General features: G+C 64.0%; 49 protein-coding genes and 1 tRNA gene (2 of these 50 cut by a window edge). 23 read left to right on the top strand and 27 right to left on the bottom strand.

The genetic code is table 11. The annotated features are described in order from the left end of the window. Nucleotides 1-456 carry the 3' portion of an oligoribonuclease gene (gene orn / locus IEI94_RS17800; RefSeq protein ID WP_191168593.1) on the top strand. 114 nt of this gene lie to the left of the window's left edge, so 456 of the gene's 570 nt are visible here — the last part of the coding sequence; the start codon falls outside the window, past its left edge; it ends in the stop codon at nt 454-456. 3 nt (nt 457-459) lie between these two features. Here the strand turns inward: orn and queG are convergent, their stop codons facing one another. Further along, a complete protein-coding gene (queG, locus tag IEI94_RS17795; RefSeq protein ID WP_191168592.1) occupies nt 460-1,563 on the bottom strand; it encodes a tRNA epoxyqueuosine(34) reductase QueG in 1,104 nt (367 codons plus the stop codon). Nucleotides 1,564-1,659: 96 nt separating this feature from the next. Here queG and IEI94_RS17790 point away from each other — a divergent pair, with 96 nt between their 5' ends. The 11 genes from IEI94_RS17790 (at nt 1,660) to IEI94_RS17740 (ending at nt 14,872) form a co-directional block, all read left to right on the top strand. Continuing rightward, nucleotides 1,660-3,171 carry an NAD(P)H-hydrate dehydratase gene (locus tag IEI94_RS17790; protein ID WP_224750184.1) on the top strand — a complete coding sequence of 504 codons (1,512 nt, stop codon included), beginning with the start codon at nt 1,660-1,662 and terminating at the stop codon, nt 3,169-3,171. Next, nucleotides 3,149-3,628: a tRNA (adenosine(37)-N6)-threonylcarbamoyltransferase complex ATPase subunit type 1 TsaE gene (tsaE, locus tag IEI94_RS17785; RefSeq protein WP_191168590.1), complete on the top strand. Its 480-nt coding sequence runs from the start codon at nt 3,149-3,151 to the stop codon at nt 3,626-3,628. The genes IEI94_RS17790 and tsaE overlap by 23 nt, the downstream gene beginning before the upstream one ends. 150 nt (nt 3,629-3,778) lie before the next feature. Beyond that, nucleotides 3,779-5,182: an N-acetylmuramoyl-L-alanine amidase gene (locus IEI94_RS17780; RefSeq protein ID WP_191169653.1), complete on the top strand. Its 1,404-nt coding sequence runs from the start codon at nt 3,779-3,781 to the stop codon at nt 5,180-5,182. Nucleotides 5,183-5,199: 17 nt separating this feature from the next. Further along, the gene (gene mutL, locus IEI94_RS17775) at nt 5,200-7,134 is read left to right on the top strand and encodes a DNA mismatch repair endonuclease MutL (RefSeq protein WP_191168589.1); all 1,935 of its coding nucleotides are present in this window, start codon (nt 5,200-5,202) and stop codon (nt 7,132-7,134) included. Between the two features lie 198 nt (nt 7,135-7,332). Then, entirely contained in the window at nt 7,333-8,271 is a 939-nt protein-coding gene (gene miaA, locus IEI94_RS17770; RefSeq protein ID WP_191168588.1) for a tRNA (adenosine(37)-N6)-dimethylallyltransferase MiaA, read from the top strand. A gap of 122 nt (nt 8,272-8,393) precedes the next feature. After that, nucleotides 8,394-8,645 carry an RNA chaperone Hfq gene (gene hfq, locus IEI94_RS17765; RefSeq protein WP_089657167.1) on the top strand — a complete coding sequence of 84 codons (252 nt, stop codon included), beginning with the start codon at nt 8,394-8,396 and terminating at the stop codon, nt 8,643-8,645. Nucleotides 8,646-8,659: 14 nt separating this feature from the next. Next, on the top strand, nt 8,660-9,976 hold the full coding sequence (gene hflX, locus IEI94_RS17760) for a ribosome rescue GTPase HflX (RefSeq protein ID WP_191168587.1): 1,317 nt from the start codon (nt 8,660-8,662) through the stop codon (nt 9,974-9,976). A 148-nt stretch (nt 9,977-10,124) separates the two neighbouring features. Beyond that, nucleotides 10,125-11,360: an FtsH protease activity modulator HflK gene (hflK, locus tag IEI94_RS17755; RefSeq protein WP_191168586.1), complete on the top strand. Its 1,236-nt coding sequence runs from the start codon at nt 10,125-10,127 to the stop codon at nt 11,358-11,360. After that, on the top strand, nt 11,357-12,244 hold the full coding sequence (hflC, locus tag IEI94_RS17750) for a protease modulator HflC (protein ID WP_191168585.1): 888 nt from the start codon (nt 11,357-11,359) through the stop codon (nt 12,242-12,244). The genes hflK and hflC overlap by 4 nt, the downstream gene beginning before the upstream one ends. 102 nt (nt 12,245-12,346) lie before the next feature. After that, on the top strand, nt 12,347-13,528 hold the full coding sequence (locus tag IEI94_RS17745; protein WP_191168584.1) for an ATP phosphoribosyltransferase regulatory subunit: 1,182 nt from the start codon (nt 12,347-12,349) through the stop codon (nt 13,526-13,528). A 48-nt stretch (nt 13,529-13,576) separates the two neighbouring features. Further along, complete coding sequence (locus tag IEI94_RS17740; RefSeq protein WP_191168583.1) at nt 13,577-14,872, top strand: adenylosuccinate synthase; 1,296 nt, start codon at nt 13,577-13,579, stop codon at nt 14,870-14,872. A 94-nt stretch (nt 14,873-14,966) separates the two neighbouring features. On the opposite strand, the gene IEI94_RS17735 is transcribed toward IEI94_RS17740, so the two are convergent. Genes IEI94_RS17735 through IEI94_RS17710 form a run of 6 tightly spaced genes read right to left on the bottom strand, consistent with a single transcriptional unit; the run spans nt 14,967 to nt 24,260 of the window. Further along, complete coding sequence (locus tag IEI94_RS17735) at nt 14,967-17,501, bottom strand: tetratricopeptide repeat protein (protein ID WP_191168582.1); 2,535 nt, start codon at nt 17,499-17,501, stop codon at nt 14,967-14,969. A gap of 35 nt (nt 17,502-17,536) precedes the next feature. Further along, entirely contained in the window at nt 17,537-18,781 is a 1,245-nt protein-coding gene (locus IEI94_RS17730) for an alginate lyase family protein (RefSeq protein ID WP_191169652.1), read from the bottom strand. An 8-nt stretch (nt 18,782-18,789) separates the two neighbouring features. Further along, nucleotides 18,790-19,683 (bottom strand): polysaccharide lyase, encoded by an 894-nt coding sequence (locus tag IEI94_RS17725; RefSeq protein WP_191168581.1) that lies wholly within the window; start codon nt 19,681-19,683, stop codon nt 18,790-18,792. A gap of 2 nt (nt 19,684-19,685) precedes the next feature. After that, nucleotides 19,686-21,296 carry an HlyD family efflux transporter periplasmic adaptor subunit gene (locus tag IEI94_RS17720; RefSeq protein WP_191168580.1) on the bottom strand — a complete coding sequence of 537 codons (1,611 nt, stop codon included), beginning with the start codon at nt 21,294-21,296 and terminating at the stop codon, nt 19,686-19,688. A gap of 37 nt (nt 21,297-21,333) precedes the next feature. Next, nucleotides 21,334-22,905, bottom strand: a complete 1,572-nt coding sequence (locus IEI94_RS17715) for a glycosyltransferase (protein ID WP_191168579.1) — start codon at nt 22,903-22,905, stop codon at nt 21,334-21,336. Nucleotides 22,906-22,913: 8 nt separating this feature from the next. Beyond that, complete coding sequence (locus IEI94_RS17710) at nt 22,914-24,260, bottom strand: UDP-glucose dehydrogenase family protein (RefSeq protein WP_191168578.1); 1,347 nt, start codon at nt 24,258-24,260, stop codon at nt 22,914-22,916. A gap of 566 nt (nt 24,261-24,826) precedes the next feature. Here IEI94_RS17710 and IEI94_RS17705 point away from each other — a divergent pair. The 7 genes from IEI94_RS17705 to IEI94_RS17675 all read left to right on the top strand — a co-directional run bounded on the left by IEI94_RS17705 (nt 24,827) and on the right by IEI94_RS17675 (nt 31,719). Further along, the gene (locus tag IEI94_RS17705; RefSeq protein ID WP_191168577.1) at nt 24,827-25,294 is read left to right on the top strand and encodes an SUF system Fe-S cluster assembly regulator; all 468 of its coding nucleotides are present in this window, start codon (nt 24,827-24,829) and stop codon (nt 25,292-25,294) included. A 59-nt stretch (nt 25,295-25,353) separates the two neighbouring features. Continuing rightward, on the top strand, nt 25,354-26,796 hold the full coding sequence (gene sufB / locus IEI94_RS17700; RefSeq protein WP_191168576.1) for a Fe-S cluster assembly protein SufB: 1,443 nt from the start codon (nt 25,354-25,356) through the stop codon (nt 26,794-26,796). 194 nt (nt 26,797-26,990) lie between these two features. Then, nucleotides 26,991-27,743 carry a Fe-S cluster assembly ATPase SufC gene (gene sufC, locus IEI94_RS17695; protein WP_191168575.1) on the top strand — a complete coding sequence of 251 codons (753 nt, stop codon included), beginning with the start codon at nt 26,991-26,993 and terminating at the stop codon, nt 27,741-27,743. Then, nucleotides 27,740-29,083: a Fe-S cluster assembly protein SufD gene (gene sufD, locus IEI94_RS17690; RefSeq protein WP_191168574.1), complete on the top strand. Its 1,344-nt coding sequence runs from the start codon at nt 27,740-27,742 to the stop codon at nt 29,081-29,083. Before sufC ends, sufD begins: the two co-directional genes overlap by 4 nt. 25 nt (nt 29,084-29,108) lie before the next feature. Continuing rightward, complete coding sequence (locus IEI94_RS17685) at nt 29,109-30,368, top strand: aminotransferase class V-fold PLP-dependent enzyme (protein WP_191168573.1); 1,260 nt, start codon at nt 29,109-29,111, stop codon at nt 30,366-30,368. Nucleotides 30,369-30,404: 36 nt separating this feature from the next. Next, on the top strand, nt 30,405-30,977 hold the full coding sequence (gene sufT, locus IEI94_RS17680) for a putative Fe-S cluster assembly protein SufT (RefSeq protein WP_191168572.1): 573 nt from the start codon (nt 30,405-30,407) through the stop codon (nt 30,975-30,977). 73 nt (nt 30,978-31,050) lie between these two features. After that, nucleotides 31,051-31,719, top strand: coding sequence for a vancomycin high temperature exclusion protein (locus IEI94_RS17675; RefSeq protein ID WP_224750183.1), 669 nt, complete (start codon nt 31,051-31,053; stop codon nt 31,717-31,719). Between the two features lie 21 nt (nt 31,720-31,740). Here the strand turns inward: IEI94_RS17675 and IEI94_RS17670 are convergent, their stop codons facing one another. The 4 genes from IEI94_RS17670 to IEI94_RS17655 form a co-directional block, all read right to left on the bottom strand. Beyond that, nucleotides 31,741-32,181, bottom strand: coding sequence for a hypothetical protein (locus tag IEI94_RS17670; protein WP_191168571.1), 441 nt, complete (start codon nt 32,179-32,181; stop codon nt 31,741-31,743). A 126-nt stretch (nt 32,182-32,307) separates the two neighbouring features. Beyond that, nucleotides 32,308-33,216 carry a 30S ribosomal protein S6--L-glutamate ligase gene (gene rimK, locus IEI94_RS17665; RefSeq protein ID WP_191168570.1) on the bottom strand — a complete coding sequence of 303 codons (909 nt, stop codon included), beginning with the start codon at nt 33,214-33,216 and terminating at the stop codon, nt 32,308-32,310. A 60-nt stretch (nt 33,217-33,276) separates the two neighbouring features. Then, the gene (locus IEI94_RS17660) at nt 33,277-33,714 is read right to left on the bottom strand and encodes an ATP-dependent zinc protease (protein ID WP_191168569.1); all 438 of its coding nucleotides are present in this window, start codon (nt 33,712-33,714) and stop codon (nt 33,277-33,279) included. 14 nt (nt 33,715-33,728) lie between these two features. Further along, a complete protein-coding gene (locus IEI94_RS17655; RefSeq protein WP_191168568.1) occupies nt 33,729-34,760 on the bottom strand; it encodes a DUF3549 family protein in 1,032 nt (343 codons plus the stop codon). Nucleotides 34,761-35,041: 281 nt separating this feature from the next. Between IEI94_RS17655 and IEI94_RS17650 the strand changes: the two genes are divergently transcribed. Both IEI94_RS17650 and IEI94_RS17645 read left to right on the top strand, forming a co-directional pair. Next, nucleotides 35,042-35,374: a YqcC family protein gene (locus IEI94_RS17650; RefSeq protein WP_191168567.1), complete on the top strand. Its 333-nt coding sequence runs from the start codon at nt 35,042-35,044 to the stop codon at nt 35,372-35,374. A 2-nt stretch (nt 35,375-35,376) separates the two neighbouring features. Then, nucleotides 35,377-35,877, top strand: a complete 501-nt coding sequence (locus IEI94_RS17645) for a gamma-glutamylcyclotransferase family protein (RefSeq protein ID WP_191168566.1) — start codon at nt 35,377-35,379, stop codon at nt 35,875-35,877. A 108-nt stretch (nt 35,878-35,985) separates the two neighbouring features. On the opposite strand, the gene IEI94_RS17640 is transcribed toward IEI94_RS17645, so the two are convergent. Further along, nucleotides 35,986-36,597: an OmpW/AlkL family protein gene (locus IEI94_RS17640; RefSeq protein ID WP_191168565.1), complete on the bottom strand. Its 612-nt coding sequence runs from the start codon at nt 36,595-36,597 to the stop codon at nt 35,986-35,988. A 350-nt stretch (nt 36,598-36,947) separates the two neighbouring features. On the opposite strand from IEI94_RS17640, the gene IEI94_RS17635 reads away from it, so the two are divergent. Beyond that, nucleotides 36,948-37,253, top strand: a complete 306-nt coding sequence (locus IEI94_RS17635; RefSeq protein WP_191168564.1) for a cyd operon YbgE family protein — start codon at nt 36,948-36,950, stop codon at nt 37,251-37,253. Nucleotides 37,254-37,330: 77 nt separating this feature from the next. Here the strand turns inward: IEI94_RS17635 and putP are convergent, their stop codons facing one another. The 13 genes from putP to IEI94_RS17570 form a co-directional block, all read right to left on the bottom strand. Continuing rightward, nucleotides 37,331-38,809, bottom strand: a complete 1,479-nt coding sequence (gene putP / locus IEI94_RS17630; RefSeq protein ID WP_191168563.1) for a sodium/proline symporter PutP — start codon at nt 38,807-38,809, stop codon at nt 37,331-37,333. A 49-nt stretch (nt 38,810-38,858) separates the two neighbouring features. Beyond that, nucleotides 38,859-39,680: a pyrroline-5-carboxylate reductase gene (proC, locus tag IEI94_RS17625; RefSeq protein ID WP_191168562.1), complete on the bottom strand. Its 822-nt coding sequence runs from the start codon at nt 39,678-39,680 to the stop codon at nt 38,859-38,861. A 67-nt stretch (nt 39,681-39,747) separates the two neighbouring features. Beyond that, nucleotides 39,748-41,253: a sodium/proline symporter gene (locus IEI94_RS17620; protein WP_191168561.1), complete on the bottom strand. Its 1,506-nt coding sequence runs from the start codon at nt 41,251-41,253 to the stop codon at nt 39,748-39,750. A gap of 248 nt (nt 41,254-41,501) precedes the next feature. Then, nucleotides 41,502-44,693 (bottom strand): bifunctional proline dehydrogenase/L-glutamate gamma-semialdehyde dehydrogenase PutA, encoded by a 3,192-nt coding sequence (gene putA / locus IEI94_RS17615; protein WP_191168560.1) that lies wholly within the window; start codon nt 44,691-44,693, stop codon nt 41,502-41,504. 200 nt (nt 44,694-44,893) lie between these two features. Next, the gene (locus IEI94_RS17610; protein WP_191168559.1) at nt 44,894-45,712 is read right to left on the bottom strand and encodes an AraC family transcriptional regulator; all 819 of its coding nucleotides are present in this window, start codon (nt 45,710-45,712) and stop codon (nt 44,894-44,896) included. 75 nt (nt 45,713-45,787) lie between these two features. After that, the gene (locus IEI94_RS17605) at nt 45,788-46,162 is read right to left on the bottom strand and encodes a hypothetical protein (RefSeq protein WP_191168558.1); all 375 of its coding nucleotides are present in this window, start codon (nt 46,160-46,162) and stop codon (nt 45,788-45,790) included. A gap of 196 nt (nt 46,163-46,358) precedes the next feature. Beyond that, complete coding sequence (katG, locus tag IEI94_RS17600; RefSeq protein ID WP_191168557.1) at nt 46,359-48,539, bottom strand: catalase/peroxidase HPI; 2,181 nt, start codon at nt 48,537-48,539, stop codon at nt 46,359-46,361. 464 nt (nt 48,540-49,003) lie between these two features. Continuing rightward, on the bottom strand, nt 49,004-50,344 hold the full coding sequence (locus IEI94_RS17595) for a four-carbon acid sugar kinase family protein (RefSeq protein ID WP_224750182.1): 1,341 nt from the start codon (nt 50,342-50,344) through the stop codon (nt 49,004-49,006). Beyond that, nucleotides 50,341-51,609 (bottom strand): ribulose-bisphosphate carboxylase large subunit family protein, encoded by a 1,269-nt coding sequence (locus tag IEI94_RS17590; RefSeq protein ID WP_191168556.1) that lies wholly within the window; start codon nt 51,607-51,609, stop codon nt 50,341-50,343. Before IEI94_RS17590 ends, IEI94_RS17595 begins: the two co-directional genes overlap by 4 nt. A gap of 102 nt (nt 51,610-51,711) precedes the next feature. Beyond that, nucleotides 51,712-52,668, bottom strand: a complete 957-nt coding sequence (locus tag IEI94_RS17585) for an NAD-dependent epimerase/dehydratase family protein (protein WP_191168555.1) — start codon at nt 52,666-52,668, stop codon at nt 51,712-51,714. A gap of 11 nt (nt 52,669-52,679) precedes the next feature. Further along, nucleotides 52,680-53,972 carry a TRAP transporter large permease gene (locus IEI94_RS17580; protein ID WP_191168554.1) on the bottom strand — a complete coding sequence of 431 codons (1,293 nt, stop codon included), beginning with the start codon at nt 53,970-53,972 and terminating at the stop codon, nt 52,680-52,682. Between the two features lie 2 nt (nt 53,973-53,974). Continuing rightward, nucleotides 53,975-54,487, bottom strand: a complete 513-nt coding sequence (locus IEI94_RS17575; protein ID WP_191168553.1) for a TRAP transporter small permease — start codon at nt 54,485-54,487, stop codon at nt 53,975-53,977. Nucleotides 54,488-54,560: 73 nt separating this feature from the next. Beyond that, the gene (locus IEI94_RS17570; protein ID WP_191168552.1) at nt 54,561-55,535 is read right to left on the bottom strand and encodes a TRAP transporter substrate-binding protein; all 975 of its coding nucleotides are present in this window, start codon (nt 55,533-55,535) and stop codon (nt 54,561-54,563) included. 214 nt (nt 55,536-55,749) lie between these two features. On the opposite strand from IEI94_RS17570, the gene IEI94_RS17565 reads away from it, so the two are divergent. Continuing rightward, nucleotides 55,750-56,793, top strand: coding sequence for a LacI family DNA-binding transcriptional regulator (locus tag IEI94_RS17565; RefSeq protein ID WP_412030915.1), 1,044 nt, complete (start codon nt 55,750-55,752; stop codon nt 56,791-56,793). A gap of 71 nt (nt 56,794-56,864) precedes the next feature. On the opposite strand, the gene IEI94_RS17560 is transcribed toward IEI94_RS17565, so the two are convergent. Beyond that, nucleotides 56,865-56,938: transfer RNA gene (locus tag IEI94_RS17560), tRNA-Gly, on the bottom strand. A 270-nt stretch (nt 56,939-57,208) separates the two neighbouring features. Further along, nucleotides 57,209-57,377: the final stretch of a CBS domain-containing protein gene (locus IEI94_RS17555; protein WP_191168550.1), read on the bottom strand. Its footprint extends 242 nt past the window's final position; only the last 169 of its 411 coding nucleotides appear in the window; its start codon lies beyond the right edge, outside the window; its stop codon occupies nt 57,209-57,211.

Raw genomic sequence — 57,377 nt, 5'->3', positions numbered from 1 at the left:
ACCGACAACCACCTCGAGGTCATCGCCGAAGGTCCGGTGATCGCGGTGCACCAGAACGCCAGTCTGCTGGAGGGCATGGACGCCTGGAATCAGAAGACCCACGGCGAGTCCGGCCTGGTCAAGCGGGTCCAGGAGAGCGATATCAGTACCCACGAGGCCGAGCGCCAGACGCTGGAGTTCCTCGCCCGCTATGTCAAACCCGGCAGCTCACCGATGTGCGGTAATAGCGTGCATCAGGACCGGCGCTTCCTGGAGCGTGAGATGCCCGAGCTGCTGGCCTTCTTCCACTACCGCAATCTGGATGTCTCGACCCTCAAGGAGCTGGCCAAGCGCTGGCATCCGGCCGCTACCAAGGGCTTCGAGAAGCGCAATGTGCATCTGGCGATGGACGATATCAAGGAGTCCGTGGCCGAACTCGCCCACTATCGTGAGACCTTCCTGAAACTGCCAGAGTAAGCGTCATCCGCTGGTGATCAGCGTGGCCTGCTTCCGCCCCTGCTCCGCCAGCGCCCAGCGCACGTGCTCGCGGACCAGGTCCGAGGGGTAGGCGAGGCGGGCGCGCAGCGCGGCGCGCACGCTCTCGCTGGGCGGGGCATTGCCCAGCCCCACCGCCAGGTTGCGCAGCCAGCGCGGATAACCGATGCGGCGGATCGCACTGCCCTCGGTGTTGGCCAGGAACTCTACCTCGCTCCAGCCGAATAGTCTTACCAGTGAGGCGCGGTCGAGGTCGTGGCGCGGCGCGAAGTCGCCTTCACGGGAGAGCCGCGTAAAGCGCGTGAAAGGGCAGACCAGTTGGCAGTCGTCGCAGCCGTAGACGCGGTTGCCCATGGCGCGGCGATACTCTTCGGGGATCGATCCGTGTAGCTCGATGGTCAGGTAGGAGATGCAGCGCCGCGAGTCGACCACCTTGTCATCGACGATGGCGCCGGTGGGGCAGGCCACCTGGCAGGCGTCGCACCTGCCGCAGTGCTCGCCGGTAAAGGGCTCATCCACCGGCAGCGGCAAGTCGGTATACAGCTCGCCGAGGAAGAACAGCGAGCCGGCCTGGGGGTTGAGCAGCATCGAGTTCTTGCCGAACCAGCCGAGCCCGGCCTTTTGCGCCAGGGCGCGCTCCATCACCGGCGCCGAGTCGACGAAGGCGCGATAGCCGAAGGCGCCGACGCGCTGCTCGATCTGCTTGGCGAGCTGCGCCAGGCGCTTGCGAATCAGCTTGTGGTAGTCGCGGCCCAGGGCATAGCGCGAGATATAGGCGATCCCCGGCTGGCCAAGCGTCCTGGTGGTCTCCACCTCCGGCGGCAGATAGTCCATGCGCACGCTGATCACGCGCAGCGTGCCGGGCACCAGCTCGGCGGGGCGGGTGCGCTTGGTACCGTGCTTGGCCATGAAACCCATCTCGCCATGGTGGCCATTCGCCAGCCAGCGCTCGAGATAGCGTTCGTGGTCGTGCAGGTCGGTATCGGTGATGCCGACCTGCTGAAAGCCCAGCTCGCGGCCCCAGGTCTTGATGTCAGCGGCCAGCGCCTGGAGATCGCCGGCAGCCAGCGAAGAGGTTGTCTCGGACATGGTGGAAAGATGCTGGAAGCTGAGTGGATGGGGCCAAGGGCGCACCACCTTATACTAGTCTTACCGCGAGGTCATTGAGGAGCCCCTATGCAACCCATGCGACCCCTATACCGTGCCGAGCAGGTGCGCGAACTCGACCGCCGCACCATCGCGGCGGGCATCGACGGTTTTGCCCTGATGCAGCGGGCCGCCAGCGCCGCCTTCGATGCCCTGCGCCAGCGCTGGCCCGAAGCGCGCCGGCTGAGTGTGCTGTGCGGCGCCGGCAACAACGCCGGCGACGGCTATGTGCTGGCGGCACTGGCGGTGTGCGACGGCTTCGACGTACAGCTGATCGCGCTGCGCGATCCCGACGGCCTCGACGGTGACGCTGGCCGCGCCGTGGCCATGGCGCGCCGCGCCGGCCTGCGGCCGCAGGCCTGGTCTGCCGATATCAGGCTAACGGGCGACGTGGCGGTGGATGCGCTGCTCGGCACGGGGCTGAGCGGGGAGGTGCGCGAGCCGTTCGCCGCCGCCATCGCCATGCTCAATGCCAGCGACCAGCCGCTGCTGGCCGTGGATATCCCTTCAGGGCTCTCGGCCGACACGGGTGCGGTGCTTGGCTGCGCCGTCGAGGCGACCCTTACCACCACCTTTATCGCCGACAAGCTGGGGCTGCATACCGGCGCCGCGGCGGCTTATGTCGGTGAGCATCGGTTGCTGCCGCTGGGGGTGGACGCGTCGCAACACGCCGACCTGGTACCCGCCGCCTGGCTGCTCGGTGACACGCCTAGTGGGTGGCTGGCGCCGCGTCGTCGGAATAGCCACAAGGGTGACCACGGCCACCTGCTGGTGATCGGCGGGGCGCCGGGGTTTGGCGGCGCGGCGCTGCTGGCCAGCGAAACCGCTGCGCGGCTGGGAGCCGGCCGGGTCAGCCTGGCCACGGCCCCCGAGCACGTCACGGCCAGCCTCACCCGTTGCCCGGAAGTGATGGTGCATGGCGTGCGCAGCCCCGCCGACCTGACACCGCTGCTCGCCGCCGCCGATGCGATAGTAGTAGGGCCGGGGCTTGGTCAGGCGGCCTGGGGGCAGGGCATGTGGCAGGCGGCGCTGGCCGCCGGCAAGCCGCTGGTGGTCGACGCCGATGCGCTCAACCTTCTGGCTGAGGCGGTAGCGCCGCCCAAGCGCGACGACTGGATCCTTACCCCGCACCCCGGCGAAGCGGCGAGGCTGCTGGGCTGCTCGAGCCGCGATGTGCAGCGCGACCGGCCTGCCGCGGTGGCCGAGCTGGCGCGGCGCTATGGCGGGCACTGGGTGCTCAAGGGGGCCGGCTCGCTGGTGGGTGACGAGGCGGCGCTGGCGGTCTGCCCGTTCGGCAATCCCGGCATGGCCAGCGGCGGCATGGGCGACGCCCTGAGTGGCATCCTGGGGGCACTGGTGGCGCAGTTTGGCCGTTCCGGTGACAGCGTACTCGCCGAGTTGGCGCGTTGTGGGGTGGTGCTTCATGCGCGCGCGGCCGACCTGGCTGCCGCCGGCGGTGGCGAGCGTGGCCTGCTGGCCGGCGATCTGGCATCCTATGCGCGACTATTGGCTAACCCGCGGATAAACGATGTACGTGATACTGCCCGATGAAGATGCCCAGATCGCCTTTGGCGCGGCGCTGGGGAGTGCGCTGGCGGGTCGTGGCCGGGTACATCTCGAGGGCGAGCTGGGGGCTGGCAAGACCACCCTGACCCGAGGCATTCTGCGTGCCTACGGCTATCAGGGGGCGGTCAAGAGCCCCACCTATACCCTGGTCGAGCCGTATCGGCTGGGCGAGCTGGAGGTGAACCACTTCGACCTCTATCGCCTCGGCGACCCGGAGGAACTCGAGTTTATCGGCGCCCGCGATCTGCTGGACGCCGACACCCTGAGCCTGGTGGAGTGGCCGAGTCGCGGCGCCGGCTGGCTGCCCGAGCCGGATCTGGCGCTCGAGCTCGAGGTGCTGGATGTCGGTCGCGGGGTGACGCTGAATGCGCACAGCGCCTATGGTGAGGCGGTGATGGCGCGCCTTGAAACTCCCGCCGGACTGGCGGATAGTCATCTCTGAATGTAAATGAACAGCGTTTTCCTGGATCGAAGCCGAGACCCGTCGATGAGCCTGAGCAACACCCGAACGACCCCGCGGCCAGGGACCCAGGCCGCTGCCCCCCTTGGGCGGGCAGTGGGGGCGGCGCTGACGATCCTGTTCGCCCTCTTGATGTCGCTGTTGCCGGCGTTGCCCAGCCATGCCGCCGACATCGACAATGTGCGGCTATGGTCGGCGCCGGACCACTCGCGCCTGGTGTTCGACCTGTCCGATCCCGCCGAGGCGTCGGTGTTTACCCTCGACAACCCTGACCGCCTGGTGATCGACCTCGACGACAGCCGCATGCAGGCCGACACCTCACGGCTCGACCTCGATGGCAGCGCGATCAGCTCGCTGCGCACCGGGGTGCGCGATGGCAGCGGGCTTAGAGTGGTGCTCGACCTGGAGCGCAAGGTCGAGCCGCGCCATTTCACGCTGCCGCCCAACGATCAGTATGGCCATCGTCTGGTGGTCGATCTCGAGTATCCCGGCGAGAGTGCGGTGGAGAACCCCATCGACCCGATCGAGGCGATGATTCGCGAGCAGGAGATCGCTGCAGGACGTGCCAGCGTCGATGATGGTCGAACTCCGGAAGTCGAGGCCGATCCCGCTGCCGCGCTGCAGCAGGCGCAGCCCCACCCCAAGCGCGACATCATTATTGCCATCGACCCCGGTCACGGCGGCGAGGACCCCGGTGCCATCGGCCCGGGCGGCACTCGCGAGAAAGACGTGGTGATGGATATCAGCCGACGGCTGCAGTCGCTGGTCGACGGCACCGAGGGCTTCCGTGCGGTGATGATCCGCGACGGCGACTACTATGTCGGCTTGCGCCAGCGTACCCAGATCGCCCGCGAGCAGAAGGCCGACTTCTTCGTCTCGATTCACGCCGACGCCTTTACCAGCCCACGCCCCCAGGGCAGTTCGGTGTATGCCCTGTCCCAGCGCGGCGCGACCTCCGAGACGGCCCAGTGGCTGGCGGAGAGCGAGAACCGCGCCGACCTGATTGGCGGCGTTGACGGCAACCTGTCGCTGCGCGACAAGGATGAAGTGCTGCGCGGTGTGCTGCTCGATCTGACCATGACCGCGACGCTCAACGACTCGTTGTCGATCGGCGGTCAGGTACTCGATCAGCTGGGGCAGGTCAATCGCCTGCACAAGTCGCGGGTCGAGCAGGCGGGCTTTCGCGTCCTGACTTCGCCGGATATCCCCTCGCTGTTGATCGAGGCGGGTTTCATTTCCAACCCCGACGAGGAGCGCCGGCTCAACGATTCCGGCCACCAGCGCAAGCTTGCCGAGGCGATCATGGCTGGTCTCGACGAGCACTTCCAGCGCAATCCGCCGCCGGCCAGCCTGCTGGCATGGCAGCGTGACCAGGGTCGTGGCGGCGGCAGCAACGAGTACCGCATCCAGCCCGGCGATACGCTGTCGGAAATCGCCTCGCGCCACCAGGTGTCGCTCAGCCAACTCAAGCAGGCCAACAATATCAACGGCGACGTGATCCGGGTCGGGCAAGTGCTGCAGATCCCGCGCTCCTGAGCCGCTTTCGAGGTGATATGACACAATCGCGCCGTATCCAGGTCCTCAATCCGCGTCTGGCCAACCAGATCGCCGCCGGTGAGGTGGTCGAGCGACCCTCATCGGTGGTCAAGGAGCTGATCGAGAACGCCATCGACGCTGGTAGCCAGCGTATCGAGGTCGAGCTCGAGGGCGGCGGTGCCAAGCTGATTCGCGTACGTGATGACGGCAGCGGCATCGCCGAAGACGACCTGCCGCTGGCGCTGTCGCGCCACGCCACCAGCAAGATCGACAGTCTCGAGGACCTGGAGGGCGTGGCCAGCCTGGGCTTTCGCGGTGAGGCGCTGGCCTCGATCAGTTCGGTATCGCGACTCGAGTTGATCTCCAACGCCGCCGAGGACCCCCAGGCCGGCTGGCGGGTGGTCGCCGAGGGCCGCGACATGGAGCCGCGGGTGACCCCCGCGCCCCACCCGCGAGGCACCAGCGTCGGGGTCCGCGATCTGTTCTTCAATACCCCGGCGCGGCGCAAGTTTCTGCGCACCGAGAAGACCGAATTCGGTCACGTCGAGGAAGCCTTTCGGCGCTTGGCCCTGTCGCGCTACGATATCGGCTGGACCCTGCGTCACAACCACAAGACCGTGCACCAGCTGCGCCCGGTGAGTGACGCCGCGGCCCGCGAGCGGCGCATCGCCGCGCTGCTTGGAAGCAAGTTTATCGACAACGCCCTGCACCTCGATCTCGAAAGCGGCGGGCTGCGGCTTTGGGGCTGGGTCGGCTTGCCCACCCACGCCCGCGCCCAGGCCGACCAGCAGTACTTCTTCGTCAACGGCCGAGTGGTGCGCGATCGGCTGGTGGCCCACGCCATTCGCCAGGCCTATCGTGACGTGCTGTTCCACGGCCGCCAGCCGGTGTTCGTGCTCTATCTCGAGCTCGATCCCAGCGTGGTCGACGTCAATGTGCACCCCACCAAGCACGAGGTGCGCTTCCGCGATGGCCGCCTGGTCCACGACTTCCTGTTCTCCAGCCTGCACCGCGCGCTGGGTGAGGCGCGCCCCAATGACTCGCCGGAGACCTCGGACGAACCGCAGCAGCAGACGGCAACCCAGAGCAGCGGCTCGGCCTGGCAGCAGCAGCCCATGGCGCTGCGCGAGGGCGTTGCCGAGGCAAGGCCCGGTGCCGATCGGGTGCGCCAGTTCATGGCCGGCTACCGGGCACTGCATCCCGAGCATGAGGAGAGTCTGCTGACGCCTCAGCCGGCGCCGCCGGGAGGCAGTGCCGCCGAGGTCGCCCTGGCCGAGCGCCACCACACGTCTGTTGCAGAGACCGGCGCAGCGCCTGTGGCGCGAATGGCGCCGGCCCCTCCGCTTGGCGAGGACGATCCGACCCAGGCGCCGCCGCTGGGCTACGCCATCGCCCAGTTGCACGGCGTCTATATCCTCGCCCAGTCAAAGCGTGGCCTGGTGATGGTCGATATGCACGCCGCACACGAGCGCATCGTCTATGAGCGCATGAAAACCCAGGTCCATGGCGGGGCGCTCGACGCCCAGCCGCTGCTGGTGCCGGTGTCGCTGGCCGCCAGTCCCGCCGAGGTGGCCACCGCCGAAGCCGAACGCGAGGCCTTCACCCGTCTCGGGGTCGAGCTCGACGTGGCCGGGCCGGAGACCCTGCTGGTGCGCCAGGTACCGGCGCTGCTCGGCGATGCCGACGTCGAGCCGCTGGTGCGCGATATGCTCGCCGACCTGGAGCGCTACGGCCGCTCGGACCGCCTCGAAGCGCGCATCAACGAACTGCTCTCGACCATGGCCTGCCACGGCAGCGTGCGCGCCAACCGCAAGCTCAGCGTGGCCGAGATGAACGCCCTGCTGCGCGATATGGAGCGCACCGAGCGCAGCGGCCAGTGCAACCACGGCCGCCCGACCTGGACCGAGATGAGCATGCATGACCTCGACAAACTATTCTTGCGTGGCCAATAACCCCTTAAAACCCTTACTACTGGTCACCTATCTCGCGAGGAGCGCTGGGGGCAGGGTGTAGCGAGGGTCTTTTTCCAGGGAAGGAAAAAGTAGCGCCCATGGACGGGTTTACAGCGCCCTCGCGACAGCCTGCCCCCAGGTAAGCTCCTCTACTGGATTGGCGGCAAGATAGACCCAAAAGAGCTATACATTACGCCAATGCATGATATGCGCCCCCCCGCCATCCTGCTGGTCGGCCCCACCGCCGCCGGCAAGACCGACCTGGCCATCGCCCTCCACGAGCGCCTCGGCTGCGAGCTGATCAGCGTCGATTCGGCGATGGTCTACCGCGGCATGGATATCGGTACCGCCAAGCCCTCCGCCGAGGAGTTGGCCCGCGCACCGCACCGGCTGATCGATATCCGCGATCCGGCCGAGCCCTACTCGGCGGCGGAGTTTCGCCGCGACGCCCTGCAGGAGATGCGACAAATCAGCGCAGCCGGCGGTATCCCGCTGCTGGTCGGCGGCACCATGATGTACTACAAGCGGCTGCTGGCCGGGGTCGCCGAGCTACCCGCCTCGGACCCGGCGCTGCGTGCCGAGCTGACGCGGCAGGCCGATGAACAGGGGCTTGGCGCCCTGCATGACGAGCTGGCACGGGTCGACCCGGCCGCCGCGCAGCGTATTCATCGCAACGACCCCCAGCGGCTGATGCGTGCACTGGAGGTCTATCGTCTCAGCGGGCGCTCCCTCACCTCCCACTGGCAATCGCAGCCCTCGGAAACCTTCCCTTGGCGTACGCTGTCGATAGGGTTGGCACCGTCTGAGCGCAGCGTGCTACATCAGCGTATCGCGGCGCGTTTCGAGGCCATGCTGGCCGAGGGATTTATCGACGAAGTGGTGCAGTTACGCAAGCGGCAAGATCTGCATCCGGGGCTACCGTCGATCAAGAGCGTCGGCTATCGTCAGGCATGGGAGGCGTTGGAAGCAGGGCATGATGATGATTGGTTGCGCCACAAGGGGGTCGTTGCCACTCGTCAGCTAGCCAAGCGCCAACTCACCTGGATGCGCAGTTGGGAAGGGCTTGCGTGGGTCGACAGCCTGGCCCCGGATTGCCTGGATCGTATCCTGAAACTCGTGCGCACTCTAAGCAGTTAGCGTAAGATACGTGTTTCGATTGGCTGCCACCTTGGCACCGTTGATAAACCATGCGCCGGCCGTGTCACCGCCGGTGTCATAGAAAAATGACATCACTCAAAGAGACAGTTAGGGAGAGCAAAATGTCCAAAGGGCAGTCCCTCCAAGACCCGTACCTGAATATTCTGCGCAAGGAGCGCATTCCGGTATCGATTTTCCTGGTCAACGGGATCAAGCTGCAGGGTCAGATCGAATCCTTCGATCAGTTCGTGATTCTGCTGCGTAACACCGTTAGCCAGATGGTTTACAAGCACGCTATCTCGACGGTTGTTCCGTCGCGTAACGTGCGTCTGCCGGCCCAGGATCCTGCTGCGGCGGCGCAAGAAGAGAGTTGAACGCGAGGTAGTGATTGTTTTTTGAACGTCCCGACGCCGGTGAAACGGCGATACTCGTCCATATTGATTTTCAGGACGAACAGGAGCGCGAAGATTCCGGCGAATTTCTGGAATTGGTGCGCTCCGCCGGCGCCGAACCGGCTACCCTGCTGACGGGTAGCCGGCATCGGCCCGATTCCCGAACATTCATTGGCAGCGGCAAGCTCGATGAGCTCAAGGAGCTGATGCCAATTCACCATGCCGAGCTGGTGATTTTCAACCACTCGCTGAGCCCTTCACAGGAGCGTAACCTGGAGCGGGCGCTCAAGTGCCGGGTGCTCGACCGTACCGGCCTGATCCTGGATATCTTTGCCCAGCGAGCGCGCACCCATGAGGGCAAGCTGCAGGTTGAGCTGGCTCAGCTCGAGTATATGTCGACGCGCCTGGTACGCGGCTGGACCCACCTGGAGCGGCAGAAGGGTGGCATCGGTCTGCGCGGTCCTGGCGAAACCCAGCTCGAGACTGACCGGCGCCTGCTGCGCGGCCGCATCAAGTCGATTCACAGACGTCTCGACAAGGTGCGCAGCCAGCGCGAGCAGAACCGTCGCGCCCGGGCCCGGGCCGAGATACCCAGCGTCTCGCTGGTCGGCTATACCAACGCCGGCAAGTCGACGCTCTTCAACGCAATGACGCAGTCCACGGTGTATGCCGCAGACAAGCTCTTCGCGACCCTCGATCCGACCCTGCGTCGACTCGAGGTCGAAGACGTCGGGCCGGTGGTGCTGGCCGATACGGTAGGCTTTATTCGTCACCTGCCGCACAAACTGGTGGAGGCGTTTCGTGCGACGCTGCAGGAGGCCTCCGAGGCCAGCCTGCTGGTCCACGTCATCGATGCCGCCGACCCCGACCGCGAGCTCAACGTGGAACAGGTGCAGCGGGTATTGCAGGAGATTGGGGCCGATGAGGTACCCTGCCTGCTGGTGATGAACAAGATCGATCTGCTCGACAGCGCGCCGCGCATCGAGCGTGATAGCGAGGGGCGCCCCGAGGTCGTATGGCTGTCGGCACAGCGAGGCCAGGGGCTCGATCTGCTGGCCCAGGCGCTCTCCGAGTGCCTGGCCGACGACGTCCTCGATATTGCCCTGACGCTGGCCCCGGAGCAGGGCAAGTTGCGCGCCGGCCTGCATGAGTTGGGCGCGGTCCGCGACGAACAGTTTGACGAAGGTGGCTGCAGCCAGCTCGAGGTGCGGCTGCCGCGCCGCGACTTCCTGCAGCTGATGGCGCGGTTGGGTGAACGTGCCGACGATTACCTGCCTGCCGAGGAGCGCAGTCGTCCGGTCTGGGAGGCCTGACGCCTGGCACTACGGTGGGCTGCCACCTCTGAGTGGCGAGCGCGTCGCCAAGGGGACGCGGGTGATTTCGCAACCAATGCTGTTGCCGTATCGGACGGGAGTGGTGTCCGGTACCGCATAAGTGATTAACGCATAGTGGAGACGACGTATGGCTTGGAATGAGCCTGGTGGTGGCAAACAGCACGACCCCTGGAGCGGCGGTGGCCGGCGCGGTGGCGGCGGAAACGGCGGTAACGGCGGCGGTGGCGGCAACAATCAGGGGCCGCCCGATCTCGATGAGGCGCTGAAGAAGTTTCAGGACAAGCTCAACGGTATGCTGGGCGGCGGTCGCGGCAAGCGCGGCGGCGACGGCGGGGGTAACAAGGGCGGTGGTAAGCCGCGCAATACCTTCGCTCTGCCGGGTCTGCTGGTGGTGGTGGCGCTGGCGATCTGGGCGGCCACGGGTTTCTACCTGGTCGACCAGTCCGAGCGCGGTGTGGTGCTACGCTTCGGCGAGTATCAGGAAGTGGTCACGCCGGGTCTGCACTGGAATCCGCCGTTGATCGATGACGTGCGCATGGTCAACGTGACCCGCGTGCGCTCACTGACCCAGACCCAGTCGATGCTGACCCGCGATGAGAATATCGTCGAGGTCGAGATCTCGGCTCAGTATCAGGTCGCCAGCCCGCGCGACTTCGTACTCAACGTGCGTAGCCCGGAGCTCTCTATCGAGAACGCCCTGGACTCGGCGCTGCGTCACGTGGTCGGTGGCACCGACATGATCGACATCCTGACATCGGGTCGTGAGATTCTGGGTAGCTCGGTTTCCAGTCGACTGCAGTCTTACCTGGACAGCTACGGCACCGGCATCAGTCTGCAGACCATCAACATCGAGTCGACGTCGGCACCGCAGCCGGTCATCGACGCCTTCGATGACGTGATTCGCGCCCGTGAGGATCGTCAGCGTACGATCAACGAAGGCATGGCCTACGCCAACGCCATCATCCCGGCCGCGCAGGGTCAGGCACAGCGCCTGATCGAGCAGGGCCAGGGCTATCGCGAATCGGTGGTGGCCGAAGCCCAGGGTCAGGCCAACCGCTTCAACTCGCTGCTGGGTGAGTACCAGACCTCGCCGCAGGTGATGCGTGAGCGTCTCTACCTGGATGCCATCAGCGAAGTGTTCGGCAAGACCAACAAGGTGCTGATCGATGTCAGCGACAGCAGTCCGCTGATGTATCTGCCCCTCGACCAGCTGCGCTCCGGTAGCAGTGGCCAGGGCGGCCAGCGTTCCAGCGAGTCGAGCAGCGACGATATCGACCCGCAGGTGATCGAGCGTCTCCGCCAGCAGCAGCAGGGCGGCAGTGGTAGCAGCAACAGTGGTATCCGTCGGGAGGGCCGCCAATGATTAACAATAAGTCATTGCTTATCGTGGGTGGCCTGGCGGCCGCCGCCTGGCTGGCCAGCAACAGCCTCTATGTGGTCGACGAAACCGAGCGCGCGGTCAAGCTGCGCTTCGGTGAGGTCATCGAAGAGAACATCCAGCCGGGTCTTCACGTCAAGATCCCCATCACCCAGACGGTGCGCAAGTTCGACACCCGGGTGCTGACGCTGGATACCGATACCAGCCGCTATCTGACCCTCGAGCAGAAGGCGGTAATCGTCGACTCCTACGTCAAGTGGCAGGTGGTCAATCCGACCCGCTACTACGAGGCGACCTCCGGTGACGAGATGCAGGCCGTGCGCCTGATCCAGCCGCGGGTCGACGAGAGCCTGCGTAACGAGTTCGGTCGCCTGGATCTGCAGGAGATCATCGCCGAGCGCCGCGATGACCTGATGATTGGGCCGGCCGAGGATCTCGACGCGCTGATGCGCGAGGAGCTAGGGGTGTCGATCCGCGATATTCGTATCAAGCGTATCGACCTGCCCGAGGACGTCTCGGCGGCGGTCTTCGATCGCATGCGCTCCGAGCGTGAGCGTGAGGCCCGCGAGTGGCGTGCCCAGGGTCAGGAAGAGGCCGAGCGGATTCGCGCCAACGCCGATCGTCGCCGTCAGGTCTTGCTGGCCCAGGCCACCGAGCGCGCCGAGACCCTGCGCGGTGAGGGTGATGCCGAAGCCGCAGCGATCTTCTCCGAGGCCTATGAGCAGGATATGGAGTTCTTCACCTTCTATCGCAGCCTCAACGCCTACCGCGAGAGCTTCGAGGGTGACGGCAACATGCTGGTGCTGGAGCCGACCAGCGACTTCTTCCGCTACCTCAACAGCGCCAATCCAATGGGCGCCGAAGAGTAGTGAACGGCCGGGCCCCGGGGTTCACCCCGGGGTCAAACGTGGTAGAATCCGCAAACCGGGCGTGGCCCGGTTTTTTTGTGCATTTCTGGCAGGACAGGACACATGACCATCGCTGACCGCTGGCTGCTTCCCGACGGTATGGATGAAGTGCTGCCGCCGCAGGCGGCCCGCATGGAAGAGCTGCGTCGGGCGCTGCTCGATCTCTATTATCGCTGGGGTTACGATCAGGTGATGCCGCCGCCGGTGGAGTTTCTCGACTCGCTGTTGACCGGCACCGGCACCGACCTCGACCTGCAGACCTTCAAGCTCACCGACCAGCTTACCGGGCGGATGATGGGCGTAAGCGCCGACGTCACCCCCCAGGTGGCGCGCATGGATGCCCACTCGCTGCGGCGTCAGGGCCCCGTTCGGCTGTGCTACTGCACCAATGTGCTGCGCGCCAAGGCCGACCAGCATCAGGGTGGGCGCAGCCCGGTTCAGGTCGGGGTCGAGCTGTTCGGCCACGCCGGCCAGGAGGCCGATCTGGAGATCCTGCGCCTGGCGCTGTCGAGCCTGGCAGTGGCCGGTGCCGGTGAAATTCACCTGGCACTCGGGCATATCGGCATCTACCGTAGTCTGGTGCAGGCCGCTGAACTCGATGCGACCCAGGAGCGGGCGCTGTATGAGGCGCTCGACCTCAAGTCGCCAGGCGAGCTCGCCGCCAGGGTGTCGGAGTGCGTTGCTGACCCGACCCTGGCCGAGATGTTCCTGGCGCTGTCCGAGCTGCACGGCGGCGACGAGGTCCTCGAAGCGGCGCGTGGCGCCTTCGCCGAGGCGCCCGCTGCGGTCAACGCCGCACTCGATCAGCTGCTCGCGCTGAGTGCCGGTGTGCGTGCCGAGTACCCGGAAGTCGAGCTCTATTTCGACCTTGCCGAGCTGCGCGGTTATCAGTATCACACCGGCATGATGTTCGCCGCCTATGTGCCGGGCTACGGTCAGGCGCTGGCCAAGGGCGGGCGCTATGACGATACCGGGCGGGCCTTCGGGCGTGCCCGGCCGGCCACCGGGTTCTCCATGGACCTCAAGTTGCTGGCCTCGCTGGCGCTCTCGGCGCCAGCCTGCGACGGCATCTGGGTGGCGGCCGAGGTAGCTGAACAGCAGGCGGCCAGAGTGGCCGCACTGCGCGATGCGGGTGAACGGGTGGTAGTGGCCCTGCCGGGACAGCGTACCGGCCCCGAGGCGCATCGCTGCGACCGCCAGCTGACCGGCAGCGGCGACGACTGGCAGGTGTCTCCCCTGGGCTGATGACCGGGGCAGGCATCGCGCGGATTCTTCGATCAAGAGACCAAAGCAATGGGCAAGAACGTAGTCGTACTGGGCACCCAGTGGGGTGACGAAGGCAAGGGCAAGGTCGTCGACCTGCTGACCGAATCTGCGAGCGCCGTGGTGCGCTTTCAGGGCGGGCATAACGCCGGCCATACGCTGGTTATCGACGGCGAGAAGACCGTCCTGCACCTGATTCCCTCCGGCGTGCTGCGCGACGACAAGATTTGCGTGATCGGTAACGGCGTGGTGCTGTCGCCTGAGGCGTTGATCAAGGAGATCCGCGAGCTCGAGAGCAAGGGGGTGCCGGTGCGTCAGCGCCTGCGCCTGTCGCCGGCCTGTCCGCTAATCCTCTCTTACCACGTGCGCCTCGACCAGGCTCGTGAGAAGGCCCGCGGGGTGGCCAAGATCGGCACCACCGGACGCGGTATCGGCCCGGCCTACGAGGACAAGGTGGCGCGACGCGGCCTGCGTCTTGGGGACTTGCAGCACCGCGAGCGCTTTGCCTCCAAGCTCGGCGAGGTGCTCGACTACCACAACTTCGTGCTGACCCAGTACCACGGCGAGTCGCCGGTGGACTTCCAGCAGGTGCTCGACGAAGCGATGGAGATGGCTGAAGAGCTGCGGCCGATGGTCTGCGATACCGTGGGCCTGGTTCACGATCTGCGCAAGGCCGGTGAGAATATCCTGTTCGAGGGCGCCCAGGGCTCACTGCTGGATATCGACCACGGCACTTATCCGTTCGTCACCAGCTCCAACACCACCGCCGGCGGCACCGCCACCGGCTCTGGCGTCGGGCCGCTGTATCTCGACTACGTGCTGGGCATCACCAAGGCCTACACCACGCGGGTGGGCTCGGGGCCGTTCCCCACCGAGCTGTTCGACGCCCACGGCCGCCACCTGGCCGAGCGCGGTCATGAGTTTGGCGCTACCACCGGTCGCGCCCGCCGCTGCGGCTGGTTCGATGCCGTGGCACTGCGCCACGCGGTGCAGATCAACTCGGTCTCCGGGCTCTGCCTGACCAAGCTCGATGTGCTCGACGGCCTGGAGACGATCCGCGTCTGCGTCGGCTATCGCAGCAAGGATGGCGACGTGCTTGACACCCCGGTGGACTCCGAGGGCTATGAAGCCATCGAGCCGCTCTATCAGGATCTGCCGGGCTGGAACGACTCGACGCTGGGCATCAAGCGCGTCGAGGAGCTGCCGGCCAATGCGCGCGCCTATATCAGCTTCCTCGAGGAGCAGGTGGGTACCAGCATCGATATCATCTCTACCGGCCCGGACCGCAACGAGACTATCGTGCTGCGCAACCCGTTTGACGGCTGATGGCCGGCGCTAAAGCGCAATAGACAACGAGCCGCCCCTAGGGGCGGCTCGTTGCGTAGTGGCGTGGTGATTCTCGCTACTACTAAGAGAGTGGCTACTCGAGTGCCGCCGACAGGTCGCGGCTGCCAATGGCGTCTCGGGCGCTGTCTTCGGTAAGCAACTGGCGCAGGGTCTGGGAGGCCAGTTGGCTGTCGCCTTCGATCACCCCCTCCAGCCAGATCAACGCCTGTTCGTTGTTGGCACTCTCCAGACCGTTGGCCGCCAGATAGGCCTCGGCCAGTGCCAGGCGGGCACTCTCATGGCCCTGCTCGGCGGCGGCCAACAGCAGGTCGCTGCCGCGCGCGGCGTCATACTCCAGCACCTCGCCTCGCAGGTACTCCCGGCCCAGCACTGCCTGGGCGCCGGGGTGGCCATTATCGACTCCTTCCTGGAGATAGCCGAGGCCGCGTTCGGTGTCCTGCGGCAGACCGTCGTCACCGTACAGATAGGCCTGGGCGAGGTGGAGGCGTGCGCCGCTGTGGCCGGCATCCGCGGCCTGGGTGAGCAGCTGCATGCCTCGCTCGGGGTCGTCGCCGGATTCTATCAGCAGCTCACCGAGATCGGCATGGGCGCCGCTATGGCCGCCGGCCACTGCGCGTTCCAGATAGTCGCGGGCGCCAGCCTCGTCGCCGGCATCAAGCTGCAGGCGGCCGAGGCTCGCTGCGGCGCCGGGATGGCCGGCGCGATCGGCGCGCTCTAGCCAGGCACGGGCCTGATCGGCGTTGGCGGCTACGCCTTGGCCATTGAGGTAGGCGCGGCCGAGGTCGGCCATGGCGCCCGGGTGGCCCTCTTCGGCGGCGTGGACCAGCGCCTCGATATCGCCCGCTGCACCGAGATCGCGCTGGGTGTACATCAGCGCATCGCCGGCCGATTCGTGACCGGCGTCCTCGGCCTGCTGCAGCCAGTAGGCGGAGCGCTGCAGATCGCGTTCGACGCCGTCGCCATGGCGATAGGCGCGGCCCATGACCACCATGGCGTAGTCGTCGCCCTGGCGGGCAGCATCCTCGAGCAGATCGATGCCCCACTCGGGCTGCAATTCGCCCTCGATGCCCTCCAGATACGCCTCGCCAAGCACGGTCATGGCGCGAGTGTCTCCGGCCTCGACGGCTTCGCGCAGCAGTCGCTCAGCGCGCGACGGATGGTAGTCGAGTGTTTCGCCCTCCAGGTAGGCCTCTCCCAGCAGCCGCTTGGCGCTGGCCTGGCCCTGGCTAGCCGACTCGCGCAGCAGGGTCTCGGCCTGGCGAGGGTTGCCGGCCACGCCGCGCCCCTCGAGATAGACCTCACCGAGCTGCATGGTGGCGTAGGGGTGGCCCAGCTCATGGCCGCGCTGCAGGTAGTCGATGGCCTGCAGTGGCTGCGAAGGCAGGTGTTCGTCGCTGAGATAGAGCTCGCCGAGCAGCGCCAGGGCATAGCCGTCGTCCTGTTCGGCGGCCTGCTCAAGCAGCGCTATGGCCTGCTGCGGATTGCTGGCAATGCCGTCTCCATCGAGGTGGGCGCTGGCCAAACTGACCGCGGCATCAGCCGAGCCACGCTCGGCGGCGCGTTCGAGCCAGGCGATGCCCTGGCCGTCGTGGGCCGAACGCTCCAGCAGATGGTCGCCGAGCAGCGCCATGGCGTCGACATCGCCCTGTTCGGCGGCGGTCTCCAGCAGGCTGATGGCCTGGGCCTCATCGCCGTCTTCGAGCAGCAGGCGCGCGGCCTGGGTCTGGGCGCCGGGTTCGCCGGATTCGGCGGCGGCCAGCAGCCAGTCGAGGCGCTGCTGCGGGTCGCCGTCGAGTAGGCCCTCGTCGCCATGGAGTCGTGCCAGGCGCTGCATGGCGCCGGTATCGCCGGCTTCGGCCTCGGCCTGAAGCGTGGCGGCGGCCTGCTCGGCATATTGCTCGGAGCGTTCGGGGTCATCGACCAGCCAGCCATCGGGGCGATAGGCCTCGGCCAGGGCCAGCTGTGCGCGCGGATCACCGCGCTCGGCGGCGCGCTGGTAGAGGCGACGGGCCAGGCGGCGATCGGCTTGGACGCCGTCGCCGCCTTCCACCATCAACGCCGCCAGGGTGATTTCGGCGTCACGCTCCACGTCTTCGTCGATGGCTTGCCACAGGAGGTAGTAGGCCAGGGCGTCGTTGCGTACCACGCCGTCGCCCTCGAGATAGAGCTTGGCCAGATTGAGCGAGGCGTGGCCCCGCGATGACGAGGGCAGCTCCAGCGCCTCGGCATAGAGACGGGCGGCCTCGGCGGTATCGCGTTCGACGCCGAGCCCGTTTTCGTACATCCGGCCCAGGTGGTAGGAGGCCGGTGGAAAGCCGAGGTTGATCATCTGGCGCAGCTGGTCCTCGGCGCGGGCGTAGTCGCCCTCTTCGATCAGACGCTGGGCATAGTTGATACGGTTCCAGTCGTCGCCGCTCATATCGGCCTCGACATTACCCTCGAACCAGTGAGCGTACTGCGAGGGCAGGGCGGTGGCGTGGTTCTCCCCGGGTGGTGCGCCGCCGGAGCCGGCGCAGCCGGCCATACCGACCAGCAGAACCAGCCCGGCACAGGCGGGCAGCTGGCGCCAGGGGGTGATGATGGGGCGTGTGTCGTGTGGTCGTGGCATGGTGGATTCCTTCCCGTTGAGGGGGTGTACAACGTTCAATGCGCCGCAAGGCCATCGAAGCCTTGGGTGGCGGGGGCATCGTCGTCGATGATGACCTGCTGCTGCGCCTCGGGCGGCATCACATAGAGGGTCATGTAGCCGCCTGCGCTGCGGTTGTAGATGGGTCTCAGGCGGGGCAGAAAGTCGGCGATACGCGGATCGTCGAAGCGAGTCTGGTAGAGCTCCATCCACACGAAGTACTGAGGGTCCTGGAGGAAGCCGCCGAACTGCTCGAGGGGGACGTCCTCACCCAGGTTGGCCGGGTCGTAGATAGCCTGCATGAGGAAGTCCACGGCATCGTGGATATCGCGGCCGTCGATCTCGAGAGAGTAGATGTCGTAGCCCTGACGGGAGACGATCTCCATGATCGGAATCAGGTAGAGCAGCGCATAGTTCTGGTAGTGCGTGGCGCGGCGGCCGCGGGCCACTTCCAGCGGCAGGGCGCCGTCCTCGGTGAGGTCATGGAGCGCCGAGTAGACGGCGCTGACGCCGATCTGGAACAGCTCGTCGTCCTCCAGCAGCACGCCGACCATCGCCGCATACAGGGCGCGGCGATAGAAGTGGTTGTTGCAGCAACTGTTGCCCTCTTCGCCGGGGATGCCGATATGCCGATCACTGAGGCGTTTTAGCCAGTCCTCGACATCGGCCTGCTCCTGCTCGCGGTCTTCGACATGAGGACGTACCACCGAGTAGGCCATGGCCGCGGCGAAGATCATCGATTCGGTGGCGAACCACGCTTGTGGCTCCATCGATTCATAGTGGAAGTCCATTAGCGCATCGTTGACCGCCCAGCGCTCGAGGAAAGTCACCAGACAGTCGGCATAGTAGTCGTCGCCGGTGGCGACGAAGCTGCCGGCCAGCAGCGATACGCTGTCCTCGAACTGGAACAGCGGCTCCGAGGCCAGCCGCCACTCCTCGGGATTGGGGTAGAAGCCCGGTACCCGCAAGCGCGTGGTAATCGGAGGAATGCTCAGCAGCTGCCGGCAGCTGACGCCGGTGGCGAGCTCGTCGAGCTCTTGCAGCAGCATGGCGTTATGGGTGTCGTCGAGCAGGGCCATGCGCGCCTCGACGTCGAAGTAGCCGGCCTCCGGATCGTTGACGGTGTAGTCGGAGAGATCCAGCGCTTCGCGTTCGGCAATGGTCAAGGCGGCGGCACTGGACGCCGCGCCGAGCAGTGCCGCGGCAACCAGTCCACGCAGCGCTGTCCGCCGACGCGAAGAGGGTATAGCGGAATTCGACATCATGGGCATCATGAACCTGGGATATAGAGCCGGAAATCACTGAAGTCGGCGTACTGATCATGCGGTGTGCGCCAACCTTCGCCGTGCCCGCCGAAGAAGCTCGAGAACATCATGCCCTCGATGCCGACCTGCGGGCTGGTGCGATAGACGATGCCGCGCTGCTCGAGTACCGGCTCACCGTCGATCCACACTCGAGCGATGCCGTCGTCGCGCTCGGGGTGGTTGAGGACCACCTCCTGCTCGACCGTGACCCAGCGGCCGGTGGGGAAGTGCCACAGACCGCGGCCCACCGAGGCGCCATGATCCTCGTCCTGATTGACCACGTACTCGTAGAGCTCGCCCTGTCCCTCCTCGCGCCACATGAAACGCATCGAGAAGCCGTTCTCGCCATCGGCGGTTTCTCCGCCGCTAGGGCCCTCGCCGCCGTAGATCCCCGGGAGCTTGCCGCCGCGCACGAAGTCGAAGCCATCGGCAAAGCGCACCTGATAGCGCAGGCAGGCGCGGTCGGCCTCGGCCAGAGCGGCGTCCTCGGTATAGAAGCCGGCACCGCCCCGGCCGCGGCCCCCGTCGTCGTCGCCGGGGGAGGACGTGCCGGCGGGGTAGTGAACGCGTAGCACCGGCTCGTCGATGCCCTCTTGGCCAGCCGGCAGGATATCGACGTTATGCTCGGTGCCCCAGTCGCGGTTGGTCGCGAAGCCGCGCCGCACAGCCTGCTTGGGATTGGCGGCAGCGGTGTCCGGACGATGATGGGCTACCTCGGTGTAGCGCGCCGAACAGCCCTGAGACTCGGGAGTGGTCAGGGTGGCATCGACGTCGTCGGCAGCCAGTGGTGTCGCCGCCACCAGTGTGCTGATGGCCACGGTGCCGCTGGCGATCCATGGACGGGTTGGAAACATCGACATCATCAACTCTCCTGGGCTTGCTCGGGGGGATCGTCAGCGCCGCCCCGCGCTGACTGGTAGAGACGCTCGACGAACTGCGCCATGGCACGGCCGCCCTGCCAGACCCACTCGGCGCCGGCGGCCAGCACTGGCTGCTCGGTGAAACGCACGTCAACAGGCTTGCCCACGGCATCCGCCGGCAGGTCGGTCTCGGGCACCAGCAGCACGCTGGCGACGTTCTGCTGCTGGCGCACCCAGTCGGGGAAGCCAGCGCGCGGCTGGCGCTCGACGTCGAGCGCCACGCTACGCACCTGGGCGCGAATTGGCTCCGAGGCGTGGGGCAGGGCGATATAGGCGACCTGCTCGGGCTCGATGCGGGCGATATCGCTCATATGCACCAGCGCCTCGACCATGACGTCGTCTTCACCGGTGCGAATCAGCGTCATGATGCGTTCGCTCTCGTTGATATAGGTGCCGTCGGCACTCGACAGCGCCCAGGCCACCAGGCAGTCGCAGGGGCTGGTGATCTCGTTCATCGACATCCGCGACTGCAGGGCGCTGATCCGCGAGCTCTCGTAGTCGCGGGTGGTTTCGAACTGCTCGACGCGGGCCTGGGCAATCTCCGGTGAGGCGGTCTCGTAGTTGACGGTGTCGCCGCTGGCCGGTTGGGTCGAATTGACCAGACTGACCTGCTGGGCGTTGGGGTCGTCGAGGCTGGCCTGAAGGTTATCGATCAGCTGTGAGTTGTAGCGGTGCGAGGCCTGGGCAAGGATCAGGTCCGATTCGAGGTCGCTGTTGTTGACCCCGGTCAGGTACTCGTCGCGCTCAACGCGGTCGCCGGCCTCCCACTGATGCTCGCGAAGTATCCCCGCCCCGGGTGCGCGGATATCGATGCGCGGTGCGGTGACAGCAGCGAAGCTCGGCTCGATCAGCATGAAGTTGCGGTAGGCGGTGGCGGCAGCGGCCACCACCAGCACCCCGGCCGCGACGAAGAGTAACGCATAGCGCCCCCAGGGCTTGGGCGGTCGACCCGGAGGGGTGGTGCCGGTAGGCTGCTGGCGCTTGCGCGGGGTCTGCGGGTCCTCCTCGCCGACCAGTCGCTCGATGCTGGCATGCCGGCCGCTGAGGTGGGCGCGTATGACCTTGCGGAGCAGCTCGAGATGGGGCGGGTCGATGGCGACGATCTGGAAGGCCAGCTTGTGATCGGCATGCGCCTCGAACGGATGGCAGCGCAGGCAGCGGGCTTGCAGCGGAATAATCAGCTCGGCGCCACCGGCTTCGATCAGTAGGTTGGCGTCGACCACGCTGTCGATGGCAAGGGAGGTGTCGGCGTGGGCGGCGAAACCGCCCAGCGACAGATCCAACCCGCTAAGGCGCCGGCCGTCGGCCAGTTCGATCTGAAACGGCGGCGAGATACGCACATGTTGACGCTCATCGCGGCGCTCATGCCTCAGCGCCTCGCGGTGGGGGGGCGGCGAGCGATAAGCGTGCGGATCACGCGGGCCTTGTCGCTCGGGAGCCGCGTCGTACGCGTCGCTGTCCCGTTGCGCTGGCCGGTCGTCGTTCAGGTAGCGCCGTCGGACGCCGAGAGTGGGTTCGCTGCGATCATGATGACCGGGATAACGGGGATTCATGTGACAGGCTCCTTGCAAACGCGAATCGGGGAGGACATCAGCGGCCGTTGAGGCCACCGTTGTCCTGGAAGATGTTCAGCGACACGGCATCCGGCGGCGCCAGCACGCCGGTGGCCAGCACCAGTACGAACAGCAGGCTGGCCATGTAGACGCCGTGCATGAAGTGGCCCATGCGCCGCTGTCGTCGCGCGGCGCGACGGCTGTCGGGTTCACCGGCGGAGATACCCTGGCGTGACCATTTCTGGCGATTGAAACGGAAGCTCACATAGGTCTTGAGCAGGGCACCGCCGATCTGGTTGTAGTAGAGCAGCGGCACCCACAGCAGGCTGAAGCGGCCGCGCTGCCAGGCCAGCACCAGCGCCGCAATACTGCGGGTGAAGATGATCCACAGCAGATAGGCGAAGATGAACGATGGACGCACGAAGGCGGTCACCAGAATGGCGACCGTAGGCCCTACCAGCGTGGTCCACATCGACAGCCGCTGATCGATCAGACTCCACCAGGTAAACAGCCCCATGGGGCGCGGCCCCAGGGCGATGGCGCGGTTGCTGGTGCGCAGCATGTTGCCGTACCAGCGACGCATCAGGTCGAGGGTCGAGGCGAAGAAGCGGCGTCGGTCGGGTAGCTCCTCGAAGCCCGAGACGTAGACGTCGGGCAGGTAGCGCATCTTCCAGCCGCGCTTTAGCAGCCAGTACCAGGTCGACTTGTCGTCGCCGGACAAGAACTTGAAGTCGCCGAAGCGCCAGTGCTCGACGTGATCGTTCTCGACCAGGTCGATGAAACTGGGATGGGTCGCCAGCTCGGCGCGAAACACGCTGTAGCGACCGGTCAGCACCAGCAGACGCTCGGAGAGCGACATCGAGCTCATCACCAGGTGGCGCTGGGCGTAGCGCAGGTCGTACCACTCCTTGGTGGCGTCGTCGCCGGTGACGATGGCGGCGTTGTTGGTGGTCAGCGCGCCGAGATCATCCTGCAGGGCGAAGAACGGCAGTGAGTGTGCAAGGGTGCCGGGCTCGAGACGGATATCGCCATCCATTGATACCAGCAGGGCATCCGGCGCCGGCATGCAGCGCGAGATGGCGCGCAGCACTTCGGCCATCGCCGAGCGCTTGCCATCGCCCTTCTGGAACATGTAGCGCACCTCGACATTGGCTGGCCAGCCGTGCTCATCGAGGACGTGGTCGATGACATCGACGTCGCTGCGATCAGAGATGGCGGCGAAAATCACCGTTGGCACGCCATAGTCGCGGACCTCGCCGATCAGCGCGTCGTAGACCGCGAAATTGACCGCCGGCTCGATACGATAGGAGGTGCACAGCACATACAGCTCGCTGGGCATGCCGGCGGCGCCCAGCGCGTCAGCCTCGGCGCGCAGCTGAGGAAACACCTGGCGGTTGTACCATGTTGAGCGCAGCGCCTGGACGAACCACCAAGAGTAGCGCCAGATGCCGATGGCACCGATCACGAAGAAGAAGCTCTGCGACTCCGGCGAGAAGATGTCGCGGGGCAGCTCACTGATCAGTACCACTAGCAGCGCCAGTCCAAACAGCATGACGGTGACCTCCGTCGCCCAGCTGGCGACAGAGGATTTGGGCGTTGAGGGTTGCATGCCGACTCCTAGGCCAGGGCGGCCTGCAGTGAGTCGCCGCGCCCGATGGCGTAGTAGTCGAGGCCGGCCCGTTTGAGCTGGGCAGGCTCGAACAGATTACGGCCATCGATCACGATCGGGCTGGCCAGGGTCTGCTTCAGCACGCTGAAGTCGACCGTGCGGAAGGCCTTCCACTCGGTACAGATGACCAGCGCATCGGCCCCCTCGAGTGCTTCGTCGCGGCGCTTGCACAGTGACAGGTCGTCGCGCTCGCCGTAGAGGCGTCGACACTCGTCCTGGGCCTCCGGGTCGAAGGCCTGAACCCGAGCTCCTGCATCCCAAAGCGCTTCCATCAGCGCGCGACTGGGAGCTTCGCGCATGTCGTCGGTATTGGGCTTGAAGGCCAGCCCCCACAGGGCGATGGTCTTGCCGGCCAGGTCGCCGTGGAAGGCGCGCGCGAGCTTGGAGTACAGCAGGTCTTTCTGGCGCACATTGATGGCCTCCACGGCTTCGAGTAGCTGTGGCTGGTGGCCAATCGCGTGGGCGGTGCGTGCCAGGGCCTGGACGTCCTTGGGAAAACACGAGCCACCGTAGCCGCAGCCGGGGTAGATGAAGTGGTGGCCGATGCGCGGATCGCTGCCGATGCCGTGGCGCACGTGTTCGATGTCGGCGCCGAGTTTCTCAGCCAGGTTGGCGATCTCGTTGATAAAGCTGATCTTGGTGGCGAGCATCGCATTGGCGGCGTACTTGGTCAGCTCGGCACTGCGAATGTCCATGAAGATCAGCTTGTCCTGAAGGCGGTTGTAAGGCGCATAGCACTCGCGCATGGCTTGGCGAACCCTATCGCTGTCGGTACCGACGACGATCCGTGAGCCGCGCGAAAAGTCTTCGATGGCGGCACCTTCCTTGAGAAACTCCGGGTTGGAGCAGACATCGAAGGCCAGGGTCGCGCCGCGCTCGGCGAGGGTCTCGGCCACGCAGGCGTGGACCTTCTCGGCGGTGCCAACGGGCACCGTCGATTTGTCGACGATGACCTTGTACTCCTGCATGTGGGTGGCGATGGTGCGAGCCACCTGCAGCACATACTGCAGATCGGCACTGCCGTCCTCGTCGGGGGGCGTTCCCACGGCGATGAACTGCAGCAGGCCGAACTCCACCGCGCGGGCGGCATCGGTGGTGAAGCGCAGTCTGCCGGCCTCGAGGTTATGACGAATGATGGTCTCCAGGCCCGGCTCGTGAATGGGTACCTGGCCGTCGTTGAGGGCGGCGATCTTGTCGTTGTCGATATCGACGCAGATGACGTCGTGGCCAACGTCGGCCAGGCAGGCGCCAGTAACCAGGCCCACATAGCCCGAGCCAAAAATGGTGATCCGCATGAGTGACGCTCCTTGCTTGTCGACTCTTCCATGGCGTGTTCGCGCGGTGCTGTGAGCGGAAGAAGTAGTGATAAAACCATCTGGACGGCCAGCCTCCCTCTCATCCTTGGGGGAGTTCACAGCCGTCAACATCTGGGCGAAACATCTCCATGATTGCGTAAAGCGTGCCAAGTGATTTTTATATCTTTAATAACAGCAATTTATTGGACGGAAGTCGGGTTTTTGGGACGTCTGGCGTGCATTTATCAGCGCTTGATCTGTCGGCACTCGGCAACGCCTGGGTCATGGGAGTAGGAAAATAACTTTGAAATCAGTCGACAGGCGGTGTCTCTCAGCAGGGACAGTGGGGTGTCGTCAGCGATCCCGTGGGCTGTGAGGGGGATACTGCAGCGTTAATGTGTAATGGGAATAATTGTTATTATTGATGCGATCGGTGTCGATCATGTCGATATCCTGCGCTGCTCAGGCAAGAAATGCCGCTGACGCTTCACATCGGGGTTATACAGGACTAAAATGGTCCCCAATCCGAGCCGCCACCCTGGCCCTGATCGTCGAGGACGTGCCGCATGCTCAAGCTTTCACGCATGACAGACTATGCCGCTGTGGTAATGGCCCATATCGCGCGTCACCCGCAGCAGCCCCATGCCGCGGCCGAACTGGCCGAGGCCGTCCATCTGCCGCACCCGACCGTGAGCAAGACGCTCAAGTCGCTGGTGCGCGCTGGCCTGCTGGCGTCTCAGCGCGGTGCCCAAGGCGGCTATCGCCTGGCGCGCGATGCAAGCGAAATCACCGCCAGCGATATCATCGCGGCAATAGAAGGGCCGGTGGCGATGACCGAGTGCAGCCACGTCGACGGCGACTGCGAGTTGGTGGCGACCTGCGGTGTGGCCGACAACTGGCAGCGCGTGTCGCTGGCCGTGCGCACCCTGCTCGACAGCGTCACCCTGGCGCATCTGGCCCAGACCACGCCGATCAAGCTACCGGTCCAGCTGCCGATTCAGACCGTGACACTGGCCGCCGGCGCCGGCCGCTAAATCTATTATGTCCATGTCGAGCTTGGCGCTCGACGGTAATGCCCGGGAGGGGATTGAACATGGCAACTGAGGAAATGGAACAGCTTGTCCGTCGCGACTATAAAGAAGGCTTCGTGACCGACATCGAGAGCGATACCCTGCCGCCCGGCCTGGATGAGAGCACCATCGCGTTCATCTCCAACAAGAAGGGCGAGCCCGAGTGGATGCTCGAATGGCGCCTGGACGCCTATCGCCAGTGGTTGAAGATGACGCCGCCCTCCTGGGCGCACCTCGATTATCCGCCCATCGACTACCAGGCGATCTCCTACTTCAGCGCCCCCAAGCGCCCGGAAGATCGTCCCCAGAGCCTCGATGAGGTGGACCCCAAGCTGCTCGAGACCTACGAGAAGCTGGGCATTCCGCTCCACGAGCGCGCGGCCCTGGCCGGCGTGGCCGTCGATGCCGTGTTCGACTCGGTCTCGGTGACCACCACCTTCAAGGAGAAGCTGGGCGAAGCGGGCGTGATCTTCTGCTCGATCTCGGAAGCGATCCGCGACCACCCGGAGCTGATCAAGCAGTACCTGGGCACGGTGGTGCCGGTGGCCGACAATTACTTCGCCGCCCTCAACTCGGCGGTGTTCACCGACGGCTCCTTCGTGTTCGTGCCGGAAGGCGTGACCTGCCCCATGGAGCTCTCCACCTACTTCCGCATCAATGCCGCCAATACCGGCCAGTTCGAGCGCACCCTGATCATCTGTGAGAGCCGTGCTCAGGTCTCGTACCTCGAGGGCTGTACCGCGCCGATGCGCGACGAGAACCAGCTTCACGCCGCGGTGGTCGAGCTGGTGGCGCTGGACGATGCCTACATCAAGTACTCCACGGTACAGAACTGGTATCCCGGCGACGAAGACGGCAAGGGCGGCATCTACAACTTCGTCACCAAGCGCGGCGACTGCCGCGGGGCGCGCTCGCGGATCAGCTGGACCCAGGTCGAGACCGGTTCGGCGATCACCTGGAAGTACCCCTCGTGCATACTGCGCGGCCGCGACAGCATCGGCGAGTTCTACTCGGTGGCGGTGACCAACGGCCGTCAGCAGGCCGATACCGGCACCAAGATGATCCATATCGGCGAAGGCACCCGCTCCTACATCGTTTCCAAGGGCATCTCTGCCGGCAAGAGCAACCAGTCTTACCGCGGCCTGGTCAAGATCGGTCCGCGTGCCAAGGGTGCGCGCAACTTCACGCAGTGTGATTCGCTGCTGATCGGTGACAAGTGTGGGGCGCATACCTTTCCCTATCAGGAGATCGGCAACAGCACCGCCACCATCGAGCACGAGGCGACCACCTCCAAGATCGGTGAGGATCAGCTGTTCTACTGCCAGAGCCGCGGGATCTCCGAGGAGGATGCGGTGAGCATGATCGTCAACGGCTTCTGCAAGGATGTCTTCCAGGAGCTGCCGATGGAGTTCGCGGTGGAGGCCGAGGCGTTGCTCAACGTCACCCTGGAAGGCGCCGTAGGCTAAGCGCTATTGCGCTCGGTCACTCTGCGTTGGAGGCCCTCCTCGGCATGCTCATTGAGCAGCAGTCAACTCCGCTGCACTCGTCGGGCCTCCGCCTTGATTGACCATCGCTCATGACGCGCCTGGTTCGTCGAGAAAATACTGCCAATGTTACGGGTCGCCGCGGCGGCTCACTAGAATCGGAAAAGGTAATCGCAATGCTCGAAGTCAAGGATCTGCACGTCGAGGTAGAGGGTCAGGCCATCCTCAAGGGCCTCTCGCTGTCCATCAAGGCCGGTGAGGTCCATGCCATCATGGGTCCTAACGGGGCCGGCAAGTCGACGCTGTCGGCAGTGATCGCCGGCAAGGATGGCTATGAAGTCACTCGTGGCTCGATCACCTTCGAGGGCAAGGACGTCCTGGAGATGGAGATCGAGGAGCGTGCCCAGGCGGGCCTGCTGCTGGGCTTCCAATACCCGGTCGAAATTCCCGGGGTCAAGAATATCTATCTGCTCAAGGCCGCCCTCAACGCTCAGCGCAAGGCGCGTGGCGAGGAGGAGGTGCCGGCACCGGAATTCATGAAGCTGATCAAGGACAAGCTCGGCGAGATGAAGATGGACGCCAGCTTTCTGCAGCGTGCGGTCAACGAGGGTTTCTCGGGGGGCGAGAAAAAGCGCAACGAGATCCTGCAGATGCTGGTTCTTCAGCCCAAGCTGGCGATGCTCGACGAGATCGATTCGGGTCTCGACATCGACGCCATGAAAGTGGTCGCCGACGGCGTCAATAGCCTGCGTGCCGCCGACCGCGGCATCCTGCTGGTGACTCACTACCAGCGCCTGCTCGACTATATCGTGCCGGATCAGGTTCACGTGCTGGTCGACGGTCGCATCGCCAAGAGCGGTGACGCCGAGCTTGCCAAGCAGCTCGAATCCCGCGGTTATGACTGGGTGGTCGAGGAGTCTGCTGCATGAGTGAACAGACCTTTCTCGAGCGCCTGGCGCAGCGCGCGGACAAGCGCGCTCCTGAGCCGACATGGATCGCCGCGCGGCGTCAGGCGGGCGCGGCACGCTTCGAGGCGCTGGGCTTTCCCACTCGCCGCGACGAGGCGTGGAAATACACCGATGTGCGCGCCATTGCCAACGGCGAGTTTGCGCTGGCCGAAGATGCCGACTTCTCGCAGACCGTAGCCGCCACGCTGACGCTGCCCATCGACGCCTACCGGCTGACCTTCGTCGACGGTGTCTATGCCCCGGCACTCTCTCAGTTGGAGGGCCTGCCCCAGGGCGTGCAGCTGCTGCCGCTGTCTCAGGCGCTGGCCGATAATCACGAAGCGGTAGGTGGGCCGCTGGGTCGCTTGACCGGTGTCGAGTTCTCGCCGTTTTCGGCGCTGAACACCGCCTTTATGGAAGAGGGCGCGGTGCTGCGTCTGGCGCCGGGTAGCGTGGTCGACAAACCACTGGTGGTGCAGTTCCTGTCGCGCCACGGCAAGGCGCCGGTGATGAGTCATCCGCGTCTGCTGGTCGAAGCCGGCGCGCGCAGCCAGGCGACGTTGATCGAGCACCATATTGGCGAGGAGGGGGCGACCAACTTCACCAACCTGGTCGCCGAGTTGATCATCGAGCGCGGTGCGATCCTCGATCACTACAAGCTGCAGGAAGCCCCGCTGGGCGACCTTCACGTGGCCAGCATCCACGCCGAACAGGCCCGCGACAGCCGCTACACCTCGTTCAATCTGAACCTGGGGGGCGGTCTGGTGCGTAACGACCTGATCAGCGATCTCAACGGCCAGGGCGCCGTGGCCAACTTCTACGGCCTGTTCTACGGCCAGGGCCGTCAGCATATCGACAACCATACCGTGGCCAACCACAACGCGCCGTTGACGTTCTCCAACGAGAACTACAAGGGCATTCTCGATGATCGCGCCCGCGGCGTGTTCAACGGCAGGGTAGTGGTCAAGCGCGACAGCCAGAAGATCGAGGGTTTCCAGAGTAACGCCAATCTGCTGCTCTCGGATCGCGCCGAGATCGATGCCAAGCCGGAACTCGAGATCTACGCCGACGACGTCAAATGTTCCCACGGCACCACCACCGGTCAGCTCGACCAGGAAGCGATCTTCGCGCTGCGCACTCGCGGCATCGATCTGCAGACCGCACGCGGCCTGTTGACCCTGGCCTTCGCCGGTGAGGTGCTCGAGGAGGTGAATCTGGATGTCATCGCCGAACGCGTCGAGCTGGCGGTGGCCGGCAAGCTGCCGGAGCGTTTCAATCTGACCGGGCTGGTCGAGGCCGCTGCGGCGCTCGACGAACAATGAGCGGCGTGGTCCGCGGGAGTGTGAAATGACCGATCTTGCCACCCAGCCCAGGCTCGACACGCCGCCGCTCGACGTTGCTGCGCTGCGTGAGGAGTTTCCGATTCTGGCTCGCGAGGTGCACGGCAAGCCGCTGGTGTACCTGGACAATGCCGCGACCAGTCAGACGCCGCGGCGGGTGATGGCAGCGTTCGAGGACTACTACGGACGCTATAACGCCAATATCCATCGCGGACTGCATACGTTGTCCGACGAGGCCACCGCGGCCTTCGAGGGCACCCGCGAGACGGTGCGTGCTTTTCTCAACGCTGCCGATAGTCGTGAGATCATCTTCACTCGCGGCACCACCGAGGCGATCAATCTGGTCGCCAACGCCTGGGGGCGCACCAATCTTCACCCCGGCGACGAAGTGCTGGTGTCGCGGATGGAGCACCACTCCAATATCGTGCCCTGGCAGCTGCTGGCCAGCCAGTTGGGGATCGTGATCAAGGTGATTCCGGTGGACGCCCGCGGCGTGCTCGATCTCGACGCCTATCGGGGGCTGTTCAGCGAGCGTACCCGGCTGGTGGCGGTCAACCACGTCTCCAACGCCTTCGGCACCGTTAACCCGGTGCGCGAGATGGCGGCGATCGCCCACGCCCATGACGCGCTGATCCTGATTGATGGCGCCCAGGCCGCGCCTCACCAGGCGGTGGACGTGCGCGACATCGATGCCGACTTCTACGCCTTCTCGGGGCATAAGGTCTACGGCCCTACCGGGGTCGGTGTGCTCTACGGCAAGGCGGCGCTGCTCGAGGCCATGCCGCCCTGGCAGGGTGGCGGCGAGATGATTCAGACGGTCTCCTTCGAGACGCCGACCACTTTCGCGGCGATTCCCCACAAGTTCGAAGCCGGCACCCCGGCGATTGCCGAGGTCATTGCCCTGGGCGAGGCGCTGCGCTGGATGGAGGGCGTGGGTATCGATGCCATCGGCGCCTGGGAAGGGCAGCTGCTCGAGGCTGCCACGTCACGGCTGCTGCGTATCGAGGGGCTGCGTATTCTTGGTACCGCACCGCACAAGGCCAGCGTTCTGTCGTTCGTGGTGGAGGGCGCCCACGCTCAGGATATCGGCCTGCTGATCGACCAGCTTGGCGTGGCGATCCGTACCGGCCACCACTGTGCCCAGCCGCTGCTCAACCACTTCGGCGTAGATGCTACCTGCCGGGCCTCCTTTGCTGCCTACAACACCCTCGAGGAAGTCGAGGTCTTCGGCGATGCGCTGGAGCGGGTGATTGGCATGGTGCGCTAAGCATCACTATTTTACGGACAGCGGCTAAGGAGAGTTATGGCGGTTAGCGCACCACAAGAGCAACTGTACAAGGGCCAGAGCCTCCCGCTGCAGCGCGATGTGGAGGTGATCTCGATCCCCTTCGGCAAGACCATCACCCTGCCGGAGGACAGCATCGTCTCGGTGATGCAGGCCAAGGGCAGCAGCGTCAGCGTGGCCTTCGAGGGCCGCCTGTATCTGGTCGAGGGCGCCAACCTGGATGCGCTGGGGCTGGAGTCGTTGCCGCGGCCGACGCTGCATGAGGATGCCAGTGACGAAGAGATCGAGCAGTTCGTATGGGACCAGCTGCACACCTGTTTCGACCCGGAGATCCCGGTGGATATCGTCGAACTGGGGTTGGTCTACGGCTGCCGCATCGAGCGGCTGCTCAGCGGCGAACGTATCGTCACCATCCGCATGACGCTGACTGCGCCGGGCTGCGGGATGGGCGATGTGATCGCTGCCGACGCGCGCAACAAGATTCTCGGCGCACCGCAGATCAGCCAGGTACATACCGAGATCGTCTTCGATCCGCCCTGGAGTCGTGAGATGATGAGCGACGAGGCCAAGCTGGAACTGGGCATGTTCTGAGCCGGCGCCCCGATATCCGGCCGCGGTATGCCGCGTCGGCGGGGTGCTGTGCCTGTCGCAATCGGGGAAATCGATGCCACTATGGAAGCCGTTCAAGGCTGTGCTGATGGTGCTGGGCGCCGTGCTGCTGATGGCGGTGCTGATGTTCGTCGGCGCCAACGCCTGGGTGCTGGCCAAGACGTCTGCACGCATCGAGCATGATCTGCCGATCTGCACCGCTCAGCCGGTAGGGATCGTGTTTGGCACTTCCCACTGGACCCGAGCCGGGTCTCGCAACCCTCACTTCGAAGCGCGCATGAGTGCTGCCTCGCGGCTGATTCGCATGCGCCGGGTGCAGCACCTGCTGCTTTCCGGCGATAACCGGACCCGCTTCTATAACGAGCCGGTGACCATGTGGCGCGACCTGCGTGCCCGTCAGGTGCGCGACGTCGACATGACCCTCGACTACGCCGGCTTCAGCACCTTCGATACCCTGTCCCGGGCGCGGGATGTGTTCGGTGCCCAGCGCGTACTGCTGGTCACCCAGTCATGGCACCTGCCGCGAGCGCTGTTCATTGCCGATGCGCTGGGGCTGGAGGCCACCGGCTGTGCGGCGCCGGCGCAGCCGGTGGCCGGGGTATGGCGGTTGCAGGCGAGGGAGTGGGTGGCGCGGGTAGCGACCCTGGGGGATCTCTACGTATGGGGACGGCGGCCCTATTTCCTGGGACCGCTGGAGCCGCTGGAGATCGCCCCACGGGCCTGATCGCGGCTCATGGGAGCTCGTTCAGCGACGCTGCTTCTGGATGCGGTAGAGCTCGCGAATCAGCGCCCGGCAGTTTTTCCAGCAGCGCTCGATAAGTGGCTCGATGGCGTCCGGCAAGGGGTGGGTATGCACCGTTGCCAGCGCCTGCATCAGCACGCGTTCCTGTTCCAGTAGCTCGCCGATCAGCACCTGACTGTCGTTGCCGACGAAGCTCTTGAGGCGGCTCCACAGCCACATGTAGTCGTCGCGCTCGACGTCGGCGTCGCGGGGAAGCAGGCGCAGATGCTTCTTGGCCAGCGCCTGCAGCTCGTGCATGGCCGCATCGCGCTCGTCATAGAGCGGTTTCAACGTTTCGCGCAGGGAAGGGCGCAGGCGTTCGAGGTTGTCCTGAAAATAATCGAGACTGTCGGCCAGCGCTTCCAGCAGGCTATCCATCGCCACCTGGCGATTATCGAGAAACATGAGCGGTCACCTCCTCCGGTGACCATAAATTGTGCGGGTGGAAACAGTGTTTTGCTAGCCCCGCTGCGAATAATTTTCACGCTTTCGCAGTTTTTGCCTTTATTCGAGGCTTTGGCGCCTCGTCGCTCAGCCTTTGGGCTTGGCCGGGGTCTTGCGGACTTGGGTCGAGTGCTTCTCGATATGCTCGATGATCAGACCGGCGATATCCTTGCCGGTGGCTGTTTCGATGCCCTGCAGGCCGGGGGAGGAGTTGACCTCCATGATCACTGGGCCGTGGTTGGAGCGTAGCAGGTCGACGCCGGCCACCCGCAGTCCCATGGCCTTGGCGGCGCGAATCGCCGTGGAGCGCTCCTCGGGGGTGATTCGGATCTCACTGGCGCTGCCGCCGCGATGAAGGTTGGAGCGGAACTCGCCTTCGGCGGCCTGGCGCTTCATCGAGGCGACCACCTTGTCACCGATTACCAAGCAGCGAATGTCGGCGCCTTTGGCCTCCTTGATGTACTCCTGCACCATGATGTTGGCCTTCATGCCCATGAAGGCCTGAATAACGCTCTCGGCGGCCTGGTTGGTCTCGGCGAGTACCACGCCGATGCCCTGGGTGCCCTCGAGCAGTTTGATCACCAGTGGCGCGCCCTTGACCATGGTGATCAGGTCAGGAATGTCATCGGGTGAGTGGGCAAAGCCAGTGATTGGCAGCCCCAGCCCTTTACGCGACAGCAGCTGCAACGAGCGCAGCTTGTCGCGCGAGCGGGTAATGGCCACCGAGTCGTTGAGCACGTAGGTGCCCATCATCTCGAACTGACGCAGCAGTGCGCAGCCGTAGAAGGTTACCGAGGCGCCGATACGCGGAATCACCGCGTCGAAGTGTTCGATCTCCTCACCCTTGTAGTGGATCGATGGGCGGTGCGAGGCGATGTTCATGTAGCAGCGCAGGGTGTCCACCACGCGAACGCTGTGGCCACGCGCCTCGCCGGCTTCGATCAGCCGACGCGTTGAATAGAGATTACGGTTACGCGACAGCAGGGCGATATGCATGGCTAACTCCATTGTCAGGTGTCATGAGACGGGACAGGATGGCAGTTCGCAGGGTGCGCTTCATGGCTCACCGTGCAGAAAGGTTTCCCCGGGCGCAATCAGTAATCGGCGCATTGCGCGCCGGCCGAGCAGCATCGGGTGTCGCAGGTTGCTGCGGTCGGCGAGGGTCAGCTCGGCGTTGAAGCCCAGCGTGCCGAGCTCGAGACGCGTGCGGATCACGTAGCGCCACTCGGCATGGCCGTTGGAGCTGGTCACTCGGCGCCGATCGTGGAGGTGCAGCTTGAACGGGTGGGCTGGGCTGCCGGGCCCGCCGGCACGCGTGATGAAGCTGACCCAGACGTGGCCGTGCTCTTCGAACGATTCGATATCTTCGGCGTGCAGCGAGGAGGTGCGAGCCCCGGTATCGGCCTTGGCGCACAGGCTCAGCCCCAGCTCGGGCAGTGTCACCATTTCGCGGCGACCGATGACCGTCTGGGCGTGGTAGGGCAGCGATTTCATGGGATCTTCCTCGTTCAGCACTGGGCTGTCAGGCCGCGCAGGCGCTGGCCGATGGCCGAGCCGGGGTCGGCCTGGCGCAGGGTCATCAACACCGGTAGCCGTAGCCGGGGGATCAGTGCCAGGTCGCGGGCCAGCGCGCTGAATTCCGCCTCGGGATGCTCGGCCAGGCGCGTCAAGAACAGTGGCAGTCGCTCATCATCCTCGAGGTGCTCCCAGCCGCGGGCGGCCATCGCCGCCAGCAGGTCGGGGCCGCAAGCGGCCGGGTCGTTGAGCAGTTCGCTATACCATGCCGCGGCGACCGTCTGACTGGCCCCCACTGCTCGCACGCAGGCGCACAGGGTCTCGAGGTCGCCCGTCTCGGCGGCTCGCTCGCCGCATTGGCGCAGCGCCGCCGCCAGGCTTGGCGCCAACGCCAGGTGCTCGAGGCAGTAGCACAGCGGCTGTAGCACGTCTGTGGGCAGCGCGGCGAGGCGAGCGGCGAGTCGCTCGGCCTGGATCGCATCGTGGCGTACCGCAACGTCGGCCAGGCCCTGCAGCCCCAGCGCTTGCCAGTCGTGGTCGCGTTGGCCGGTGAGGTACTCCTCGGCAAGTTCATGATGCTGGCTGGCGGGGGCGTCGAGGTCGGCGCTGGCCCGGGCGTGGAGCATGGCCTGCAGCGCTAGCGTCGGGGTGAAGGCCAGCGGGTTGTCCTTCATCAGGTTGTCGATATCGTCCGCCTGCTGCGCTGCCTCGCGTCGCTCGGCGCTGCGCCCGAGGGTTTCCAGCAGACGCTGGATAAAGGCGTCGCGGGGCGCGGCGCTGAGCTGCCCCTGTTCATCCAGGGGCAGGGCCAGAAACCAGATCATCGGCTCTTGAGCGGGGCGTAGGCGAAACACGCAGGCAAGCCGCGCCTCGCTCTGCCAGGGGGCGGGCCAGGGCTCGCTGCCGCGCTCGAACTCGGCCAGAGTGGTGAGCGGGCAGGGCGTTACGCGACGACCCATATGATAGAGCCGCACCTCGGCGCCGCTGCGGTCGAAGAAATCAGTAAGCGTCGCAATTGGCTGCATGGAACATTCTCCGAGTCGAGCCGCGCACTGTAACGCGAGGCCGGGCCGCTTGTCAGCAGCGTCTGACCAGCGTAAGACCGCCTGGAGTGAATCGGCGTTCTGGTCACATTCTGGTCATAAATTGATCAGTTTGCGCAATGGCCCATGAGGGTTGGCCAAGCGGCAGTTGTCAAAGGGTTATCCACAGCCTCTTGCAGTGAATTTGTGAATCCCTTAACAGCACTAGGGTGGCCAGGCTGAGGCGGGCGCGGGATAATGGTCCTATGTCCAAGGGAGAAAGCATGAATCCGCACCAACGACTCGACCAGGCCCTACGCGAGCTGGAAGCCACCCTCAAGGCGGCCGATCTGTGGCGCGTTGAGCAGCCCTCGTCCGAGGCGCTCGCCAGCCAGCAGCCGTTCTGCGTCGACACCATGGCGTTGCCGCAGTGGCTGCGCTATGTCTTCGTCGCCAAGCTCGATGCACTCGTCGAGGACCGCGCACCACTGCCGGCCAACTGTAGCGTGGCGCCTGCCGCCGAAGCGTACCTGCGCCAGGCCAAGGTGCCCTCCCATCACCTGCTGCTGGTGGTCAAGGCGATCGAGCAAGTCGACTGCGCGGTCACGGAGGGCTGAGTATGGCGTACTATTTCGCCTATGGCAGCAACATGAATCCGGCGCGTGTCGAAGCGCGCATCGGAACCACTCGACGTGTGCTGCCGGGCACGCTGGCCGACCATGCGCTGCGTTTCGACAAGGCCTCACGGATTCCGGGTATTGCCCATGCCAATGTTGCCTGCCAGCCCGGTGACCGGGTCGAAGGCGCGCTATTCGAGCTGATGGGAGCCGAGCAGATCGAGCTGATGGACCCCTTCGAGGGGGTGCCCCACGACTATCAGCGCCAGCGTCGCGAGATTATCACCCACCAGGGCGTGATAGAGGCCTGGGTGTATATCGCCGTGCCCGAACGGGTGCGTAGCGCCCTCAAACCGGCCCGGGAGTATGTCGCGCATCTGCTGGCCGGTGAGGCCTTCCTGAGTGCCGACTACCATGCCCGCCTGCGTCAGGTGGACGCCGTAGAGGGGCTCGACGCTGCCACTCTGGCGGTGCTGGGCCTGCACGCCAGCACGCCGCGATAGCCGCGACCCGGGCTGTCATTTCTTCAGCCCCACCATGCAAAAACGCCGGGGCCAAGGCCCCGGCGTTTCGATACCGCTGTTACACACAGCGATTGCCGCATCGATCGATCAGAAGCGGAAGGTGACGCCGCCGCCGATGGTCAGCGGGTCGACCTTGGCGGTGCCCACTTCGGTGCCGTCCACGCGGATGTCGCCTTCGACGTCAGCGTAGTTGGCAAAGCCGTTAAGCATCACGTTGTCGGTGACCGCCAGATCAATACCTACCTGGCCGATGGCGCCGTAGGAGCGACGCACGTCGAGGCCTTCAACCGACTCGCCGGAGAAGCGCGTGTAGTTGAGGCCGGCGCCGACGTAGGGCTGAATGCGCGAATCGAGGCCACCCAGCGGATAGTAGTTGACCATCAGGTTAATCGGCATACGATCCAGGGTCCCGAAATCTCCCCCGCCAAGGGTGAGATCATGTTCGACCTTCTCGGTGCCGGACAGCTCGACGCCGATGTTGTCGTGGAACAGGTAGCCGAGACCGTAGGAGAAGCCGCGTTCGGCACTGCTGATGCTCAGATCGTTACCATCGGCCTGGCCATTGTCGGAGCGGGTATCGGTCTTGGCCACGCCGCCGCGAACGAAGAAGTCGCCGGCACTGTAGGCCATGGCAGACTGGGCAGCGAACATGCAGCTTCCAGCGATGGCGGCAGCGGTGATCAGTTTGGTGGTTTTCATGGGAGTTCTCCTTGAAGCCTTGCTTCGTCACATCAATGCCTTGCCAGTCGGCAACGGCGTTCCAAACCGTGTCAGGCAACCTAGTATAAGAAACACTGTTTCCTAAGTCTGGTTGAAAATTGCAATGAGCGCAATAGGGCCGATAAAAACAGGGTATGACGCCTTGCTTGAATGAGTATAGCGGAATCGGTGTTTGACACCAGTGAATTAGTGTAATGTTTTTGTATAACAAATGCCGCGCTGCGACAACGCGGGTGTCCACCCTGAGAGAGACCTCGCCGTGACGGCCATTTTCATCTTAACTATCCTAGAATCAACCGCCGGCCTGGGTTCAACCACTGGAGAGTCTTATGCCAAGCTTTGCGACACGCCTTGCCGGACTGCCTCAGGCACCGCTGGTGGCGATGGGGATCTCGACGCTGCTCGCACTATGGCTGTTGTGGCGCCCTGAGCTGCTCAGTGGGCTGGCGATGGTCTGGCGGTTGCCACTGATTGTACTTGGGATCTGGGCGCTGGGCGCGGGCTTCAGCCTGGGAGCTGGACTGGTACCCCAGCGAGGCCGGCTGCGCCGGTTGCTGGGGCCACCGCTTTGCTGGTGGCTGCTGGGAGCCTTCACGTTGGTCGTACTGGCGCGGGGGCTATGGGGAGGTGGCTGAGGCCGGATATTTGGCAGATAAGAGTCGCAACGCAAGGAGCCGCCCGTAGGCGGCTCCTTGCGTTCAGGGTGCGGCGATTAGCTGCGGTCTATGGCATCGAATTCGGCGGTCACGCTGGACGCCGGTTCGTCGGTCATCAGGCTGACGGCGACGATGGCGAGGTAGGCGAAGACCACGCCGGGCACGATCTCGTAGAGGTCGAACAGGCCGCCGGACAGCTCGGCCCAGACCACCACGGTGATACCGCCGACGATGATGCCGGCCAGCGCGCCCCACTGATTCATGCGCCGCCAGAACAGCGACATGATGAGTGCCGGACCGAAGGCCGCACCGAAGCCGGCCCAGGCATAGGAGACCAGGTCGAGTACGGTGGCATCGGGGTTGAGCGCCAGCAGGTAGGCGAGTACGGCGATGCCGATGACTGCAAAGCGGCCGACCCACACCAGCTCCGACTGCGAGGCGTCCTTGCGGAAGATCGCCTTGTAGAAGTCATCGGTGAGCGCTGAGGAGGAGACCAGCAGCTGAGAGTCGGCGGTAGACATCACCGCGGCCAGGATGGCGGCTAGCAGGATACCGGCGATCACCGGATGGAAGATCAGGTTGACCATCACCATGAACACCGTCTCGCCGTCGCCTAGCTCGCGAGACACGAAGCCTACCCCGAGCAGGCCCACTGCAATAGCGGCCACCAGGCACAGCGCCGACCAGCTGACGGCGATGCGCCGTGCGGTGGGGATGTCGTCTTCGCTACGGATGGCGGCAAAGCGTGCCAGGATGTGCGGCTGACCGAAGTAGCCCAGGCCCCAGGCCAGCGAGCTGATAATGCCCATGGCGGTGAGGGCTTCACCGGTAGAGGCATCGCGGAACCACGACAGCATGTACTCACTCTCGGCGGCGAGTGCCGCGCCGGCGCCGCTGGCACCACCCAGGTCGCTGAAGGCGATGATCGGCACGATGGCCAGCGCCGCAGCCATCATCAGGCCCTGGATCAGGTCGGTCCAGGAGACGGCCAGGAAGCCGCCGAAGAAGGTATAGAAGATGATTGCCAGGGTGCCGACGGTGACCGCAAGAGTGTAATCAAAACCGAATACCGTCTCGAACAGGCGCCCACCGGCGACCAGCCCGGAGCTGGTATAGAACAGGAAGAATACCAGGATGAAGATCGCCGAGATCACCCGCAGCAACTGGGTGTTGTCGTTGAAACGGTTGGCGAAGAAGTCCGGCAGCGTCAATGAATCGCTGGCACGGAAGCTGTAGACACGCAGGCGGCGGGCGACGATCAGCCAGTTGAGCCAGGTGCCGATCAGCAGGCCCACGGCGATCCAGCTCGCCGAGATGCCGCTGACGTAGGCCGCCCCAGGCAGGCCCAGTAGCAGCCAGCCCGACATGTCCGATGCGCCGGCAGAGATCGCCGAGGTCCAGGGGCCCAGCGAGCGACCACCGAGGATATAGTCGGAGAGGTTGGTGGTACGCCTGTAGGCGACGATACCGATGCCGAGCATGACCAGCAGGTAGACGCCGAACGTCAGGCCAATGGTGATGTTGTTCTGGACCATGAAAAGTGTCCTCTTGGGGCGAATGACGCGCCAGGGGCGCCGTGATTGCTTACTTGCCGAAATCCTTGGCCATCTCTTGGGCACGCGCGGCACAGGCCTGCATGGCTCCCTCGACGATCTGGCGGAGTTCGGCGTCTTCGAAGTGCTGGATGGCGCGTTCTGTAGCACCCTGCGGCGACATTACGTTGCGCTTCAGCTGGGCCGGCTCGTGCTCGCTCTGCAGCGCCATGCTGGCCGCACCGAAGCCGGTCTGCAGTGCCAGGCGGCGGGCCGTTTCACGCGGCAGCCCGAGTTTCACGCCGGCTTCTTCCATGGCTTCGAAGAACAGGAAGAAGTAGGCCGGGCCACTACCTGAGACCGCGGTGACGGCATTCAGCAGCGCTTCTTCTTCGACCCACTCCACCAGTCCTACGGCGCTCAGCAGTTCACCAGCCAGCTCGCGCTGCTCGGCACTGACGCGTGAGTTGGCGAATAGCCCTGAGGCGCCAGCACCGACCAGCGAGGGGGTGTTGGGCATACAGCGAATGACCGCCAGTTCACCGCCCAGCCAGCCTTCCAGGGTGGCCGCCTCGAGGCCGGCAGCCACCGATACGATCAGCGGCTTGCGGTCCTGGACCGTTTTGCGGAGCGGCTCGCAGACCTGGCGCATGATCTGCGGTTTTACCGCCAGCACTACCACATCGGCCTCGCTGACGGCGGTGGCGTTGTCGGTCTGAGTGCGAATGCCGTAGCGCTCACGCAGTGGCGCCAGCATGGTTTCATCGGGGGAGGTGGCGATGATCGCAGCGGCGGGGTAGCCGCCGTCGATCATGCCGCCGAAGATCGCGCTGGCCATATTGCCGGCGCCAATGAAGGCTATCGTCTTGTGCATAATTCTTGCGCTCCTCCGCCTGGGGCGTGTCGCCAATGGCACCGCACGCGGCGGCGCCGATGACGGCTCAGCGTTCGGTGGCGGTCTGGTCGTTGGTTTCGCGGTAGGTCAACTGGCTGACCACGATGGCAACCAGTGCTGAGATCAGGAAGCCGGGTACCGCAGCGTTGGTGATGCCGAACAGGATGGTGGCGAACAGGTTGTTGATGTCGGGCAGGAAGGCGTAGGTCCAGGCTGGCTGCTGGGAGCCCATCAATACGGCGATCAGGCCGGCCAGCATGCCCCACAGGCTGCCTTGGCGGGTCAACTTCTTCCAATACAGGGTCAGCAGCAGCACCGGGCCGAAGCAGGCGCCGAGGCCACCCCAGGCGAACAGCACCAGCCAGAACACGAAGGTCTCGGCCGAGAAGGCCAGCAGCACGGCGAGCAACATGATGGACGCCGTGGCCAGGCGGCTGTAGGCCACCAGACGGGTCTGGGAAATCTCCTCACCGCGATGGATCAGCTTGTCATAGATATCGCGGACCAGTGCGCTGGCCCCGACCAGCAGCTGGCTGTCAGCCGAGGACATGATCGCCGCCAGAATCGCTACCAGCAGCACACCCATCAGCAGCGGGCTGAGCAGTTCCTGGCCGAGGCTGGTGAAGATCGCCTCATGGTTGCCGTCAGGCAGCATGTCGACTTCGGGAAAATAGACGCGACCGATGATGCCGATCATTACCGCGCCCCAGCCCATGATCACATTCCACAGCGAGGAGATCAGTGCTGCCTGGCGCATTTCGCTAACGTTCTTCAGCGACATGTAGCGCACCAGGATGTGCGGATTGCCGGGGCTGCCGAAACCGATGCCGAGCAGGCCGAGAATGGCGCCAGCGGAGAAGGCGAAGGGGTCGACGAAGCCCGCTCCCTGGGTCTGCATCGCCTCGAGGATCGGCCCGAAACCGCCAAGATTGATGATGGCGATAATCGGCAGAATCACCAGTGAGGCGAACATGAAGCCGGCCTGCAGCACATCGGTCTTGCTGACCGCATGGAAGCCGCCGATCATCACGTAAAACAGCAGGATGGCGGCGGTCAGCCACATTCCGCCGGTCTGCGACAGCCCCATGGTGCTGGAGAAGGCGGTGCCGCCGGCGACCACCTGGCTGCCGACATAGGCGACCATGAAGAATACCAGGATCAGTGCGCTGACCACTCGCAGTGCCTTGCTGCCGCCGGGAAAGCGCGACTCGAGCAGGTCTGGGATGGTCAGGCTGCCGGTGGCCTGGCTGTACTCGCGAAAACGCCGGGCGACGAAGAAGAACATCACGATCTCGGCGGTAATATAGCCGGCGATCGCCCAGATGGCCTGGAAGCCAGACAGGAACGCCATGCCGCTGACGCCGAGTATCAACCAGCCACTGCGTCCGGAGCTGACAGCACTCAGCGCTACGGTCCATTTGTTGAGGTTGCGGCCGGCGAGGAAGAAGTCCTCGAGGCCGCCGGCGCTCTTCTTGGAGCTGGCCAGCCCGATAATGACCAGAAACACCAGATAGGCGCCAAACACGAGTAGGGTAACGGGTTCCGCCGTCATGTCAGTATCCTTGCATCACATAGGTTGTTGTTTGGGCAGGGAGAGAGAAGCAAAAGGGTCAGGTGTTGCGCTGCTGGTCGCGCTTGCCCTGAATCACGTAGCAGGCGAGGGAGGCTGCGATCAACAGGCTGGGGAGGCCGATCAGGCCAAAGAAAATGCCGGGGGTCATGAGCGTATCCTATTGATATTGTGAAGTGTCATGTGCCGTCCAGGCGCCCCGGATCGAGCGATCCGGGGCGCACGCTGCACTACTCGTCGCCGAGTGCCAGCAGCGAGGCATTGCCACCTAGGGCGGCGGTATTCACCGTTACCGTCTTTTCGGTGGCAAAGCGCAGCAGGTAGTGGGGCCCACCCGCCTTGGGGCCGGTACCGGAGAGGCCCTGACCACCAAATGGCTGCACGCCGACGACGGCGCCGATGATATTGCGGTTGATATACACATTACCAACCCGAATTTTCTCTGCAATGGCGTTGGCAAAGGATTCATTGCGGCTGTGCACCCCGAAGGTCAGTCCGTAACCGCGACCGTTGATCGATTCGATCACCTTGTCCAGCTCACTGGCCTTGTAGCGCACCACGTGCAGAATCGGGCCGAACTGTTCGCGCTCCAGCGCCTCGATGCCGTCGATCTGGAAGGCCATCGGGGCCACGAAGGTGCCGTCGGCGGTGTGGGCGGGGTCCAGGCGGGTCTCGGCGAGCAGGCGTTTCTCGGCCTTGAGCTTGTCGATATGGGCATTGAGGCCCTTGCGCGCATCCTCGTCGATCACCGGGCCCACATCGGTGCCCAGCTCGCGAGGATCGCCGACATGCAGCTCGTCCATGGCGCCATCGAGGATTTCCAGCACACGATCGGCCACGTCGTCCTGCAGGTAGAGCACGCGCAGCGCCGAGCAGCGCTGGCCGGCGCTCTGGAAGGCTGACTGGATCACATCGGCGACCACCTGCTCGGGCAGGGCGGTGGAGTCGACGATCATCGCGTTCATGCCGCCGGTCTCGGCGATCAGGGTGGGCAGCGGGGCGCCCTCGCGGGCCGCCAGGGCGCGGTTGATGATCTGCGCGGTATCGGTGCCGCCGGTGAACACCACGCCGGTGATGCGCGGGTCGCCGCTGAGCACGCTGCCCACGGTGGGGCCGTCGCCGGGCAGCAGCTGCACCACGTCGCGGGGCATGCCGGCTTCATGTAGTAGCTCGATTACCCGGTGGGCGACGATCGAGGTCTGCTCGGCGGGCTTGGCCAGCACGGTGTTGCCGGCCACCGCGGCAGCGACGACCTGACCACAGAAGATCGCTACCGGGAAGTTCCACGGGCTGATGGCGGCGAACACTCCCTTGCCGCCCAATTGAAGGTGGTTGGATTCACCGGTGGGGCCAGGCAGGGCGGTGGGGTCGGCAAATAGCTCCTCCGCGCGCATGGCGTAGTAGCGGCAGAAGTCCACCGCCTCCTTGATCTCGTCGACGCCGTCGGTGAGCAGCTTGCCACCCTCCCGCGAACACAGCGTCATCAGCTCGGCCATATGGCGCTCCATCAGGTCGCCGAGGCGGCGAATGATGGCAGCCCGCTCGGCCACCGGTGTGGCGTCCCAGCGTGGGAAGGCGGCCCAGGCCGCATCCACGGCCTTGGCGGCCTGCTCGGCAGTGGTCCACTGCACGCTGCCGACCGACTGACGGCGGTCGTAGGGAGCTTTGACCGCATGGGTGTTGGCGGGATCATCGGCCACGTCGAAGGCCAGCAGCGGCTTGACGTGGTGCTGCTGGTCCATGAAGTCGGCCATCTTATCCATGAGCGGCTGATACTGGCTGCGGATGTTCAAGTTCACTCCCTGCGAGTTCTTGCGACCGGCGCCGAAGATATCCCGCGGCAGCACGATCCTGGGGTTGGCATAGCTAGAATACTGCTCGAGGGCCTCTACCGGGTGAACGCACAGCGACTCGATGGGCACCTTGGGGTCGACCAACTGGTGGACGAACGATGAGTTGGCACCGTTCTCCAGCAGTCGGCGCACCAGGTAGGGCAGCAGGTCCTTGTGGGCGCCCACCGGGGCATAGATACGGCAGTAGGTGCCTTGGGGGGCACGCGCCAGGGCCGCGTCATACAAGGCTTCACCCATGCCGTGCAGGCGCTGGAATTCGAACGCCCGGTTGACGTCGTTGGCCTGTTCGAGAATGGCACTGATGGTGTGTGCGTTGTGGGTGGCGAACTGCGGGAAGATCCGTCCACGGGTGTTGTCGGAGAGCAGGAACTGCGCGCACACCAGATAGGCGACATCGGTGGACGCCTTGCGGGTATAGACCGGGTAGCCGTCAACCCCGAGTTGCTGCGACTCCTTGATCTCGCTATCCCAGTAAGCGCCCTTGACCAGACGAATGGGGATCTCGTCGCCCTGCTGCTCGGCCAGGCGGTTAAGGTAGTGCAGCACCGGCATGGCACGCTTCGAGTAAGCCTGGACCACCAGCCCGAAATGCCCCCAGCCGCGGCAGGTGTCGCTCTCGAGCACGGCACGGAACACCTCCAGCGACAGCTCCAGGCGGTCGACTTCTTCGGCATCGATGGTGATGGCCACGTCGCGCTCGCGGGCCATGGCGGCAAGTTCACGCACGCTGCTCACCAGTTCCTCGAGCACCTGCTCGCGGCGCCCGAACTCATAGCGCGGGTGCAGGGCCGAGAGCTTGATCGAAATCGAGGGTGCCGGTGTCTTGGTCGGTAGCGCCTTGCTGGTCTTGCCGACCTGCTGGATGGCGCGGGCGTAGTCGTCGAAATACTTGGCGGCATCGCGGCGGGTGCGGGCAGCCTCGCCGAGCATGTCGTAGGAGTAGGTGTAGCCCTTGTCGAACAGTGGCTTGGATCGCTTGAGCGCCTCGTCGATATCGCGTCCGAGCACGAACTGTTTGCCCATGATCTTCATCGCCTGGTACATGGCGCTACGGATCACCGGCTCGCCCATACGGTTGACCAGCTTGTTGATAAAGTTGGCTGGCTTGCCGTCGCGGGGGTGGTCGAGGTTGATCACTCGGCCGGTCATCAGCAGCCCCCAGGTCGAGGCGTTGACGAACCACGACTCGCTCTGGCCGAGGTGCGACTTCCAGTCGGCAGGCCCCAGCTTGTCCTCGATCAGCGCATCGGCGGTGGCCTTGTCGGGAATTCGCAGCATCGCCTCGGCCAGGCACATCAGCATCAGCCCTTCATGGGTATCCAGGCTGTACTGCTGCAGCAGCTCGTCGATGGAGTCGACGGCGGTGTCCATCTCGCGCACTTCGCGCACCAGCTCGGCGGTCTTGGAGGCGATACGGCGGAAGTCGTCTTTATCGGCGCTGAGACGCTGGACCAGCTCTTCGACGAAGGCATCCTCGTCGACGATGTAGTGCTCACTGATGCGAGCAAAGAGCGCCTCGAGATCCTGCTGCCAAGTCGAGGCATCCAGCATATTGTTGGCATTCAGCATGACAAACTCCCTGCAGTTGGCGGTCGGGCAGGGCCTGGCAACGACGAGCGAGGCGGACAAGGCCGCCTCGCTCGACCAGGGATGCACCCCGACGTGAACGGTGATGTCCAGAAGATAGGATGGGAAGGGCATCAGCGTCTTGCCAATTTCCCGGCAGGATTTGTTAAAAACGGGGAAGCTTGGCGTTGGCGGGCAAGGCGTTAGACTTTGGTCGCAAGGTGGTCGCGGTGAATGACTTCGGCGGCGCCGCGTTGACGTAGCTGGCTAGGGGGGTGGCCGAAGGCGCGACGGAAGGCGTGAGATAGCGCGCTCTGATTGGCGAAGCCGGTGCGCTCTGCGATGTGTGACAGTGGCAACCGGGTCGAGGTCAGCAGCTGGCGAGCGGCCCCCAGGCGTTGACGCAGCAGGTATTGGTAGGGTGTGAGGCCGGTCTGTTCGCGGAAGCAGGCGCTGAAGTGTGCTTCGCTGAGGCAGGCTTCGGCAGCCATGTCGGCGACCGTCAGGCGTTCACTGAGGTGGTGCTGGATGAAGCGATCGATCAGTTGAATATCCAGGCGCTGTGGCTGGGATTGGCTGGGGAGGTCGGGGTGCAGGCGGGCATGCAGGCAACCGAGCAGGGTGGCCGCCAGCAGATCGCCTTGAGGGCTCCCCTGCGGCTGCTGGCGCTGATACGGCTGGGTAAGCTCCTGGGTCAGGAAGGTCAGATACTGACGCAGCGGCTCGTCGAGGGCGAAGAAGCGGGGGGCGTCGAAGAGCCTCATCAGCTCGCGGTGCGGGCCGCTCAGCGACGGGGCGTCCAGCGGCAGATCGAGAATCAGCTGCCGATTGTCGCCGACGCCCTCGTAATAGTGAACATGGTTGGCCGGCACGATACAGCCCGAGAGCGCGGCGATGGAGCCGCCCATGCCTTCGATCTCGAATTCGGCATGACCTGACAGGCCGATCACCATCTGGTGGTAGTCGTGGGCATGATGCTTGATGGTGTTATCGAGAGGCATCAAGCGGATGACACTGGGCATGGCGTCACCTCCGAGTGGGGGACTGCGCGTCAGACGTAACCCATTGTACCCGGCGAGGGGCAGGTTGCCACGTGCTCAGGCGTCGAAGTGCTGCTTGTCTCTCAGCGCGGTGTGCGATGCCAAGTGCTCACGCAGGGCGGCAAGCTCCTCACAGCCGGCCTTGGAGAGCAGCGGCTGCCCGCGGGCGGCTTGCCAGGGGCGGCCGTGTTCGTCCATTAAACGCTGGGCGCGGCGGCGGACGCTCTCGAGGTAGTCGTCATGACGTACCGGGTACCCCACCACCACGTTCCACTCCGTCTCACTGGCCTTGCCTTCCAGCGTCTTGTCGAAGATCTCCAGCAGGTGCTTGGGCTCGGTGCGATAGCGGGGCGTGCGTGATAGCAGCAAAATGCCGATCATACTGCCGAAGATCAGTATGCAGACACCGAAAACGAGCAGATAGAGGGCCATGGGAAACGACGGCTCCATGCTGTTGCCTGCCTTGGATGGCAAAGGCACGAATGGGGTGGGGGGAGGGCAACGGCCTCCAGCCACCGAGAGCATAGCGCTATTCTACATGCTTCGTTCCCAGGGCTGTAGGTCGTGGGAGAGTGGCAGATACACGAACGCCCCCAAAAGGGGGCGCTCGGGCTACCAAGGAAAGCGATCAGGCCAGATCGAAACGATCGGCGTTCATCACCTTGGTCCATGCTGCAACGAAGTCCTTGACGAACTTCTCCTGGTTGTCGTCCTGGGCGTACAGCTCAGCGTAGGCGCGCAGGATGGAGTTTGAGCCGAACACCAGATCGACACGGGTCGCGGTGAACTTGGTGCTGCCGCTCTTGCGATCCACAATATCGTAGGCGTTCTTGCCTTTGGGCACCCAGCTATTTGCCATGTCGGTGAGATTGACGAAGAAGTCGTTGGTCAGTTGGCCAACGCGGTCGGTAAACACGCCGTGCTGAGTGCCGCCGTAGTTGGTGCCCAGCACCCGCATGCCGCCCATCAGAACGGTCATTTCCGGCGCGGTCAGCCCCATCAGCTGGGCGCGATCCAGCAGCATCTCCTCCGGCTTGACCACGTACTCCTTCTTCTGCCAATTGCGGAAGCCATCGGCCAGCGGCTCCAGAGGCTCGAAGGATTCCGCGTCGGTCATGTCGTCGGTGGCGTCGCCGCGGCCCTTGTGGAAAGGCACGTGAACGTCGTAACCAGCAGCTTTTGCGGCCTTCTCGATGCCCAGGTTCCCGCCCAGTACGATGACGTCAGCGATGCTGGCGCCGGTGTCGGCAGAGATCTGCTCGTAGACCTTAAGCACCTTGGCCAGACGCTCAGGCTCGTTGCCTTCCCAATCCTTCTGCGGGGCCAGGCGGATGCGTGCGCCGTTGGCACCGCCACGCATATCGGAGCCGCGGAAAGTACGGGCGCTATCCCAGGCGGTACAGATCAGCTCATTGAGGCTCAGGCCGCTCTCTGCGATCTTCTCCTTGACCACCTCTTCGATATAGTTGGTCTCACCCTGGGGGACCGGATCCTGCCAGATCAGGTCCTCGTCCGGCACTTCTGGGCCGATGTAGCGTGACTTGGGCCCCATGTCACGGTGCGTCAGCTTGAACCAGGCACGCGCGAAGCAGTCCTTGAAGTACTCGGGATCCGCCATGAACTTCTCGCAGATCGCGCGATACTTCGGATCCATCTTCATCGCCATGTCCGCATCGGTCATGATCGGGTTGTGGCGAATTGAGGGGTCGGTCGGGTCGACCGGCTTGAGTTCCTCCTTGATATCAACCGGCTCCCACTGGTTGGCACCGGCGGGGCTTTTCCGCAACTCCCACTCATGGCCGAACAGCAGTTCGAAGTAGCCCATGTCGAACTGGGTCGGGTTGGTGGTCCAGGCGCCTTCAATACCCGAAGTGACAGCATTGGTGGCCTTGCCGTCCATGTGCGGATTGATCCAGCCGAAACCCTGAGACTCGACGTCGGCCGCTTCTGGCTCAGGCCCAAGCGCTTCGGCATCGCCATTACCATGGGTCTTGCCGACGGTGTGGCCGCCTGCGGTCAGCGCAGCGGTCTCTTCGTCATTCATCGCCATGCGGGCAAAAGTGACGCGCACTTGCTCAGCAGTCTTGAGCGGGTCGGGCTTGCCGTTTACCCCTTCAGGATTGACGTAGATCAGGCCCATCTGTACCGCGGCCAGCGGATTTTCCATGGTATCCGGCTGTTCGACATCGCCGTAGCGCTCGTCGGAGGGGGCCAGCCACTCCCTCTCGGCGCCCCAGTAGATATCCTTCTCCGGATGCCAGATATCCTCGCGGCCATAGGAGTAGCCAAAGGTCTTGAAGCCCATGGACTCGTAAGCAACGTTGCCGGCCAGGATGAACAGGTCGGCCCAACTGATCTTGTTACCGTATTTCTTCTTGAGTGGCCACAGCAGGCGACGCGCCTTGTCGAGGTTGCCGTTGTCGGGCCATGAGTTCAGCGGCGCAAAACGTTGGCTGCCGGAACCGCCGCCGCCACGGCCATCGGCCAGACGATAGGTGCCCGCTGCGTGCCATGCCATGCGGATCATCAGGCCGCCATAGTGGCCCCAGTCAGCCGGCCACCACTCCTGACTGTCGGTCATCAGGGCGTGCATGTCTTTCTTGAGCGCGTCGAAGTCAAGCGTCTTGACCGCGTCGCGATAATCGAAATCTTCGCCCATCGGGTCGGACTTGCGGTCATGCTGGTGCAGAATGTCGAAGTTCAGGGCTTCTGGCCACCAATCCGTATTGGTGGTGCCGGTGCTGGCACTGGTGTTGCCACCGTGCATGACCGGACACTTTCCTGCGGTGTTGCTGTCATTCTCGCCCATATCACTCTCCACATCGTTTTTGATGGTTGCTGCATTACTGCTATTAAAAAGTAGTCTAGAAGGGCCAGCGCACCTCAATAAGCGTTGTTCATGCCTCCCACTGTACGCCTGAATCGTGGCTGCCTGTCATCGAGAGGTAGACCAAGGTCGTAGCCCGGCGGGGCCAACTACCCGGTCTTAACCCTTTCATCAGTAAGGTATAACAAACCCATCGATAGGATAGATTTGATTTTATGCAACAGGACGATAGTGCGCCTTAATGGCCCACCCGCAGCGCGCAGAATGCTGTGGTGGGTGATTTTGCGGGAAAGCTGCCTTGCTTAGTCTCCAGGCGGGACATCGTCGGATTGAAGTACTCTAATTAAAGCTGACACCCCGATAGCCTTCGGAGAGAAATAGTTTTCTGTCTTCGTGCAGCAAGGTTTGCTTAATCCATCGATACGTTGGTCGCGATTGGTTCTCACCTACTCACAAGGTGAATGATCAGCATCGCGAATCCGCACAAAGAAGGCGTCGTCCCCGAGCTGCCCACCCTTGAAAACGACCTGCAGGCCGTCAAAGGCGGGATCGCTACTGTGCGCGGTGCACAGTGGCGACCCGGGCGTCTGGGGGAGTGGCAAGCGTGTAGTGAGTGCCTGGATGCCCAGTTCCTGAATCGCATGGCTGGATGTATCGCCACCGGCGACCACAAGGCGGGCGAGCTGCTCGGCACGAGCCAGGTCCCGAAGTAGCCTCCCCAGTCGGCGGCCGATGGCATGTGCAGCGCCGCTATGCGGTAACGATACCAGACCGGCATCGGGGCCGAGGGCGGTGTAGATCACCACGCTACGACCTGCGGTGAGTGCCGCCAGCGCCTGCGAGCGAACGGCATCCAGCTCGGCGGTCGCCTGGGCGTCATTGGCCAGACGCATGGCGTCTGCCCGCAGAGCGACAAAGCCGTGGGCCTCGGCGTAACGGATCTGGCGAGCGGTGGTCTCGGAGCAGCTCCCTGAGACCACGGCGATGCGTTCCACGGGGCCCGGATGGGTAAAGGGGGGGGGCGCCTCGATCAGCCCCAGGCGGCGCCACTCGGCGAGCAGCGCGTATTCGACCCCGGAGGAGCCGACCACGAAGCCGCCGTTCGTTGGCCGGGTGCGCCACAGCTGACGCCCCACTGCTGCCTGACTGGATGAATCGAGCACGTCGTATAGCAGAGCGGCGTAAGCGACTCGAGCGCTGTCGACGCGGCTATCAAGCTGGGTGTCGGCGAGGGCCACCAGGTCGATGAGGCCAATATCTAGGGAGGTCTGCATTGCCAGGTGGCGACGCAGATCAGCCTCGTGCATCGGCGTTACCGGATGGCGTGACATGATCGGGTGGCGGTCGATGCGGTAGACCTCATCCTGGGCGGCGGCAAATAGCTGGCCAAAGGCCGTATAACGCCGAAGTTGAGGGGCGCCAACCACCACTGGCACGCCCTCATGGCCGAAGATGCGATGGCCGATCTCCAGGGCGCGGCCGATGCTGCCGACGTCAGGGGCACTGTCGAAGGTGGAGCATGTCTTGTAGTGGCAGAGCGCTGCGCCGCGTTCGCGCAGCCAGCTAAGTGCCGGCGTCAGGTGCTGGTCCATCCAGTCCGGCGACTCGCTGCGGCTGGTGCCGGCCAGGCCGATCGCCCGGCAGTGGCGGAACCGCATCAACTGGGTTTCGTCGGGGATGATGGTGAACAGCACGCTATCGACGCCCTGACTAGCGAGGGCCTCCATCGCATCGGTGGATCCCGTCAGGTCATCGCCGTAGAAGCTGATCAGTGGATTCATCGTCATCGACGGAAGGCCCCCAGAGCGCGGGTTAGTTCGTTGTGCTCGCGAGCGTAGGTGTCGACGTCGATGCCCGCTACCGCGGCCTCCCAGGCCTGGCGAAGGCTCCTGACACCGGCGCCGATGCCATCGGGGTGCGCCATGATGCCGCCGCCAGCGCAGAAGATCAGATCGGTACTGGTGATGGCGGCGTAGGTATCCGCTGCCTGGTCAGCGGTCTGGCCGGACGAGAAGACGGGCATCACTTCGCAGCCTGGCGCCGGCGGGTTGAACATGGGCGTTAGGCAGGCACGAGCGCTGGCGATGACGCTGGCATCCTCCTCGCTGAACTTGTTGCGCAGGCCATTGACGTGAATATGGTCAACCCCGGCCAGACGCCACAGCTTCTGGTAAGCCACGAAACTCATGCCCAGGTGTGGTGAACGGCTGAGCATTCCCCAGCCCGCTCGATGGCCATGCAGAGCCACTTGGCAGTGGCGCCTCAGCTGGCTCACGCCGCTCAGGCCTACGGCATTAAGGGCGACCATCACACAGCTGCCACCCGCGGCGACCACATAGTCGTGATGCTCGCGCATTTCATCGGTCTCACCGGTGATATTGAAGGCGTACATGACCTTGCGCCCGGTGCGTTCGGCGTGCTCCCGGATAAGCGGCATCACGGCATCTACCCGTGCCTTGAACGGGTTGTGGGGGCCATTGGCCTGCAGCTCGTCGTCCTTGATGAAGTCGATGCCCCCCGCTAGCAGTTGGCTGACCACCTCGGCGGTGGCCTCCGGGGACAGCCCCACGCTGGGCTTGATAATCGTGCCGATCAGCGGCCGTTCCGGGATGCCGGTCAGCTCGCGGGTGCCGGTGATACCGAACTGCGGGCCGGGGTAGGCCTCGATAAAGGGCTCAGGCAGTGTCAGATCGAGCAGCTTGAGCGCCGAGAACTCCTTGAGTTCGAAAAGATTGCCGGCCAGCGTCGCGAACAGGGTAGGCAACGAGGCGCCGAGGTTGGCGAGTGGCCATGAGAGAGTGACCCGTGCGCGTCGGTAGACAGGATGCACACTTCCTGCGGGCAGCGCCGGTATCGGCAGCGAGGGGGTGTAGTGCGTTCCCAGTCGCTCAATATGTTCGACGCGGGCCGCATGCTCTTCGCGCAGCGCGTCGGTCTCGCTGGCCAGGCGAGTAAAGGTACCGCATGACTGTTCACCGGCCATCACCTCGGCAGCATGCGCTAACGGGTAGGGCGTTTCGATCAGGTAGGTGGCCAGGATGCGATCGCTCATGGTCGACCTCTCTCAAGTGATTAAGCGACGGTCTTTGTCATCTCATCAGCTGAAACGACACACTGGCTGCGCCGCTCATCGAGATGCTGGGCGTGGCATCCATTACTTGAGATTAGCCTTCTGCAACCATTGCCAATAGTCGCGAAGCCCCTCACGGATATCACTGAACCGAGGTTCGAAGCCGAGCTCTTCACGCGCCCGCGAGATATCCAGGGGCGAGCCTCGGACCACGAACGGGCCTGGCCCTAACTGGACCTTGGCGGCTTTGCCGGTGATATCGGCCACCTCATCGACGATCCTAAGATGGTCGATGGGCACACCGCTGGAAATATTGAAGTTGCGGTGCGTCACCTGCGACTTTTCGAACAGTTTTACGATGCCGGTGGCAGTGTCCAGGACATGCGTCCAGTCCAGCGCCTGCTCCGAACCATTGGGCGCCTGAATATCATCGAGTCCTTCCAGGGGCCCGAATAATCCTTGATACACCTTGTGCATATGTGACGGTCGCTTACCGGGGCCGTAGACGAAGAAGAGTCTGGCATTGCGGATGTCCATGCCGAAGGTGTCGTTGTACTGCAAGCCATAGAGCTCCCCCGAAATCTTCGAGGCACCATAGAGATCGGTGGCCTTGTAGGGCGTGTCTTCGTGCTGAGGTCCGGGGGCATCGCCATAGACGGCCCCGGAGCTCATGTTGACGACCTTGGTGATACCCAGAATACGGCACGTCTCGTATACGTTAAGCGTGCCCATGGCATTGATCGACACGTGCTTGAAGGGATGCTCCTGGAAGTAAGGCCCGGCGATCACCGAGACCCCATGAATGACCCCCTCTAGGTCATCGCGGTGGCGCAGGAAAATCTCGAAGACGCTGTGGTAGTCGAGGACGTCGACTGACTCGAGGGTGAGCAGGTCGCGCACCTCCTCCAGGTAGTCCAGGCCCATGCTATCGAAGCGATTGGCGGCGGTATCGCAGATAATCACCTGCTTGCCCTGTTTGGCCAATAGGTAGGCGACCCAGGAACCGACGTGACCGAGGCCACCTGTGATAAGCACTGACATAGTGGGTCTCCTTAATTCAAGACCAGATTTGGAAGGAACATGACCATAGAGGGGAAGCAGATAATGATGAGTAGAACGACGAACAGCGGGATATAGAACGGCAGCGTCTCTTTCACCAGCACGCCGAACGGCAAGTTGGTGATCTTCTGGATAGTGAATAGCACCGTACCCACGGGGGGCGTGATCAGGCCGATCATCAGGGTGAAAATCATCACCACCCCGAAATGTATGGGGTCGATACCGTACTGCACCACAACCGGCACCAGCAGAGGGGTCAACAGGAACAGGGCCGGCACCGAATCGATGAACAGGCCAATCAGCAGAATGAACAGGGCCAGCAGCAGCAGCAGGCCGAGCGGGTCAGTAACGGTGGCGAGCAGAAAGTCGGCCACCAGAGAGGTGACCTGATAACGCCCCAGTACCCAGCTGTAAAGGGCGCTGCCGGCAATAATGAACATCAGGGCGGCGGAGTCGATGGCGGTCGCGCGCAGAATGTTAATGAACTCTCGGAAGCTGATAGAGCGATAGACGACGAAGGCAATGAACAAGCAGTAGACCAGGGCGACCACTGACGCCTCGGTGGGGGTGAAAACTCCGGTCAGGATGCCCACAATGATGATCAGTGGCGTCAGCATCGGCAGTACACCGCGCACCAGCGCCGCCGTGAAGTCTGTGAAGCGCGCGCGGGCGCGGGTCGGGAAGCCGCGGCGGTGGGAGATAATGGCGACCATGGCCATCAGGCCCAGTCCCATGAACAGGCCGGGAATAATCGATGCCAGAAAGATGCCGGCAATGGAGGCATTGGCCAGGGCACCATAGATGACGGCAGGAATGCTGGGCGGAATAATTGGGCCGATAGTGGCCGAACTGGCCGTGACCGCCGCGCTAAAGCCGGTAGGATAGCCATCATCCTCCATGGCCTTGATTTCCAACGCGCCGAGTCCCCCAGCGTCCGCCACCGCGGAGCCCGACATGCCGGCGAACAGCATACTGGCTACTACATTGACGTGGCCCAGCCCGCCCTTCAGATGGCCGACCATCGTCCGTGCAATGTCGAAGACGCGGTCCGAAATGCCGGCGCTGTTCATTAGCCGACCGATCAGTAGAAAGGCCGGGATGGCCAGCAGCGTGAAACTGTTGACGCCATAGAGGGTGCGCTGAGCAATCATCTCCATGGGGATAGCGTCAAAACCTCTCGTGTATCCCAGCACCATGGCGGAGGAGGCGATCATGGCAAAGGCGACCGGCACCCCCAGCATTAACAGGACGATCAGGCCGACGAACAGGATGACGAAGACTTCCATGGTCACTCACTCCGGTCGTGTTGAATGGCGGGCAGCTTAATGAACAGGCGTCGGTAGAGATCACCTATCAGGAGTCCGATCATCATCACCGCGGATATAAGCTGAATCAGGTAGATATACGAGAAGCTCAAGCGGAAGGTGCTGGCCAGGACGCCGGCGGTTCTCTCCATCATGTTCCACCCTCCAATGGCCAGCATCAGTAGCACCAGGATGCAGATGACGTCGGCCAGGCTCGCCACAATATGGCGCAGACGTGGCCCCATCAGATCTGTCACCACGGTAATGCGGATGTGCTCCTGATAGCGCAGTGCCAGTACCGAGCCCAGAAAAATCTGTGCCAGGAAGAGGTAGCGAGCGGCTTCATCGGTCCAGGACACGGCGATGCCCAATGCATAGCGTGATATGACCTGGATGGCCATGATCGTCAACATTAGCGCGAAGGCCGTGGTGACGATGGTAGTGAGGAGTCCCCAGAACAGAGCGATGGCACGGTTAACGCGGTCCGCGGTTGTCACGGGCGCCTCCGGTCGACTGATGTCGTTGGCAAGAGAAGGGCGACCCCTGTCTGGCAGAGTCGCCCTGGGCGATTTACTCGAGCAGTGAGCTCACGTATTCACGGACACTGGGGTGGTAATCTTCAATGATTTCCCTGACCGCGGGCTCGGCGGCAGCGCGGAAAGCGTCCACATCGCTATCGACGATGGTCATGCCAAGTGATTCCAGCTCTTCGAGGAGGGCTTCCTGACCGCTGATGATGGTCTCGTCGCCCCATTGGGTGGCGTCATCAATCGCCGCCATGATGATGTCGCGATCTTCATCGGCCAGACTCTGATAGACGTCTTCGTTCATTAACCAGTGGAAAAACGAAAAGACATGCTCTGTACGGTTGAGGTGGTCCTGTACCTCGTAGAGTCTGCCTGAGTGAATCAGATCGACAGGATTTTCCTGCATCTCGATCACACCGGTTTGCAGTGAGGTATAGACTTCGGGCCATGCGATGGGGCTTGGCAGCGCACCGACCTCTTCCCACACCTTGATCCAGGGCGCTATCTCAGGCACCCGCAGGCGGACGCCATCGACATCGTCGGGTGTATTGACGGGGAACTTCGACGTCAGATTGCGCGGGTTACGCTGGGAGAGCCCCACCAGGCGCATATTGCCGCTGGCGATCAAGCGCTCGTTGAGCAAGTCCCCAGTCTCACCCTCATAGACTTCCCGGGCCTCTTCGCTGGAGCGATAGACGAAGGGAAGGTCGGCTGACGCAAACTCTTCGGCGTAGAGCGTCATCGGCATGGAACCGCCCAGGGCGATGGCATACTCACCGAAACTGGCGCCTTCCAGGTGGTCCCGCTCGCCACCGACCTCTGTGCCCAGCAGGGTGACGGTGTACCTCCCATCTGTCTCCGCCTCGATGGTCTCCTTGAGACGCTCCCCGACCTTGAACATGGTGTCGGATGGCTCGACGTGGATCGCGATAGCGAGTTCAGCGGCGCTGGCTTGGGCGGCGAGGCCTAGGCTGGCCAGGCTGGCGAGGATGATTCCGCTGGCTGTTCTTGTATTCATATGGCGTACCCCTTTTGGGAATTCAGTATGAGTGGCGTTTGGCGTTCATCCCGAGCGTGAACCTGCAAAGGCGTGCAGCACGACCTTGAGGCCGGATCCATGCGTTCTGATGCCACTCCCAAAAAGCTAGCACGGGTATTTTGGTAGCGCTACCATTTCGCTTGTTATCCGTTAGGATGAGATCATGGCAAAAACAACGCCAGGGAGAGCCATGGTGAAACAGAATTCCGGGGCGCGAGAGCGTCGGCGTCACCGCGGTTCGGATCGAGTGACGATACAAGACGTTGCCTTGCTGGCTGGAGTGGCGCCGATCACCGTATCCCGTGCTCTCAACACGCCCGAGCGGGTGTCGTCCAAGCTGCGTGAGCGCATCGAACAGGCCGTCAGCACTCTGGGCTATGTGCCCAACCTGGTGGCAGGCGGCTTGGCATCGGCAAAAATGCGGATGATTCCGGTGGTGGTGCCGTCACTGTCGATTCTGACCTTTATCGAAGTGATCCATGGTATCCAGCAGACCCTCGAAGAGGCCGGTTATCAGGTACTGCTGGGCTCCACTGATTTCGACCTGGACCGCGAGGCGAGTCTGATCGACTCGGTGCTTGGCTACTCGCCGTCCGGCGTTATCTTGACCGGCCTTCGCCATCATGAGGGCGCTGTGCGACGGCTCAAAGCCTGGGGCCATCCCATCATCGAGATCATGGAGCTGGGCGACGAGTTCATTGATATGAATGTCGGTGTGGACAATCACGCGGTAGGGGCCTGCATGGCGCAACACCTCGTTTCGCAGGGTTTCCGGCGGATTGCTTACCTGGGGACGGGGATGAGCCGTGACTACAGGGCCATGCAGCGTTTCGAGGGCCACCGGCAGGTGCTGGAACAGGCGGGATTGGAGTGTGAGGTGCTGTTTCGCCGCGAGGAGCCCTCGTCCTATCAGGCAGGGCGCCGACTGTTCCTGGAGGCGCTTGAATCTCGGCCTGATCTGGAGGCGCTACATTTCGCCAATGACAACTTGGCTGCCGGTGCGGTGATGGAAGCCAACCGGCGCGGCATTCGAGTGCCTGAGGAGATCGCCATTGGTGGTTACCTGGGGCTATCGCTGGGTGAGCATCTCACGCCCAGCCTAACGACTGTGACCGTGCCGCGATTCGAGATGGGGGTCGAGGCCGCCAAGCTGATGCTGGCGAGGCTCGAGGGGCGTACGCCACCCTCAGCAAAAGTGGATATCGGCTATGAGCTCACCGTGCGCGAAAGTACGTGAGTCACTGGTGCAGCCAGCGAACCCAGTAGTGATGGGCTTTGTGAGGAAGAACAGGGGGGGTAGGGTAGCCATGGAGCGGGTGAAGGGAATCGAACCCTCGTCTTAAGCTTGGGAAGCTTCTGCTCTACCATTGAGCTACACCCGCAAGGCGCTTTCGATAGTAAATCCAAGCGCTTAGCCATGCAAGCCAGGGGACGAGCAAAAGGAATTTTTATCCTGGAGTGAATCATTTCAAGAGGCGGTGGTCGTAGGAAGCATGAGCACATTTCGTCGATAGCAGTCGCGAACCTTGTGCTTATGCTTACTTTCGATCTTGCCGCCACGTTTGCGCGTGGCGGCTTTTCTTTGTGCGCTGCCACCTCGGCCGAATGAGAAACGCCGCCCGCGGGCGGCGTCTGGCATCAGAACATAGGTGTCAGTGCTTGCCGCGCATGCGCAGGATGGCCATCAGCACATCACGCCGGGTGACGATACCCACCAGACGCTCCTGTTCGACTACCGGGAAGACCTTGGGCTTGGTACCGAGCATCTCCTGGGCGAGATCGGTGATGCTCTTGTTGGGCGTGACCGAGAGCACCTCGTTG

The sequence above is a fragment of the Halomonas sp. ML-15 genome (assembly GCF_014779595.1).
Lineage (GTDB): Bacteria > Pseudomonadota > Gammaproteobacteria > Pseudomonadales > Halomonadaceae > Franzmannia.
The sequence above is the reverse complement of the archived record's forward strand: the minus strand, read 5'-3'. Positions and strand labels throughout refer to the sequence as shown.

Bases quoted from the DNA above. Each gene is read 5' to 3' on its own strand.
- katG (WP_191168557.1), bottom strand. From the start codon at position 48,539: ATGGGCGAGAATGACAGCAACACCGCAGGAAAGTGTCCGGTCATGCAC.
- mutL (WP_191168589.1), top strand. From the start codon at position 5,200: ATGACACAATCGCGCCGTATCCAGGTCCTCAATCCGCGTCTGGCCAAC.
- IEI94_RS17655 (WP_191168568.1), bottom strand. From the start codon at position 34,760: ATGCAGCCAATTGCGACGCTTACTGATTTCTTCGACCGCAGCGGCGCC.
- IEI94_RS17740 (WP_191168583.1), top strand. From the start codon at position 13,577: ATGGGCAAGAACGTAGTCGTACTGGGCACCCAGTGGGGTGACGAAGGC.
- IEI94_RS17685 (WP_191168573.1), top strand. From the start codon at position 29,109: ATGACCGATCTTGCCACCCAGCCCAGGCTCGACACGCCGCCGCTCGAC.
- IEI94_RS17580 (WP_191168554.1), bottom strand. From the start codon at position 53,972: ATGGAAGTCTTCGTCATCCTGTTCGTCGGCCTGATCGTCCTGTTAATG.
- sufB (WP_191168576.1), top strand. From the start codon at position 25,354: ATGGCAACTGAGGAAATGGAACAGCTTGTCCGTCGCGACTATAAAGAA.
- IEI94_RS17725 (WP_191168581.1), bottom strand. From the start codon at position 19,683: ATGTCGATGTTTCCAACCCGTCCATGGATCGCCAGCGGCACCGTGGCC.
- hflC (WP_191168585.1), top strand. From the start codon at position 11,357: ATGATTAACAATAAGTCATTGCTTATCGTGGGTGGCCTGGCGGCCGCC.
- IEI94_RS17735 (WP_191168582.1), bottom strand. From the start codon at position 17,501: ATGCCACGACCACACGACACACGCCCCATCATCACCCCCTGGCGCCAG.
- proC (WP_191168562.1), bottom strand. From the start codon at position 39,680: ATGCACAAGACGATAGCCTTCATTGGCGCCGGCAATATGGCCAGCGCG.
- IEI94_RS17720 (WP_191168580.1), bottom strand. From the start codon at position 21,296: ATGAATCCCCGTTATCCCGGTCATCATGATCGCAGCGAACCCACTCTC.
- IEI94_RS17705 (WP_191168577.1), top strand. From the start codon at position 24,827: ATGCTCAAGCTTTCACGCATGACAGACTATGCCGCTGTGGTAATGGCC.
- IEI94_RS17650 (WP_191168567.1), top strand. From the start codon at position 35,042: ATGAATCCGCACCAACGACTCGACCAGGCCCTACGCGAGCTGGAAGCC.
- miaA (WP_191168588.1), top strand. From the start codon at position 7,333: ATGCATGATATGCGCCCCCCCGCCATCCTGCTGGTCGGCCCCACCGCC.
- rimK (WP_191168570.1), bottom strand. From the start codon at position 33,216: ATGCATATCGCCCTGCTGTCGCGTAACCGTAATCTCTATTCAACGCGT.
- IEI94_RS17640 (WP_191168565.1), bottom strand. From the start codon at position 36,597: ATGAAAACCACCAAACTGATCACCGCTGCCGCCATCGCTGGAAGCTGC.
- putP (WP_191168563.1), bottom strand. From the start codon at position 38,809: ATGGTCCAGAACAACATCACCATTGGCCTGACGTTCGGCGTCTACCTG.
- IEI94_RS17715 (WP_191168579.1), bottom strand. From the start codon at position 22,905: ATGCAACCCTCAACGCCCAAATCCTCTGTCGCCAGCTGGGCGACGGAG.
- IEI94_RS17605 (WP_191168558.1), bottom strand. From the start codon at position 46,162: ATGGCCCTCTATCTGCTCGTTTTCGGTGTCTGCATACTGATCTTCGGC.
- IEI94_RS17570 (WP_191168552.1), bottom strand. From the start codon at position 55,535: ATGAATACAAGAACAGCCAGCGGAATCATCCTCGCCAGCCTGGCCAGC.
- IEI94_RS17585 (WP_191168555.1), bottom strand. From the start codon at position 52,668: ATGTCAGTGCTTATCACAGGTGGCCTCGGTCACGTCGGTTCCTGGGTC.
- IEI94_RS17660 (WP_191168569.1), bottom strand. From the start codon at position 33,714: ATGAAATCGCTGCCCTACCACGCCCAGACGGTCATCGGTCGCCGCGAA.
- IEI94_RS17745 (WP_191168584.1), top strand. From the start codon at position 12,347: ATGACCATCGCTGACCGCTGGCTGCTTCCCGACGGTATGGATGAAGTG.
- IEI94_RS17590 (WP_191168556.1), bottom strand. From the start codon at position 51,609: ATGAGCGATCGCATCCTGGCCACCTACCTGATCGAAACGCCCTACCCG.
- queG (WP_191168592.1), bottom strand. From the start codon at position 1,563: ATGTCCGAGACAACCTCTTCGCTGGCTGCCGGCGATCTCCAGGCGCTG.
- IEI94_RS17620 (WP_191168561.1), bottom strand. From the start codon at position 41,253: ATGACGGCGGAACCCGTTACCCTACTCGTGTTTGGCGCCTATCTGGTG.
- IEI94_RS17595 (WP_224750182.1), bottom strand. From the start codon at position 50,344: ATGACGATGAATCCACTGATCAGCTTCTACGGCGATGACCTGACGGGA.
- sufC (WP_191168575.1), top strand. From the start codon at position 26,991: ATGCTCGAAGTCAAGGATCTGCACGTCGAGGTAGAGGGTCAGGCCATC.
- tsaE (WP_191168590.1), top strand. From the start codon at position 3,149: ATGTACGTGATACTGCCCGATGAAGATGCCCAGATCGCCTTTGGCGCG.
- sufT (WP_191168572.1), top strand. From the start codon at position 30,405: ATGGCGGTTAGCGCACCACAAGAGCAACTGTACAAGGGCCAGAGCCTC.
- IEI94_RS17675 (WP_224750183.1), top strand. From the start codon at position 31,051: ATGCCACTATGGAAGCCGTTCAAGGCTGTGCTGATGGTGCTGGGCGCC.
- IEI94_RS17710 (WP_191168578.1), bottom strand. From the start codon at position 24,260: ATGCGGATCACCATTTTTGGCTCGGGCTATGTGGGCCTGGTTACTGGC.
- IEI94_RS17645 (WP_191168566.1), top strand. From the start codon at position 35,377: ATGGCGTACTATTTCGCCTATGGCAGCAACATGAATCCGGCGCGTGTC.
- IEI94_RS17780 (WP_191169653.1), top strand. From the start codon at position 3,779: ATGTCGCTGTTGCCGGCGTTGCCCAGCCATGCCGCCGACATCGACAAT.
- hflK (WP_191168586.1), top strand. From the start codon at position 10,125: ATGGCTTGGAATGAGCCTGGTGGTGGCAAACAGCACGACCCCTGGAGC.
- IEI94_RS17610 (WP_191168559.1), bottom strand. From the start codon at position 45,712: ATGCCCAGTGTCATCCGCTTGATGCCTCTCGATAACACCATCAAGCAT.
- putA (WP_191168560.1), bottom strand. From the start codon at position 44,693: ATGCTGAATGCCAACAATATGCTGGATGCCTCGACTTGGCAGCAGGAT.
- IEI94_RS17670 (WP_191168571.1), bottom strand. From the start codon at position 32,181: ATGTTTCTCGATAATCGCCAGGTGGCGATGGATAGCCTGCTGGAAGCG.
- IEI94_RS17730 (WP_191169652.1), bottom strand. From the start codon at position 18,781: ATGTCGAATTCCGCTATACCCTCTTCGCGTCGGCGGACAGCGCTGCGT.
- IEI94_RS17635 (WP_191168564.1), top strand. From the start codon at position 36,948: ATGCCAAGCTTTGCGACACGCCTTGCCGGACTGCCTCAGGCACCGCTG.
- hfq (WP_089657167.1), top strand. From the start codon at position 8,394: ATGTCCAAAGGGCAGTCCCTCCAAGACCCGTACCTGAATATTCTGCGC.
- IEI94_RS17790 (WP_224750184.1), top strand. From the start codon at position 1,660: ATGCGACCCCTATACCGTGCCGAGCAGGTGCGCGAACTCGACCGCCGC.
- sufD (WP_191168574.1), top strand. From the start codon at position 27,740: ATGAGTGAACAGACCTTTCTCGAGCGCCTGGCGCAGCGCGCGGACAAG.